Source organism: Paenibacillus sp. UNC499MF, from assembly GCF_900107975.1.
Taxonomy (GTDB): Bacteria; Bacillota; Bacilli; order Paenibacillales; family NBRC-103111; genus Paenibacillus_F.
On record NZ_FNVF01000001.1, the window covers coordinates 697,611 to 747,894 of the forward strand.

The 50,284-nt window shown below is 55.5% G+C and carries 48 protein-coding genes (1 of these 48 running past the window's edge); 39 read left to right on the forward strand and 9 right to left on the reverse strand.

All coding sequences use genetic code 11. The features are described 5' to 3' along the window. The 4 genes from C4S74_RS03190 to C4S74_RS03205 all read left to right on the forward strand — a co-directional run. A protein-coding gene (locus tag C4S74_RS03190) for a MurR/RpiR family transcriptional regulator (protein WP_103993896.1) crosses the window boundary here: on the forward strand, nt 1–255 show its 3' end. 606 nt of this gene lie to the left of the window's left edge; the window shows 255 of its 861 coding nt (coding positions 607–861); its start codon lies off the left edge, out of view; it ends in the stop codon at nt 253–255. Nucleotides 256–652: 397 nt separating this feature from the next. After that, entirely contained in the window at nt 653–1,156 is a 504-nt protein-coding gene (locus C4S74_RS03195; RefSeq protein WP_103993897.1) for a hypothetical protein, read from the forward strand. Nucleotides 1,157–1,426: 270 nt separating this feature from the next. Further along, the gene (locus tag C4S74_RS03200; RefSeq protein WP_103993898.1) at nt 1,427–2,005 is read left to right on the forward strand and encodes an RNA polymerase sigma factor; all 579 of its coding nucleotides are present in this window, start codon (nt 1,427–1,429) and stop codon (nt 2,003–2,005) included. Next, entirely contained in the window at nt 2,002–2,937 is a 936-nt protein-coding gene (locus C4S74_RS03205; protein WP_103993899.1) for an anti-sigma factor, read from the forward strand. The genes C4S74_RS03200 and C4S74_RS03205 overlap by 4 nt, the downstream gene beginning before the upstream one ends. A gap of 328 nt (nt 2,938–3,265) precedes the next feature. Here C4S74_RS03205 and C4S74_RS03210 read toward each other — a convergent pair whose 3' ends face one another. The 3 genes from C4S74_RS03210 to C4S74_RS03220 form a co-directional block, all read right to left on the reverse strand. Next, on the reverse strand, nt 3,266–4,237 hold the full coding sequence (locus C4S74_RS03210) for an electron transfer flavoprotein subunit alpha/FixB family protein (protein ID WP_103993900.1): 972 nt from the start codon (nt 4,235–4,237) through the stop codon (nt 3,266–3,268). Between the two features lie 75 nt (nt 4,238–4,312). Further along, nucleotides 4,313–5,074, reverse strand: coding sequence for an electron transfer flavoprotein subunit beta/FixA family protein (locus tag C4S74_RS03215; RefSeq protein ID WP_103993901.1), 762 nt, complete (start codon nt 5,072–5,074; stop codon nt 4,313–4,315). 55 nt (nt 5,075–5,129) lie between these two features. Beyond that, a complete protein-coding gene (locus C4S74_RS03220; RefSeq protein WP_103993902.1) occupies nt 5,130–5,714 on the reverse strand; it encodes a TetR/AcrR family transcriptional regulator in 585 nt (194 codons plus the stop codon). Nucleotides 5,715–5,983: 269 nt separating this feature from the next. On the opposite strand from C4S74_RS03220, the gene C4S74_RS03225 reads away from it, so the two are divergent. The 12 genes from C4S74_RS03225 to C4S74_RS03280 all read left to right on the forward strand — a co-directional run bounded on the left by C4S74_RS03225 (nt 5,984) and on the right by C4S74_RS03280 (nt 21,352). After that, nucleotides 5,984–8,152, forward strand: a complete 2,169-nt coding sequence (locus tag C4S74_RS03225) for a heterodisulfide reductase-related iron-sulfur binding cluster (protein ID WP_181024311.1) — start codon at nt 5,984–5,986, stop codon at nt 8,150–8,152. A 46-nt stretch (nt 8,153–8,198) separates the two neighbouring features. Next, on the forward strand, nt 8,199–10,598 hold the full coding sequence (locus tag C4S74_RS03230; protein WP_103993903.1) for a 3-hydroxyacyl-CoA dehydrogenase/enoyl-CoA hydratase family protein: 2,400 nt from the start codon (nt 8,199–8,201) through the stop codon (nt 10,596–10,598). A 27-nt stretch (nt 10,599–10,625) separates the two neighbouring features. Continuing rightward, on the forward strand, nt 10,626–11,810 hold the full coding sequence (locus C4S74_RS03235) for an acetyl-CoA C-acyltransferase (RefSeq protein ID WP_103993904.1): 1,185 nt from the start codon (nt 10,626–10,628) through the stop codon (nt 11,808–11,810). 357 nt (nt 11,811–12,167) lie between these two features. Continuing rightward, the gene (locus C4S74_RS03240; RefSeq protein ID WP_103993905.1) at nt 12,168–13,949 is read left to right on the forward strand and encodes an acyl-CoA dehydrogenase family protein; all 1,782 of its coding nucleotides are present in this window, start codon (nt 12,168–12,170) and stop codon (nt 13,947–13,949) included. Between the two features lie 30 nt (nt 13,950–13,979). Further along, entirely contained in the window at nt 13,980–15,668 is a 1,689-nt protein-coding gene (locus C4S74_RS03245; protein WP_103993906.1) for a long-chain fatty acid--CoA ligase, read from the forward strand. Nucleotides 15,669–15,775: 107 nt separating this feature from the next. Next, nucleotides 15,776–16,189: a PaaI family thioesterase gene (locus tag C4S74_RS03250; protein WP_103993907.1), complete on the forward strand. Its 414-nt coding sequence runs from the start codon at nt 15,776–15,778 to the stop codon at nt 16,187–16,189. A gap of 172 nt (nt 16,190–16,361) precedes the next feature. Further along, nucleotides 16,362–16,703 (forward strand): bacillithiol system redox-active protein YtxJ, encoded by a 342-nt coding sequence (gene ytxJ / locus C4S74_RS03255; protein WP_103994258.1) that lies wholly within the window; start codon nt 16,362–16,364, stop codon nt 16,701–16,703. A gap of 263 nt (nt 16,704–16,966) precedes the next feature. Then, nucleotides 16,967–17,953, forward strand: a complete 987-nt coding sequence (locus C4S74_RS03260) for a DMT family transporter (RefSeq protein WP_103993908.1) — start codon at nt 16,967–16,969, stop codon at nt 17,951–17,953. 303 nt (nt 17,954–18,256) lie between these two features. After that, nucleotides 18,257–18,985 (forward strand): amino acid ABC transporter ATP-binding protein, encoded by a 729-nt coding sequence (locus C4S74_RS03265; protein ID WP_103993909.1) that lies wholly within the window; start codon nt 18,257–18,259, stop codon nt 18,983–18,985. 59 nt (nt 18,986–19,044) lie between these two features. Beyond that, complete coding sequence (locus C4S74_RS03270) at nt 19,045–19,908, forward strand: transporter substrate-binding domain-containing protein (RefSeq protein ID WP_103993910.1); 864 nt, start codon at nt 19,045–19,047, stop codon at nt 19,906–19,908. A gap of 78 nt (nt 19,909–19,986) precedes the next feature. After that, a complete protein-coding gene (locus tag C4S74_RS03275) occupies nt 19,987–20,643 on the forward strand; it encodes an amino acid ABC transporter permease (RefSeq protein WP_103993911.1) in 657 nt (218 codons plus the stop codon). Between the two features lie 55 nt (nt 20,644–20,698). Continuing rightward, complete coding sequence (locus C4S74_RS03280; protein ID WP_103993912.1) at nt 20,699–21,352, forward strand: amino acid ABC transporter permease; 654 nt, start codon at nt 20,699–20,701, stop codon at nt 21,350–21,352. 126 nt (nt 21,353–21,478) lie between these two features. Here C4S74_RS03280 and C4S74_RS03285 read toward each other — a convergent pair whose 3' ends face one another. Then, on the reverse strand, nt 21,479–22,651 hold the full coding sequence (locus tag C4S74_RS03285) for a M20 family metallopeptidase (protein WP_103993913.1): 1,173 nt from the start codon (nt 22,649–22,651) through the stop codon (nt 21,479–21,481). Between the two features lie 208 nt (nt 22,652–22,859). On the opposite strand from C4S74_RS03285, the gene C4S74_RS03290 reads away from it, so the two are divergent. Then, nucleotides 22,860–23,171, forward strand: coding sequence for a hypothetical protein (locus C4S74_RS03290; RefSeq protein WP_103993914.1), 312 nt, complete (start codon nt 22,860–22,862; stop codon nt 23,169–23,171). Nucleotides 23,172–23,241: 70 nt separating this feature from the next. Then, nucleotides 23,242–23,892 carry a GDSL-type esterase/lipase family protein gene (locus C4S74_RS03295; RefSeq protein WP_103993915.1) on the forward strand — a complete coding sequence of 217 codons (651 nt, stop codon included), beginning with the start codon at nt 23,242–23,244 and terminating at the stop codon, nt 23,890–23,892. Between the two features lie 79 nt (nt 23,893–23,971). Here the strand turns inward: C4S74_RS03295 and C4S74_RS03300 are convergent, their stop codons facing one another. Further along, complete coding sequence (locus C4S74_RS03300; RefSeq protein WP_103993916.1) at nt 23,972–24,607, reverse strand: hemolysin III family protein; 636 nt, start codon at nt 24,605–24,607, stop codon at nt 23,972–23,974. A 326-nt stretch (nt 24,608–24,933) separates the two neighbouring features. Between C4S74_RS03300 and C4S74_RS03305 the strand changes: the two genes are divergently transcribed. The 5 genes from C4S74_RS03305 to C4S74_RS03325 all read left to right on the forward strand — a co-directional run bounded on the left by C4S74_RS03305 (nt 24,934) and on the right by C4S74_RS03325 (nt 29,058). Beyond that, complete coding sequence (locus tag C4S74_RS03305) at nt 24,934–25,749, forward strand: transporter substrate-binding domain-containing protein (RefSeq protein ID WP_103993917.1); 816 nt, start codon at nt 24,934–24,936, stop codon at nt 25,747–25,749. Nucleotides 25,750–25,896: 147 nt separating this feature from the next. Continuing rightward, the gene (locus tag C4S74_RS03310; protein WP_103993918.1) at nt 25,897–26,586 is read left to right on the forward strand and encodes an amino acid ABC transporter permease; all 690 of its coding nucleotides are present in this window, start codon (nt 25,897–25,899) and stop codon (nt 26,584–26,586) included. Beyond that, the gene (locus C4S74_RS03315; RefSeq protein WP_103993919.1) at nt 26,579–27,301 is read left to right on the forward strand and encodes an amino acid ABC transporter ATP-binding protein; all 723 of its coding nucleotides are present in this window, start codon (nt 26,579–26,581) and stop codon (nt 27,299–27,301) included. The genes C4S74_RS03310 and C4S74_RS03315 overlap by 8 nt, the downstream gene beginning before the upstream one ends. A gap of 44 nt (nt 27,302–27,345) precedes the next feature. Then, the gene (locus C4S74_RS03320; RefSeq protein WP_103994259.1) at nt 27,346–28,194 is read left to right on the forward strand and encodes a DegV family protein; all 849 of its coding nucleotides are present in this window, start codon (nt 27,346–27,348) and stop codon (nt 28,192–28,194) included. A 15-nt stretch (nt 28,195–28,209) separates the two neighbouring features. Then, complete coding sequence (locus C4S74_RS03325; protein WP_103993920.1) at nt 28,210–29,058, forward strand: DegV family protein; 849 nt, start codon at nt 28,210–28,212, stop codon at nt 29,056–29,058. Between the two features lie 143 nt (nt 29,059–29,201). Here C4S74_RS03325 and C4S74_RS03330 read toward each other — a convergent pair whose 3' ends face one another. Further along, complete coding sequence (locus C4S74_RS03330; protein ID WP_103993921.1) at nt 29,202–31,385, reverse strand: UvrD-helicase domain-containing protein; 2,184 nt, start codon at nt 31,383–31,385, stop codon at nt 29,202–29,204. A gap of 266 nt (nt 31,386–31,651) precedes the next feature. On the opposite strand from C4S74_RS03330, the gene C4S74_RS03335 reads away from it, so the two are divergent. Both C4S74_RS03335 and C4S74_RS03340 read left to right on the forward strand, forming a co-directional pair. Then, nucleotides 31,652–32,212, forward strand: a complete 561-nt coding sequence (locus tag C4S74_RS03335) for an MOSC domain-containing protein (protein WP_103993922.1) — start codon at nt 31,652–31,654, stop codon at nt 32,210–32,212. 34 nt (nt 32,213–32,246) lie between these two features. Beyond that, nucleotides 32,247–32,750 carry a metallophosphoesterase family protein gene (locus C4S74_RS03340; RefSeq protein ID WP_103993923.1) on the forward strand — a complete coding sequence of 168 codons (504 nt, stop codon included), beginning with the start codon at nt 32,247–32,249 and terminating at the stop codon, nt 32,748–32,750. Nucleotides 32,751–32,903: 153 nt separating this feature from the next. Here the strand turns inward: C4S74_RS03340 and C4S74_RS03345 are convergent, their stop codons facing one another. Beyond that, a complete protein-coding gene (locus tag C4S74_RS03345; RefSeq protein WP_181024283.1) occupies nt 32,904–33,368 on the reverse strand; it encodes a DUF5946 family protein in 465 nt (154 codons plus the stop codon). Nucleotides 33,369–33,684: 316 nt separating this feature from the next. On the opposite strand from C4S74_RS03345, the gene C4S74_RS03350 reads away from it, so the two are divergent. Both C4S74_RS03350 and C4S74_RS03355 read left to right on the forward strand, forming a co-directional pair. Continuing rightward, the gene (locus C4S74_RS03350; RefSeq protein WP_103993925.1) at nt 33,685–34,728 is read left to right on the forward strand and encodes a LacI family DNA-binding transcriptional regulator; all 1,044 of its coding nucleotides are present in this window, start codon (nt 33,685–33,687) and stop codon (nt 34,726–34,728) included. Nucleotides 34,729–34,731: 3 nt separating this feature from the next. Further along, on the forward strand, nt 34,732–37,167 hold the full coding sequence (locus tag C4S74_RS03355) for a TIM-barrel domain-containing protein (RefSeq protein ID WP_103993926.1): 2,436 nt from the start codon (nt 34,732–34,734) through the stop codon (nt 37,165–37,167). Nucleotides 37,168–37,399: 232 nt separating this feature from the next. On the opposite strand, the gene C4S74_RS03360 is transcribed toward C4S74_RS03355, so the two are convergent. Then, nucleotides 37,400–37,747 (reverse strand): hypothetical protein, encoded by a 348-nt coding sequence (locus tag C4S74_RS03360; protein ID WP_103993927.1) that lies wholly within the window; start codon nt 37,745–37,747, stop codon nt 37,400–37,402. A gap of 198 nt (nt 37,748–37,945) precedes the next feature. Between C4S74_RS03360 and C4S74_RS03365 the strand changes: the two genes are divergently transcribed. The 6 genes from C4S74_RS03365 to C4S74_RS03390 are packed head-to-tail and all read left to right on the forward strand — an operon-like array spanning nt 37,946 to nt 42,350. Continuing rightward, entirely contained in the window at nt 37,946–38,329 is a 384-nt protein-coding gene (locus C4S74_RS03365; RefSeq protein ID WP_103993928.1) for a FixH family protein, read from the forward strand. Beyond that, a complete protein-coding gene (locus tag C4S74_RS03370; protein ID WP_103993929.1) occupies nt 38,326–39,693 on the forward strand; it encodes a nitrous oxide reductase family maturation protein NosD in 1,368 nt (455 codons plus the stop codon). The genes C4S74_RS03365 and C4S74_RS03370 overlap by 4 nt, the downstream gene beginning before the upstream one ends. Next, nucleotides 39,690–40,259: a nitrous oxide reductase accessory protein NosL gene (locus C4S74_RS03375; RefSeq protein WP_103993930.1), complete on the forward strand. Its 570-nt coding sequence runs from the start codon at nt 39,690–39,692 to the stop codon at nt 40,257–40,259. Before C4S74_RS03370 ends, C4S74_RS03375 begins: the two co-directional genes overlap by 4 nt. Next, nucleotides 40,256–41,074 carry an ABC transporter permease gene (locus C4S74_RS03380; protein WP_103993931.1) on the forward strand — a complete coding sequence of 273 codons (819 nt, stop codon included), beginning with the start codon at nt 40,256–40,258 and terminating at the stop codon, nt 41,072–41,074. The genes C4S74_RS03375 and C4S74_RS03380 overlap by 4 nt, the downstream gene beginning before the upstream one ends. Further along, entirely contained in the window at nt 41,067–41,807 is a 741-nt protein-coding gene (locus tag C4S74_RS03385; protein WP_103993932.1) for an ABC transporter ATP-binding protein, read from the forward strand. Before C4S74_RS03380 ends, C4S74_RS03385 begins: the two co-directional genes overlap by 8 nt. A gap of 6 nt (nt 41,808–41,813) precedes the next feature. After that, nucleotides 41,814–42,350: a peroxiredoxin gene (locus C4S74_RS03390; RefSeq protein ID WP_258042355.1), complete on the forward strand. Its 537-nt coding sequence runs from the start codon at nt 41,814–41,816 to the stop codon at nt 42,348–42,350. 144 nt (nt 42,351–42,494) lie between these two features. Here the strand turns inward: C4S74_RS03390 and C4S74_RS03395 are convergent, their stop codons facing one another. Beyond that, the gene (locus tag C4S74_RS03395) at nt 42,495–43,484 is read right to left on the reverse strand and encodes a BadF/BadG/BcrA/BcrD ATPase family protein (RefSeq protein WP_103994260.1); all 990 of its coding nucleotides are present in this window, start codon (nt 43,482–43,484) and stop codon (nt 42,495–42,497) included. Between the two features lie 295 nt (nt 43,485–43,779). Here C4S74_RS03395 and C4S74_RS03400 point away from each other — a divergent pair, with 295 nt between their 5' ends. From C4S74_RS03400 to C4S74_RS03425, 6 genes are all read left to right on the forward strand, one after another. Next, the gene (locus tag C4S74_RS03400; RefSeq protein WP_103993934.1) at nt 43,780–46,233 is read left to right on the forward strand and encodes a type IA DNA topoisomerase; all 2,454 of its coding nucleotides are present in this window, start codon (nt 43,780–43,782) and stop codon (nt 46,231–46,233) included. A 15-nt stretch (nt 46,234–46,248) separates the two neighbouring features. Beyond that, on the forward strand, nt 46,249–46,920 hold the full coding sequence (locus tag C4S74_RS03405; protein WP_103993935.1) for a uracil-DNA glycosylase: 672 nt from the start codon (nt 46,249–46,251) through the stop codon (nt 46,918–46,920). 174 nt (nt 46,921–47,094) lie between these two features. Further along, nucleotides 47,095–48,257, forward strand: a protein-coding gene (locus C4S74_RS03410) for an IS3 family transposase (protein ID WP_374755384.1) whose coding sequence is annotated in 2 segments (ribosomal slippage) — nt 47,095–47,359 and nt 47,359–48,257 — 1,164 coding nt in all. Because the reading frame shifts where the segments join, the coding sequence is not laid out codon by codon here. Nucleotides 48,258–48,432: 175 nt separating this feature from the next. Next, entirely contained in the window at nt 48,433–48,912 is a 480-nt protein-coding gene (locus tag C4S74_RS03415; RefSeq protein ID WP_103993936.1) for a hypothetical protein, read from the forward strand. Between the two features lie 161 nt (nt 48,913–49,073). Then, entirely contained in the window at nt 49,074–49,670 is a 597-nt protein-coding gene (locus C4S74_RS03420) for an NAD(P)H-dependent oxidoreductase (protein ID WP_103993937.1), read from the forward strand. A 51-nt stretch (nt 49,671–49,721) separates the two neighbouring features. Next, nucleotides 49,722–50,102 (forward strand): helix-turn-helix transcriptional regulator, encoded by a 381-nt coding sequence (locus C4S74_RS03425; protein ID WP_103993938.1) that lies wholly within the window; start codon nt 49,722–49,724, stop codon nt 50,100–50,102. Nucleotides 50,103–50,284 lie beyond the last annotated feature (182 nt).

Consider the following 50,284-nt stretch of genomic DNA (forward strand, 5'->3'; position numbering starts at 1 on the left):
CGCCTGGCGAAGCAGAAAGGCGCTTACATCATCTGCCTGACCAATCACGCCCGTTCCCCGATTGCGAACCAGAGCGATGTGGTTCTCCTCGCTACGGCGAAGGAAACCCCTCTGCAGGGCGGAGCCTTCTCTTCCAAGCTGGCGCAGATTCATCTGCTGGATATTTTGTCGACCGCCGTTGCCATGCAAATGAAAGATAAGACGTACCGGGCTTTGGAGCACACGGCGAAATCTGTTCTGGATAAACTGTACTAATCGCTACTCCTGCGCGCAGCCGGGGCCTACGGGTCCCGGCTTTTTGCTGCCCCGTGACGGCAGCGATTGTTGGCGGGCCAACCGATCTCTGCAAAGCCTCCTGAAAGGAGAAGCCGCTCGGATGTGAGCCTAGGGCACGATCACGGAGGGAGACAGGTATGCCATCGCCGGTTAAGCCGTGCGGGTAGACGGGAAATTTTCACTCAGACCTGGTCAGGCGTTAAATAAACACAGGGCACCTTTCTCCTTCTATACAGTCTATAGCAGGATGGAAGGGGTGGCAAATGCTGTAAAATAAAGATGTGGTAAAGCGGCTCTGTTCATTATGAGACATGTTTCCCTGAAGAAACCCGTATAGTGTTAGCGAAGCGATAAATCTTGAGCGGGGGGAACTGTCTTGGCGGCGGAAAAACGGAAAACGGCAGAGAAGAAGCGGCCCCGCCTGTTTGCTGCGCTCTGGCTGGAGCGGATTCTGGAAAGCGGGGCATACCGGAGAGCGGTCCCCGTCATTCTGCTGACCGGGATGGCCGAACATGCGTATTGGCTCTATCATTTAGGCAAAAGCGTGCCGGCGGGCTATGTTTCCAGGCAGGAATGGGCTTCGTTTCTTCTTTTGACGGTGATCCTTTTTAGCGGCTGGCTGCGTTACATGGGCTATAGGCAAGCGGAGGGATTCGCGGAAAGTCTGAAAGCGCTCCTGTGTATGCTTCTGCTCGTGCTCTATGCATATTACTGCGGAGCGGGCTGGATATCGGCAGCGGAAGCGGGGGGAGGACACGGTGCCGGCCGCTCCTATTTAACGGAAGCCCGGATTGCCGCATTTGCCGCAGCTGCGGGTACGGCGCTTTATGCGATACTGAAATGGTTAGGGGCGAAACTTCCCCTTAAGCCGCGTAAATAAAGCAAGCCCGGTGCGGCCGACCGGATGAATTTAAGTGACGGCGACCCCGGTCGTGAAGAACGGATCCGGACGGTCCGTTTTTATTTGTAGCAGCCGGGTAGGAAAATGCGTTTAATGCCCCTCGGATTTTGGTTAATTTTGCTGGTGATGCATTCAGAAGGGGGTCAACGGCATTTTTACAAAAAATTTTATAGATAAAAAAGGAATCCAACCCGCCGCTTTTTGCGAAAGGAAAGATAAGGGCGATTTTCGGTGGAAAGGAGCTCCAACATGAATGAGTGGCCGGAAGATTCGCAGCTAATGCGCCTCATCGCTCAAAAGCAGCCCCAGGCGCTGGAGCAGTTGTACGATCGCTATGAACGTCCGATGTATTCGTTTGCCTATCGGATCGTCAAAGATTCCATGATGGCCGAAGAGGTGGTTCAGGAGCTGTTCCTGCGCATTTGGAATCATGCCGAGCGGTATGAGGACTCCCAGGGCAAACTGTCGACGTGGATGTTCGCAATAGCCCGCAACATCGCCATAGACACGCTTCGCCGGAAACAGACGCGCACGGCCGGACAGCTTGCCGAGCCGGACAAGCTGCTTCAGGTGGCGGACCGGGGCAGGGGAACCGAGGAGGAAGTGGAGCTTCGTTTTATGGGGGAAGAGCTTGCTTTGGCAATGGAAGATTTGAACGAGGATCAGAAGAAAGTGATCGATCTTATTTATTTTAAAGGATATACTCATCAAGAAGTATCCCGCAAACAGGAGATTCCGCTCGGTACGGTAAAAAGCCGGGTAAGGCTGGCCATGAAGCAGCTTAAGGAGAAGCTGGCAGGCCGCGGAAAGGAGGGTGCGCCCATATGAACAGACAAGAATCTCCCAATCTGTGCGAATGGCTGGAGCTGTACATGCTCGGGGGACTATCACAGTCCGAGAGAGAGCAGATGGAAGAGCATCTGAGTCATTGCGGAGCATGCAAGAAAGAACGAGAAGATCTGCAGGCTGTAATGGACCTGCTTCCTTATACCGTGGAGCCTGCCCCGATTCCGGACGGAATGAAAAAGCGCGTTCTCGGCGGTATTCTGAACAATGAAGCGGATCATTCCGCAGCGGCACCGTTCACCGGCGCAAACGGCCCGAACGAACAGGCGCGGGACGGTTATCGCGCAGCGCATGACTCCGGCGAAGCCGAATTACAAAAACAGGCCGGCGGAACGGTACCCGAACCCGTTCAGGCCGGGGAGCATGAGCCGGTGTCCGCCAGAAGACCCGCGGGCAGAAGAAGCCGGACCTTTGTCCGGTGGGCAGCCGGCACGGGAATTACCGCCGCAGCGCTGATTCTCGGATGGATCAACGTGCAGCTGAGGGAAGATGTCCGCTCGCTGAAGGGCCTTAATGCTTCTCTTCAGCAAAGCGTATCTTCGCTCCAGGGACAGCTTACGCTGGCCGGACAGCCTTCGCAGGCTTCGAAGGCGAATAAAGTGGTAAAGCTGAACCCTGCCGTGGAAGGCATCGTGGCGGAAGGCCTCGCTACGGTCGTGATCGACGCCAAGGGCACCCATCTGGTGGTCCAGGCCGAGAAGCTGCCTGAGCTGCGGGATTCCCAGGCTTTTCAGGTATGGCTCATAAAAGGCGAACAGAAGGTAAACGCGGGAACTTTCCTTCCGCAGGGCGGCACGGGCGCTCTGTACTACACCTTCGAGCCGAGGGATTACGATACGGTCGCTATCACGCTCGAGCCGGATGCGGGGGGGACACAGCCCCGGGGAACGCTTGTGCTGGCGGCAAAAATCTGAGGGCAGGTGTAGGGTTTAGCAGTCAGCGAGACTGGATGCTCAGGACCCGCAAGAAAGCCCGGAAGCGCGAAAAGCTTAAAGCATACGCCGGTATGCCTGTCATCCTGTGAAGCTTAGGCGCGGCACGCACCCGAGCAGCGAGGCTGTGAACCCGGCAGCACGTACTAGCGCAGTGAGAGCGGAACCCTGCGGCACGCACCCGCTCAGCAAGACCGGACTCCCGCGGCAAAGCACCCGTCCGTCCAGCGAAAAGCACCGAGCACAGCCGGTTTACCGGCGTGTTCGGTGCTTTTTTGGCGCTTGTAAGGACGGCTTCCGTGCAGCCAAGCTACAGCGCTTTGCGGAATTCTTCCGTCAGCAGCGGCACGACATCGAACAAGTCCCCGACGATCCCGTAGTCGGCGACTTTAAAGATCGGCGCCTCCGGGTCCTTGTTGATCGCGATGATGACCCGCGATCCGCTCATCCCGGCCAGATGCTGGATGGCGCCGCTGATGCCGCATGCGATGTAAATCTCAGGCGTGACCACCTTACCGGTCTGCCCGATCTGCATCGCATAGTCGCAGTACCCGGCGTCGCAGGCTCCGCGCGACGCCCCGACCGCACCCCCGAGCACGTCGGCAAGCTCTTCGAGCGGTTTGAAGCCGTCGGCGCTCTTGACGCCGCGCCCGCCGGAGATAACGACCTTGGCTTCGGCAAGGTCGATTTTGCCCGAGGTCTTCTGAACGACCTCGCGGATGACCGTACGAAGGGAAGGAGCTTCGTACGCCACGTTTTCGACCACTGCCGGCGAACCTTCCGCGGAAGCGGGAGCGGCAATGTTGTTGGGCCGGACGGTGACGACCCACGGAAAGGAGGTAAACGTTCTCTTCTCGAGCGCTTTACCCGCATAGATCGGACGCGTAAACACGGCTCTGCCGCCGTCCGATTCAACGGCCGTCACATCGGAGATCTGTCCGGCGCCGAGCAGGGACGCGATCTGCGGGGCAAGATCTTTACCGATGGCGGTGTGACCGAAAAGGACCGCGTCGGGCCCCGCCTGGCGGATGATGGCGTGAAGCGCTTTGCCGTAAGCTTCCGGGTTGTAATTCTTGAGGTCGGCATGTTCGGTCACATAAACTTTCTCGACGCCGTAAGCGGCCAGTTCATCCGCAAGGCCCGCCACGCCGGAGCCGATCAACGCGGCGAGAACGGAATCCCCTTCGGCGGCAGCCGCCTTCGCCGCGCCGATCGTTTCGAAAGAAACCTGACGCAGAGCGCCGCCTTTAGCTTCAGCTACAACCAGATATGTGTTGGACATGATTCAGTCGCCTCCTATAGACTCATAAAGGGAATAAGTGCGCAAAAAGTGACCGCGGAAAAATCATAGGACCGATCAGATAACTTTGGCCTCCGTACGCAAAAGCTGCACAAGCTCCGCAGCCGTCTGAGCGGGCTCGCCTTTAAGCGTTCTTCCGGCTTTGCGCAGCGGCGGCAGGAACAGATCCACGCGTTCGGTGCGGGATTCCACAGAGCTAAGACCGATATCGTCCAGCGTGATTTCCCGGAACGGCTTCTTTTTGGCCTTCATAATTCCCTGGAGGGAAGGATAGCGCGGCTCGTTTAACCCCTGCTGGGCCGTGAAAAGTGCCGGAAGTGTCACTTCCGCCACTTCCAGGTCTCCTTCGGCGTCGCGGTGAACAACCGCTTTACCGCCGTCCAGCTCAAGCTTGGTGATCGAGCTGACGTGGGGGATACCCAGCAGGGTGGCCAGACGGACGGCCACCTGGCCGGCGCCGTTGTCGACGGAGAAGTTTCCGCCGAGAAGGAGGTCGTACGTTTCCTGCGAGAGAAAGGCGTGGAGCGCCTGAGCCACGGCATGCTCGTCACCGCCGATGCGCTCGTCGTTAATAAGGACGGCTTCGTCGGCTCCCATCGCCAGCGCGCTCCGCAGAGCTTCGGCGGCGCGTTCCGGTCCGGCGGAAACGACGACGACTTTGCCCCCCTGCTCGTCGCGGAGCTGAATTGCCTGCTCGACCGCGTATTCATCATAGGGGTTGATGACAAATTTGACGCCATCCTCCGAAATTTGTCCGTTTTCAAGCACGATTTTTTCCTCGGTATCAAACGTTTGCTTCAGCAGCACGATAATGTCCATCGCTGTTGTCCCCTTCCTCTATTGAAAATGAATATCCTCTATGGATAACCGGCTCTTAAGCCTGAATTCCCTGAAGAAAGAACTGCACGGTGCCGTCCACTTGGGCGGACAACGAATATTTGCGTCCCGAAATAAGCCAGGAGGTAACAACTTCATCCATCGCCCCGAACAACAGCAGACGGGTAAGTTTGACATCAAGATCGGCCCGGAACAACTTTTCTTCCACGCCCCGCACAAGAAGCTTCTCGATTAATTCAATATACGGTTTAACGGCTTTTCCTATTTCTTTGCGAAGCTCAAGTGAACTTTGCCGCAGCTCGATTTGAGTGACGAAGGCGAGATCGACGTTATTTTCCAGCTCCGTGTAATGAATTTCGCAAACTTTGCGGAGCGCTTCCTTGACGCCGGTGGTCTGCTCGATGTGCATATGAAACTTGTCTACAAGCTCTCCGAGCTTCTCGCGGAACAAGGAGATAAGAATATCCTCCTTTCTTTTGAAGTACAAATAAATCGTACCGTCCGCGACGCCGGCGGCTTTGGCAATCTTGGAAACCTGAGAGCGGTGAAACCCGTGTTCGGCGAATACTTTCAGCGCTGCTTCGAGAATTAAATCATATTTTTCTTTTTTTTTGCTTGTCATGGAATCACCCCGGTGCTAAAATACGAATTAAATAGTGAATGAATACTCATTCATTTTCTACAGCCATCATAAAATAGATCCAGGGCAATGTCAATGACCGAATGGCCCGCCGTTAAGGCGAAGCTCCGAGGTTAGGGCACCACGAGTAAAGCATGATAGATCCGAACGTTAGTCAGGAGAACATGCTTTTATTTGCCTGGATGATGTAAACGCTTTATATGGTGGAAGTGATAAAAGATGTTAAGCATCCGAGAAAGGGGTTGTTTCCGGTGCTGGGAGCGATCGTGCAGTTGATTCTGTTTCTGGGCGTGACGGGACTCGGCGTTTACCTGTTCGCTAAGGCGGTATACCACCGTTATTCCTATGTAATGCTCGGACAGCCGGTGAACTGGGGAGAACAGATCGGGGAGAGGCTGAAAGATTTCGCCGTTCAAGTGTTCGGCCAGACGAAACTGCTCAAGGACAAGAAAAGCGGCATTATGCACATCGTCATTTTTTACGGATTCATTATTCTTCAGTTCGGCGCGCTGGACATTATCGTCAAAGGGCTTTCCGGCCACGGGCTGCCGCTTCCCGGTTACGAAGCTTTCGGTCTGATCCAGGAAATCACGGTAGCGGCCATTCTGATCTCGATGGGTTACGCAGCGTACCGCCGGTACGGAGAGAAGCTGAAACGGCTGAAGAGAGGATGGAAGCCGAGCCTGGTCGTCTACTTTATTTTCAGCCTGATGTTTTCGGTTCTGCTCACGCTTGCTTTCGACCGGATCCGGGAAGGATTGGAGCCTTCCGCTATGGCGCCCCTCTCATCCGTGCTGGCCTCCGCGTTCGGATGGATGCCTCTCGGGGCGGCCGCCGCTTTGTATCACGTGTTCTGGTGGGCGCATCTGCTTATTCTGCTGGCTTTTCTGGTTTACGTGCCGCAGTCCAAGCATTTTCATCTCCTTACGGCACCCCTTAACATTTTGCTGAAAAGACGGGAACCTGCCGGACGGCTGCGGAAGCTGGACCTGGAAGATGAGGAGGCGGAATCGTTCGGGCTGGGTAAGATCGAAGACCTGACCCGGAAGCAGATGCTCGATCTGTATGCCTGCGTGGAATGCGGGCGCTGCACCAACGTCTGTCCGGCCTCCGGCACCGGTAAAATGCTTTCGCCGATGCACATGATCGTGAAGCTGCGCGATCACCTGACGGAGAAGGGGGCTGCGGTTACAAGCAAATCCCCTTGGGTGCCCGCTTTTGCTTTTGGGGAAAGTACGGTTCACGAAATGAATGCGGAAGGCCGCGAGCCGGGCGCCTGGAACGGTTCGGGCATTACCGATATCGCTCCGACGATGGATGCGCAGAAGCATTCCTGGGTAACGACGGACAAAAAGCCGGAGGAAATGGAGCTGGTCGGCGACGTGATGACCGAAGAGGAAATCTGGTCCTGCACGACGTGCCGCAACTGCGAAGACCAGTGTCCGGTAGCAAACGAGCATGTCGACAAAATCGTCGATTTGCGCAGGCATCTCGTTCTCATGCAGGGCTCCATGCCGCATGACGGGCAGCGGGCCATGCAGAACATCGAGCGCCAGGGCAACCCGTGGGGGATTTCTCGAAACGACCGGGCCAAGTGGGTGCAGGAAATCGATCCGGAAGGCGAACTCCACGTTCCGACGGTCAAAGAAAACGCGGAATTCGACCTCTTGTTCTTCGTCGGTTCGATGGGCTCCTACGATAACCGGAGCCGCAAAATCACGCGTTCCCTCGTCCGCCTGATGAATGAAGCGAACGTTAATTTCGCCATTCTCGGCAATGAAGAGAAAAATTCTGGGGATACTCCGAGGCGCCTGGGGAACGAATTTTTATTCCAGCAGCTCTGCGAGGAAAATATTAAAACGTTCCGGAAATACGGAGTGCGCAAAATCGTGACTGCCTGCCCCCATACGTACAACACGTTGAAGAACGAATATCCCGAATTCGGGCTGGAAGCCGAGGTTCTTCACCATACGGAACTTCTGGATGAACTGGTCCGCACCGGAAAGCTGACTCCGAGCCATGAGGTGAACGAACGGATCACGTATCACGATTCGTGTTACCTCGGCCGTTACAATAACGTCTACGATCAGCCCCGCAATGTGCTCAAAGCGATTCCCGGCGTGGAACTGGTCGAAATGACCCGCTCCCGTGAGAACGGAATGTGCTGCGGCGCGGGCGGAGGCATGATGTGGATGGAGGAAACGGCCGGCAAGAGAGTCAACCTGGCCCGGACCGAGCAGGCGCTGGAGGTTAACCCGACGGTGATTTCATCGGCTTGTCCGTACTGCCTGACCATGATGGAAGACGGCACGAAAATGAAAGAAGCCGAAGAAACGGTCAAAGCCCGGGATATCGCAGAACTACTCGAAGAATCCGTATTTGGTGCCAAGGCACCGGCGCCGTTCCAAACCGTTTCGTAAGCAAAAAGCGGCCGGACGGCAGATGAAGATCAGGAGGGAATGCGACATGGCGAATCAGATTCAAAAAGCGGCCGTTATCGGCTCCGGCGTGATGGGGGCGGCCATTGCGGCACATCTGGCGGGTGCGGGTATTTCGTGCCTGCTGCTGGATATTGTTCCGACGGCTTTGACGGACGACGAAGCGAAAAAGGGCCTGACCCTGGAGCAGCCGCAGGTGAGAAACCGTCTGGCGGCGGGAGCGGTCGAGAGGCTGAAGAAAACGAACCCGGCTCCGCTGTACAGCGAAGCGTTTGCGTCACGCATCACACCCGGAAACCTGGAAGACGATCTGGCCAAATTGGCGGACGCCGACTGGATTATCGAGGTAGTCGTGGAACGCCTGGACGTGAAGAAGCAGCTCTTAGCCCGGATCGAGAAGGTATGGAAACCCGGAACGATCGTTTCGTCCAACACGTCCGGAATTTCTATTGAAGCGATGGCGGAAGACTGCGGTCCGGAATTCAAGCGGCACTTTTTAGGCACTCATTTCTTTAATCCGCCGAGATACATGAAGCTGCTTGAAATCATTCCGGGAGAATCTACCGATCCCGAAATCCTCCGTTTTATGGCTGATTTCTGCGAGAAGAGGCTCGGAAAAGGCGTCGTAACCGCCAAGGATACGCCGAATTTTATCGCCAACCGGATCGGCACGTACGGGCTGCTCGTCACCCTCCGGGAAATGCTGGAGAAAGGCTATACCGTAGAAGAGGTCGATGCCGTCACGGGGCCTGCGCTCGGCCGTCCGAAAAGCGCCACGTTCCGCACGCTGGATCTCGTCGGACTGGATACTTTCGTTCACGTAGCAAGGAATGTTTACGACCTGGTCGATAACGAAGCGGAGAAAACGGTTTTTGACGTTCCTGCTGCGCTGAAGAGCATGGTGGAGCGGGGATGGATCGGCGAGAAGAAGGGCCAAGGTTTTTACAAGAAAATAAAAAATGAAAAAGGGAAAGAAATCCAGGCCCTGAATCTCGGGACCATGGAATACGCACCGTCGCGGAAAGTTACCTCTGCGTCTCTGGAAGCGGCCAAGAATGCGAAAGGTACCGCGGGCAAAGTCAAAGCGCTGCTCTCGGTCCCGGACAAATATTCCGAGCTGGCCTGGAGTGTAGTCAAACCCGTCCTGCTTTATTCGGCCGATAGACTGGGAGAAATCGCCGATTCCATCGTGGAAATCGACAACGCGATGAAGTGGGGCTTCAACTGGGAGCTGGGGCCGTTCGAGCTGTGGGACGTCATCGGACTGGAGCGCTCCGTCAAAAGAATGGAAGGGGAAGGAGACACCGTTCCCGCCTGGGTGAAGGAATGGCTCGCGGCCGGACATACCGGTTTCTACGAAAAACGAGAAGGCGCGACGTTCTATTACAACCGGGGCGCGTATAAGGAAGTCGACACGCGTCCGGAGCATATCTCGCTAAAAACGCTTAAGCAGCAAAATAAAGTGATTTTAAGCAACAGCGGCGCGAGTCTGATCGACATCGGAGACGGCGTGGCCTGTCTGGAGTTTCATTCGCCGAACAATGCGATCGGCGCCGATATTTTGACGATGGTGCAGAAAAGCACGGAAGAAGTGAGGCGCAATTACCGGGGGCTGGTCCTCGCCAACGAAGGGCGCCACTTCTGTGTGGGCGCGAATGTGATGATCCTGCTTATGGAAGCGCAGGACGGGGAGTGGGATGAGGTAGACAGCATCATCCGCCTGTTCCAGAACTCCATGATGACGCTGAAAAAACTGGAGAAGCCGGTCGTCGCCGCTCCTCACAGCATGACGCTCGGCGGCGGTGTCGAAGCGTGCCTGCCGGCCGATCGGATTATTTTCTCGCCGGAAACGTATTTCGGCCTGGTTGAGGTCGGCGTCGGCGTTATTCCGGCCGGGGGCGGCTGCAAGGAAATGGCGCTGCGGAGCAGCCAGCTTGCTGCGGGCAATCCCGATGTGGACCTTCAGCCGTATATTAACCATTACTTTGAAACGATCGGAATGGCGAAGGTGTCCGGCAGCGGCTACGATACGAAGCGGCTCGGCTATATGGGCCCGAAAGATTCCGTCGTTCTGAACGGCGATCACCGGATTTATACCGCCAAGCAGGCGGTGCTGGCCATGGAACGCGAAGGGTATGTGCTTCCGCAGGAGGAGAAGATCCGGGTCGTCGGCGACAGCGGCAAAGCGGTGCTGCAAATCGCCTCGTATACGATGAAGCTCGGCGGCTATATCAGCGATCACGATCAGCTTATCGCGAATAAACTGGCGCACGTGCTGGCGGGCGGAGATGTTCCGGCGGGGAGAATGGTGACGGAGCAGTATATGCTGGATCTGGAGCGCGAGGCGTTCCTGAGCCTGTGCGGCGAACCGAAAACCCAGCAGCGGATGCAGCACATGCTGTCCAAAGGCAAGCCGCTGCGCAACTAATTCAGGACGAAGCGAGGGGAGAACACAATGAAAGAAGCGGTCATTGTATCGATAGTACGCACTCCGGCAGGCAAAGCGAAGAAAGGCAGCCTTGCCCAGACGAGGGCCGAAGATCTCGGACGGATCGTCCTGGAGGAGGCGGTAAGACGGGCGCCGGGACTGCGCAAGGAAGACGTGGAGGACATCATCATCGGCTGTGCGATGCCGGAAGGCGAGCAGGGGCTGAACTTCGCCAGGACGATGGCCCTGTACGCGGGCTTCCCGGCAGCGGTTCCGGCCGTCACGATCAACCGGTTCTGCTCGTCCGGCCTTCAGTCCATCGCCTACGCGGCGGAGAGGATCATGCTCGGGCATGCGGACGTGATTATTGCCGGAGGCGTGGAAAGCATGAGCCATGTGCCCATGACGGGATTCAAGCTGTCGCCGCATCCGAAGCTGGCCGTGGAGATGCCGGAGGTCTACATGGGCATGGGGCACACGGCGGAGAACGTTGCGCAGCGGTTCGGCATCTCCCGCGAGGATCAGGACGCCTTTGCGGCGGAGAGCCACCGCAAGGCGGCGGCCGCGATTGCCGCAGGCCGGCTCAAGGCGGAGATCGTTCCCGTCGAGACGAGCGTGAAAGGGGTGGATGCCGGCGGCAAGCGCTGGGAGAAGCCGGTCGTGCTCGATACGGACGAAGGCGTCCGTGCCGATACGACAACGGAAGTGCTCGCGAAGCTGCGTCCCGCCTTTGCGCTGAGAGGCAGCGTAACGGCCGGCAATGCCTCGCAGACGAGCGACGGGGCGGCGGCGGCCGTGCTCATGAGCCGCGAGCGCGCGGAGGAGCTGGGGCTGACGCCGCTTGCGGCATTCCGCTCCTTCGCACTGGCGGGCGTAGCGCCCGAGATCATGGGCGTAGGGCCGGTCGAAGCGATTCCGAAGGCGCTGAAGCAGGCCGGGATCACGCAGGATCAGGTGGACTTGTACGAGATCAACGAAGCGTTCGCTTCCCAGTGCGTGCACATTATCCGCGAGCTGAAGCTGGACGAAGCGAAGGTGAACGTGAACGGGGGCGCCATCGCGCTCGGTCATCCACTGGGATGTACGGGCACGAAGCTGACGGCCAGTCTCGTTCACGAACTGAGACGCAGAGGCGGCGGTTACGGAGTCGTGTCGATGTGCATCGGCGGCGGCATGGGAGCGGCAGGCGTGTTTGAAGTGTACGGCGGGTAAGTTCCGCACCGCGCGAAGCTCCCAGCGCTCGGTGCTCGGCGTTACATGACGGTGGTCAACCAGAGCCGGCGTTCTCGGGGCGCCTCGGCGTCTAGCTCGTTATGCCGGTCGCTGGCAGCAGCCGGGGCGCTCGGCGTCATACGCCCATCCCGGGGACGGCCGCGCTCCGAGAACCGGACGCGGCGGGAAATATGAAGATGAGGGGCCGTGGTGCACTCCTTACAAGGCTATAAATGAACATACCTCCATGCGCGCATGCAGGCTACCGGTCCGTAAAACGGACGGCCGTAAGCGGCGGAAACCGGATATGAAGCAAGCTTATCTTCGCATATGAATCCATTAAAGGAGAGATTGCACATGATTGAAACGAGAAAATGGACCCAGGGCGGAAGTTTCGTGATCGAAGATTTGGATGTCAACACTCTCGTTACACCGGAGGATTTCACCGAAGAACAGCGAATGATGATGGAGACGACCCGCGACTTCGTAGAAGGAGAAGTGCTGCCGAAGGACGAAGAAATTGAGAAGCTCGATTACGAGCTGACCGTCAAGCTGATGCGCAAAGCGGGAGAAATCGGCCTGCTGGGAGCGGATGTGCCGGAGGAATACGGCGGGCTCGGTCTAGATAAAATCAGTTCGACCGTCATTAACGAGAACTTGTCCAAAGCGTCCGCCTTTGCCCTGTCCATCGGCGCGCACGTCGGGATCGGCACCCTGCCGATTGTCTTCTTCGGTACGCCGGAGCAGAAGCGGAAATATTTGCCCGACCTCGCCACGGGCGAAAAAATCGCGGCCTACTGCCTGACGGAGCCTACTTCCGGCTCGGATGCGCTGGGCGCGAAAACGACTGCAAAACTGTCGGAAGACGGGCGGCACTATATTTTGAACGGGTCGAAGCTGTATATCACCAACGCGGGATTCGCGGATATTTTCATCGTGTACGCCAAGGTGGACGGCAAAGATTTTACCGCCTTTATCGTGGAACGCGAGCTGCCGGGCTTCTCCGTCGGACCGGAAGAGAAGAAAATGGGCATCAAAGGCTCGTCCACCTGCCCTCTTTATTTTGAGGATGTGCATGTGCCGGTCGAGAACCTGCTCGGGGAAGTGGGGCGCGGGCATATTATCGCATTTAATATTTTGAACATTGGTCGATTCAAGCTGGGAGCGGGCTGTCTCGGCGCCAGCAAGGAAGCCATCGAGCTCAGCGCGAAATACGCCAACACCCGTACGCAGTTCGGTCAGCCGATCTCTTCCTTCCCCCTTATCGGGAAGAAGCTTGCGGAAATGAATATCCGCACGTATGTGACGGAAAGCATCGTGTACCGGACATCCGGCATGATCGACACGGCTCTCCAGAACCTCGACCACAACAGCGCGGAAGCGGGGCAGCAGTCCGCCAAAGCGATCGCGGAGTACGCGCTGGAATGTTCCATTAATAAGGTCTTCGCTTCGGAGGCCCTCGATTTCGTGGCCGATGAAGGTGTGCAGATTCACGGCGGTTACGGCTTTATTCAGGAGTATAAAATCGAACGGATTTACCGGGATTCCCGGATCAACCGGATTTTTGAAGGGACGAATGAAATTAACCGCCTTCTCATTCCGGGAACGCTGCTTAAGAAAGCGATGAAGGGCGAGCTGGATCTCATGGGCAAAGCGCAGGCTCTGCAAGCCGAGCTCATGCAGCTCATTCCGGGTCAGACGTTCGACGAACCGCTGGAGCAGGCAGCCCATCTGACCGCTATGGCGAAAAAAGTGTTCCTGATGGCAGGCGGCTCCGCCGTACAGAAATACGGCATGAACCTGGAGAAGCAGCAGGAAGTGCTCAGCAATCTGGCGGATATGATGATCGGGATTTATGCCATGGAAACGACGCTGGTGCGGACGCGCAAGCTTATCGCGAAATCCGGCGAAGAGAAAGCGAAGAACGCGATCCAAATGACGGACGTCTTCGTTCAGGAAGCGTTAGGGGAGATCGAGCGTCTCGCCAAGGATACGCTGGCCGCGATGGAAACCGGCGACATGCTGCGCACCCAGCTGTCCGTTCTCAAGAAGCTCACGCGCAGCACACCGGTTGATGCGGTCGGACTGAAGCGCGAAATTGCGGCTCGTGTCATAGCTGCTGAGAAATACGTCATCTGACGATATGGCCCGCGAAAGGGATGATCTTGTATGGATTCGGCTAAGCCATGGCTGCATCACTACGAAAGTGAAGTCGCCTCGACTTACGAGTATCCCAGGCACAATTTAGCGTACTTTCTGGTGCAGGCGGCGGGAAAAAACCCGCAGCTGCCCGCCCTTTATTTTATGGGCAAAAAAATCAAATACGGGCAGCTGATGGAGGCGTGCTACCGGTTCGCCAATGGACTGAGGCAGCTCGGCGTCAAGAAAGGGGAGCGGGTGGCGATTATGCTGCCCAACTGCCCCCAGAGCGTGATCGCTTACTACGGGGCGCTGCTTGCCGGCGCGGTGGTAGTCCAGACGAACCCGCTTTATATGGAGCGGGAGCTGGAGCATCAGCTTGTCGATTCCGGGGCCGTCGCGATTGTTACTCTGGATCTGCTGCACCGGAGAGTCGGCGCGGTTATGCCGAGAACACACCTGCGGCACATGCTCGTTTCTTCTTTGAAAGAATACCTGCCTTTTCCGAAGAACATGCTGTACCCGATCAAAGCGAAGCGGGACGGGGCGGACCTGAACGTTCCCTGGAGCGATTCCGTGAAGTCCTTCCAAACGCTGCTGGCGGCATCATCGGCGATACCGGTCATGGAAGAAGTGAATGCGGCCGAGGATGTGGCGCTGCTTCAGTATACCGGAGGAACGACGGGGCTCTCGAAAGGAGTCATGCTGACGCACCTGAACCTGATCGCGAACACGCTGCAGACGGCCCATTGGTTCTACCGTGCGGCAGACGGACAAGAAATTTACTTGGCAGCGCTTCCATTTTTTCATGTGTTCGGCATGACGGTACTTATGAACCAGGCGGTTGTCCGCAGCGGTCTGATGGTACTTGTGCCGAAGTTTGAAGCGGGCGAAATACTGGGCCTCATCTCGAAGCTGAAGCCGACGGTGTTCCCCGGCGCGCCGACGATGTATATCGCCTTGATCAATCACCCCGACATCCGGGAACACGATTTGTCTTCGATTAATGTGTGTATCAGCGGGTCCGCTCCGCTTCCTCTTGAGGTGCAGGAAAGATTCGAGGAGCTGACGGGCGGCCGTCTGATCGAAGGCTACGGCCTAACGGAAGCGTCTCCGGTGACACATGCGAATCCGATCTGGGGAAGAAGGAAGATCGGTTCGATCGGCGTGCCTTTCCCGGATACGGAAGCTAAGGTCATAAACCCCGGAACCGGAGAGCAGGCGGACATCGGCGAAATCGGCGAACTTATCGTGAAGGGGCCGCAGGTCATGAAAGGGTATTGGAACCGTCCGCATGAGTCGGAGGCGGTGCTCAAGGACGGCTGGCTCTATACCGGAGACATGGCCCGTATGGACGAGGAAGGCTATTTTTCAATCGTGGACCGGAAAAAAGATATCATCATTGCAGGCGGCTTTAATATTTATCCGCGGGAAATCGAGGAAGTGCTTTACGAGCATCCGTCCGTCAAGGAAGCGGTCGTGATCGGAATACCGGACCCGTACCGGGGAGAGACTGTGAAAGCCTTCGTTATCGTACGGGAAGGAGAAATTCTCACGGAAGAAGAACTCAACACGTGGTGCCGCGACCGGCTGGCGGCTTTCAAGGTGCCGCGGCGGTATGAATTCCGGACGCAGCTTCCGAAAACGATGGTCGGTAAAGTCCTGCGCCGCAAACTGCTTGAGGAAGAACTTCAGCAAATGTCCGATGCGAAAGAGTAAGGGGGCCGTTTTTCCGGCCCGCTCCATCGCTTAAGCCCCGCAGTGGGGCTTTTTCTTTCCGGAACAACCCGGTATAATGCAGCTAATTAGAGAAGGGAGGGAACCCGATGGAACCCAAAAATGCAGTCAGCCCGCAGTTTCAGCATCTGATGGAACGTGCGAGAAATACGTTCTGGGAGTATCTCGGCTGTGAGATTGTGGAGGCAACCGCCGACAAAGTCGTGGTCCGGCTTGTCGCCCAGCAGCATCATCTCAATCTGATCGGAATCGTTCACGGGGGAGTGACCTCTTCCATGCTGGATAACGCCATGGGCGTCGTGCTCATGCTTGCAAGACCCGACGACAAGATTGTGACGACGAATTTGAACGTGCAGTTCGTGGCGCCCATGCAGCCCGGAGAATTGTTCGTGACGGCGGAAATTGTCCACCAGTCCCGGAAAATGCTGACGGCCGTCGGCCGGGTCACGGATGCGGAAGGACGCCTGGGCACCTTCGGAACCGGAACCTTCCGGGTAATCTGAGAAACGGATTCCTTTGTAAAAGAACCTGAAGAGGCGATCTCTTCGGGTTTTTTGCTTAAACGGGGGTCCCCGGCTTTTTGCGCGAGTTTGATCCGGTTGTGTACAATTGAATAATTCATTATACTATTTATAATCCTTATAAACAGGAAGTATGGAAGGGAGCGAAATCTATATGGCAAATTGGACTGAAGTCACCACATTGGAACAATGGAACGAGATTTTCGACGGATCCGCGGAGAAGCCTTTCGTCATGCTGAAGCACAGCACAACCTGCCCGGTCAGCGCCAGCGCACTGGAGGAATACGACGAATATTTGGGCAAAAACCCGAACGAGAAGGTAAACTATTATCTCGTCAAGGTAATCGAATCCCGTCCGGTCTCCAATAAAATTGCCGAGGATGTCGGCGTGAAGCACGCTTCCCCGCAAATTATTTACGTGAAGGACAAGTTCGCGGAATGGAATACTTCCCATTGGTCGGTAACGTCCAAGCACATTTCCGCCGTGCTGGACTAAAAGAAAGAGCCGGGCTCACGGATGGATATACCTGTTCGAGCATATTGGCAATATATACACCTGTATATACGAAATGATGTACGATATACTGGTCTTACGGACGGGTATCGTGGAAAGTAGCCGTCCGTCGGATCTTTTTTTCATAACCTTTGCCCTGACGGGCTCAGGTTATTTTTTTTGCTCCGGAGGATGGTCCTCCGTATCCAAATCAGGTATACTGATCCGAGTACATAAATTGACCCTTGGTAAAGGAACACGGAAAAATGACTACACAATCGCACGACAAACCTCTGTTTCCGGTGCCTCTCGCATTTATCGTGGGCATTATCGGAATCTCTTTCTCTGCCATTTTTGTCCGCTGGAGCGAGGCCCCCGTGGCCGTAACGGCCATGTACCGGCTGCTGCTGACCAACCTGATCATGCTGCCGTTCTTGTTCAAATACACCGCCGAGATCAGAGCGATCCGCTGGAAGTCGGTGTTCGGTCTGATCGGCTCGGGCTTGTTCCTGGCGCTGCATTTTCTGCTCTGGATGGCATCTCTAAGCTATACGACGGTCGCCTCCTCGACGGCGCTGCTAACGCTTGAACCGATCTTCGTGATGATCGGGGCATACTGGCTGTTCCGCCAGAAGAACAGCTGGGGCACGGTGACCGGCATGCTGATCGCGATGATCGGAGCCGCCATGATCGGCTGGGGGGACTTCCGGTTCTCCGGCGAAGCTCTCAAAGGCGATCTGCTGTCCATCGTCAGCGCGGCGGCCGTAGCCGTTCATATGCTGCTCGGCAAAACGATGCGGCAGTCCATGTCCGCTTTCGTGTACAGCTTTTTCGTTTTCCTGGCGGCCGCCGCCGCTCTCGGTGTCTACAATCTTGCGGAGGGAACGCCGCTGACAGGTTATTCCCAGAGGGACTGGCTCATGTTCCTGCTGCTTGCGATCGTGCCGACGATGTTCGGCCACTATCTCTTCAACTGGCTGTTGAAATACGTGAAGGCCGCGACCGTGTCCATGAGTGTACTCGGTGAGCCGCTGGGTTCGACGGTACTCGCCTTCTTCCTGCTCGGCGAGGCGATAACCGGCATCCAGATCGGCGCAGGCTGCCTTCTGCTGTTCGGCATCTGGCTGTTTATCCGCAGTCAGGGCAGGAAAGGAAAGGACGAAATGGTGGCGACCCCCGCCGTGCCCGCCCCCCTGCCTGAAGTCCCGGAGGAGCGCACGGAGGCTTCCCGGCCTCCTTTAGCCGGCAGTTGAACGATTAGTATTCCTTCTTAACAAGAAACAAATATAACGCCGCAGCATACACAACCGCGTAAAAAAAGCCCCTTTAAGGGGCTTTTTTTCATAGATTAAGTGAATTTAGGTCATTTTGGTGCGGCTTGAGTCATAAAGATTTCTTATAAGTTTCTTCCTTAGAAAACCCCGCCTGTTTCAAAACCGAAAAATTTGGATAATGAATAGCAAATTACCCATATACATATAGCGGGTATTGTTAGGCGTTCCTGCAGGCTGCTGCATGATTAAGAGGGACGCCATGCTGACAAAGAGGGGGATGCCATGATTAATTTTACGAATGTCGACAAGTATTACGGATCATTTCACGTGCTGCAGGACATCAACCTCGAAGTGAAGAAAGGCGAAGTCGTCGTCGTAATCGGTCCTTCGGGATCTGGAAAAAGCACGATGCTGCGCTGCATTAACCGGCTGGAAACGATCCAGCAGGGGGAGCTGACGGTAGAAGGCGTCCGGGTGAACGACAAGAAAACCGACATCAACAAGCTCCGGCGGGAAATCGGCATGGTTTTCCAGCATTTTAATTTGTATCCTCACAAAAAAGTCCTCGATAACATCACGCTGGCTCCCATCAAGGTTCTCGGACTCTCGAAAGCGGACGCGGAGAAGCGCGCGATGCTTTATTTGGAAAAGGTAGGAATTCCTGATAAAGCGCAATCTTTTCCATCTCAGCTTTCAGGGGGACAGCAGCAGCGTGTCGCGATAGCACGCGGGCTTGCCATGGAGCCGAACATCATGCTGTTCGATGAGCCGACCTCCGCGCTCGATCCCGAGATGATCGGAGAAGTTCTCGACGTGATGAAGACTCTGGCGAAGGAAGGAATGACGATGGTCGTCGTGACCCACGAAATGGGGTTTGCCCGTGAAGTGGCGGACCGGGTCGTATTTATGGACCAGGGTCAGATCGTCGAGGAAGCGCTTCCGAAACAATTTTTCGAGAATCCGCGGGAAGAACGGGCCAAGCTGTTCTTGAGCCGCCTGCTTGCGCATTAGCGGATGAAGGTGATTAGGTTTAACCCAATACAGAAGTGAAAAAAGAAAGGGGTCTGTTTATGAAAGTTTGGAAGCCTTTTAAAATCGGCATGATTCTACTTACCTTTATTCTGGTGCTCGGCGCCTGCGGCAAAGCCAAAGATTCGGGAGGATCGACAGGCGGATCGACTCCGGGCGGATCAACCGCGCCGGCAGCCGAGACGAAAACGCTCGATGCGATCAAGCAGCGCGGCAAATTCGTGGTTGGCGTCAAATTCGATACGAACCTGTTCGGGTTGAAGGACCCGGGAACGGGTCAAGTCAACGGCTTCGATATCGACATCGCCAAAGCCATCGCGAAGAAGGTGCTCGGTGACGAGACGAAAGTCGAGCTGAAAGAAGTGACGTCCAAAACGCGGATTCCGATGCTCCAAAAAGGAGATATCGACGCCATTATCGCCACGATGACCATTTCCGAAGAGCGCAAGAAGGAAGTGGATTTCACGGACGTTTATTTCAAAGCGGGCCAGTCCCTGCTCGTCAAAAAAGGCAGCGACATCAAGTCGATCGACGACGTGGTGAAGAAGAAAGGCGTTAAAGTCCTGGCCGTAAAAGGCTCCACTTCCGCGAAAAACATCCGTGCCAAGGCGCCGGACGCGCAGGTGCTGGAGTTCGAGAACTACCAGGAGGCGTTCACGGCGCTGAAATCGGGCAAAGGGGAAGCTTTGACGACGGATAACGCCATTCTTTACGGCATGACGAAACAGGATCCGGGCTATGAAGTCGTAGGCGGCACTTTCACGGATGAGCCGTACGGCATAGCGGTCCGCAAAGGCGACGCCGAGTTTACGAAAGCGGTCAACGACGTCCTGAAAGAACTGAAGGACAGCGGCGAATACGCGAAAATTTACGAGAAGTGGATCGGCGAGAAACCGGCCGAGTAAAACGGAGCGGGATAGGCGGCTAGCCGGCCGCTTGTCCCGTTTTCTTCCGGGATAAGTTATCAGAAGGAACAGATCGGGGTGCTGCCGGTGGATTTAAGCGTAATTACAGAGAATTGGGACAGATATATCGAAGGATTCGGCAATACCGTGATGGTCAGTCTTCTGTCGCTCGTGCTCAGCTTTCTGCTGGGGACGCTGGTGGCCGTCTTCCGGATTTCGCCCTTTAAGGCGCTGCGGGCGATCAGTGCGGTCTATGTGGAATTCGTTCGGAACATTCCCCTGCTGCTTATTATTTTCTTCTTTTATTACGGATCGTCCGAATTCGGCCTGTCTCTGGACGGGTTTACCGCCGGAACGATCGGCCTGACGATTTACACGTCCGCTTTTATTGCGGAGGCGATCCGGGCCGGAATTCTGGCCGTACCCGCGGGCCAGTCGGAGGCTGCGCGTTCCTCGGGTCTTTCTTACGGGCAGACGATGATTCACGTCGTTCTTCCCCAGGCGATCAAAATCGTGATCCCGCCTCTGGGCAACCAGTTTCTGAATTTAATCAAAAACTCTTCCATTCTCGGGGTTATCGCCGGTATGGATCTGATGTATTTCGGGGATCTGATCAATTCCGATACGCTCGATACATTTAATGTGTATATCGGGGTCGCGCTGTTCTATCTGGTGCTGACGATACCGCTCAGTTTGCTGGTGCAGTATCTCGAAAGAAGAATGGCGCGCGCCTAATCGTATCCGGACGGGACAAGACCAGATCCGGTGAATGTCAAAGTGGGGTGTCGGAATGGATTTCTCAGGTGCTTACAGCGCGGATAATCTGATGTTTTTGCTTAAAGGTTTTCTCGTTACGCTGGAAATGGCCGTGATCGCCATTATTTTAAGTTTTGTCATCGGCAGTCTGATCGGGGTCATCCGTTATGCGAAGATCCCCGTGCTCAGCCAGCTTATGGTGGTTCTGGTGGAGATGATCCGGAACCTGCCGCTGCTGCTCATTATTTTCTTCGTTTATTTCGCCGTGCCGGAAGTGACGGGGATCGAAATGAGCATTCTGACGTCGGCGATCATTTCCTTGACGATTTTCGAATCGGCCATGATCGCGGAAATCATCCGCGGCGGGCTCAACTCCATCGACAAGGGACAGATTGAGGCGGCGCGTTCCTCGGGATTAACCTACGTGCAGACGCTGTGGCACATTGTGTTTCCTCAGGCGGTGCGCCGCATGGTTCCGCCGATCGTCAGCCAGTTTATTTCGCTGCTGAAAGATACGTCGCTTACCGTTATTATCGCGGCGCCGGAACTGATGCACAACGCGCAGATCATCAACGGGTCGTCTCAGAAGTTCATCGTTCCGATCTTCCTGCTCGCCGCGTTGATGTACTTCGTCGTCAACTACTGCATCTCGCTGTTCGCTCAGCGCTTCGAGCTGAAAAGAACGTAACGCCGCGGAAGCCCTACGCGGCTCCGTAATTCCCGGCCACGGCCGGACAAACAAAGAACCCGCCGTACCGGTCCCGGACCGGTTTACAGCGGGTTCTTTGTGCACGGCGGCTGCGTGCGGCGGAACTTAACGCGCCGAGCGGCCGCGTTCGAATTCGGCTTTGATCTCGGCGAGCAGCGCCGGGTCCGTGATGACGTCATAGGCGGTGGCCGCCAGCATCTTGGCGGCCAGAATCATGCCGTCCAGCGCGCGCTGCCGCATCGCCAGATCGTGGAATTCCGGCGTGTGGAGCAGATGCTTCTCTTCAATGACCTTCATGTACGGATGAATCGTCGGGCAGTGAAGAGAAACGTTCCCCAGATCAAGGGAGCCGTGATCCTTGCCGGTCTGGATCATGTCCTCGGTAATGCCTGCCGAAGCCAAGTTGCGATTAAACACAGCCGAGAGCGTCTCATTCGTGTTCAGCTCGTCATACGAGTACTCGTAATTGGAGGTGGTCAGGGTGCAGCCCGTCTGGAGTGCGGCGCCTTCCGCGCATTTCAGCACCTTCGTCACGACTTCGTTCGTATACGCGCGCGAAGAAGAGCGGACATAGAACTGGGCGACGGCATAGTCGGGAATAATATTCGCGGCCTGGCCGCCTTCCGTGATAATCCCGTGTATGCGCACATCGCTGCGGAGCTGCTGGCGCAGCGCATTGATGGAATTGAACAGCATCAGCACGGCGTCAAGAGCATTCACGCCCTCGTAAGGGGAAGCGGCGGCATGGGCCGCCTTGCCGAAGTACTCGAACTGGATGGCATCCAGAGCCAGCGATTCGCCGGAGCGCTCATACGTGTAATAAGGATGCGCCATCAGAGCGAAGTCGACGTCATCGAACAGCCCCGCGGCCGCCATGGGAACTTTCGCCCCTTTGGTTTCCTCGGCAGGCGTGCCGTAAACGCGGATCACGCCGCCGATCTCGTCGATGACGGATTTAAGCCCGACGGCCGCGCCGATGCTCATCATACAGATGAGATGGTGTCCGCAGGCATGGCCCAGCTCGGGAAGCGCGTCGTATTCCGCCAGAAAGGCGACGGTCGGTCCCGGCTTGCCCGAGTCGTATACGCCCAGGAATGCGGTCGGAATGTCGAGCACGGCCCGCTCAACCGTGAAATCGTGCCGCTCCAGTTCTTCGATCAGCTTGGCGCAGGCGAGAAATTCTTCATGGCCGAGCTCGGGATTTTGCCCGATATAAGTTGAAATGGCTTGAAATTCCGGCGTGTGGAAATCGATAGTGTTAAAGATACGTTCCTTCATGGGCGTTCTCCTTATGTAAAGTGATAGGGGCCGGCGCCCCGTCGTTATCTTCCGGATGTAAGTCCATTGTAATACAAACTCGGACCCGCTACCACTTCCGGCCTCTTTGCGTTACAATAAAGCACGGAAAGCGCAAAGCCGCACTTTACGCGCATACGGAAAATATTCCATCGAGCGAATGTCTACATAGTCCAGAAGGAGGATATTTATGAATAAATACGGATCGGATGACTGGCGGGATCACCGCTTTACATTGGCCTGCAAAGAAGCCGAGCGCAGAGGGCAGTGGCTGGACATTCATTTGTCCCTTAGCCCGGAAGAAGGAGAAGCCCTGCCGGCTGAGCTTCACGAGCCCAGCGTGTACGTCATCTGCAATCTTAGAGGGGCGGTCGTTCAGATCATCCTGCTGGATGAAGGCTGCGACTGCGAATACCAGTTTACCCCGGGCGAGAAAGAGAAGATTGCCCGTTTTCTCGCAGAGCACTGCACCGCGGAAATGGATTCTCTGCTTTTAAGCTAGAAAAGATGAGACCGGGAGGCCGGCTCCGGAATATACTGTCTTACAGATGCATGCGACAGGAGGGGCCGCCATGGGAAGAGCATTACGCTACATCGCGTTCGGAGATTCGCTGACCGTCGGTACGGGCGATCCGACGCGGGAAGGTTTCACCGCAAGATACCGGGGCATGGCAGAAGCTGCGCTGGGACGCAGCGTAAGCCTGCGCAATGCCGGTACGAACGGCGCCACATCGGGCGAACTGATGCAATACTTGCGCAACGAAGGCGATTTGCGGCGGGGGCTGGCGACCGCCGATATCATCACGATTACGGCCGGAGGGAACGATCTCATCCGCTCGGCCATGCCTTATCTGAACAGCCGCGACACAGGCGTTCTGAAGCGCAGCCTGCGTACGTTCGGAGGCAACCTGCGTCAGATCGTGCGCTGTGCCCAGCATCCGGGTCCGGACGGCAAGCTGCCGCTTGTCATTCTTGTCGGATTGTACAATCCGATTTCCATGCTGCCGGAGGCGGAATTCTGGATCAAGCGCTTCAACCAGCAGATGGTCCGGCTCGGGTCGCGAACGGTGCGCTACGTGGATGTGTATCCGGCTTTCAAGGGAGCGGAGAGCCGCCTCCTATCCGACGATCTTTTTCATCCGAATGCGGAAGGCTATAAGCGGATCGCGGAATGCATCGCGCAGAGCGTCCCGCTCGCTGCCCTGACCGGAGGCGGACATTAAAAAACAGTGAAGCGGCTGCCTCACTGTTTTTTTTCGCCCGGCCGGTTACGGCGCGGCACCCACCCGGGATTCGCGCGGTTTACGCGGGGACGGGCAGGACCTGCATCACGGCGAAGAAGTGGCAGACGCTGCCTCCGAGGACGAACGCATGCCAGATCGCATGGTGGTAGGGAATGCGCCGCCACAGGTAGAACACCGTTCCGACCGTGTAAAGCAGTCCGCCCGCCACAAGCCAGATGAGGCCGTTTGCCGACAAATGCTCGGCCAGCGGCTTGATGGCCAGTACGATGAGCCAGCCCATGCCGATGTAGCAAACCGTCGAGAGGACGATAAACCTTTTGACGAAGAAAACCTTCAGCACAATGCCGAGAAGGGCGAGTCCCCAGACGATGCCGAGCAGGGTCCATCCCAGCACGCCCCGCAGCGTAACGAGCATAAAGGGGGTATAGGAGCCGGCAATCAGTACATAGATAGCGGAATGGTCCATGATCTCGAAAATGTCTTTGAGCTTCCCTCCGGGAGCGCTGTGAACGAGTGTGGAGCATAAATAAAGCAGAATCAGGGAAATGCCGAAAATGCTGAAGCTGACGATATGCCAGGTGTTTCCGTAGGTGATGGCCTGCATGACGAGCAGAACGAGAGCGGCTATGCTCAGCAGGGTGCCGATTCCATGCGAAACGGCGTTCGCAACTTCTTCGCGCGGTGAATATTCCATAAGTGTTTCCTCCAAGCTATCCGGGACTGTGTGCCCAATTTACTGGCTAATGTTTACTTAGACGCCTTTCCTCGACAAAGCCCTTCAATGTTATTTACCCGAGTTTGTTCCTATTTATATGGAACTTTTAACCAATGGGCCCTTCCGGGTAAATCCGAAGGCTCAGAACCTGCATAAATATACAGGTTTAATGCCCTATATACGGCAGATGGAGCATTTTCATAAAGCATCTTGCATAAAAGAGGCGATTTCGGTATACTAAGTCATGTTCTTTTTCGAATTGACCTTGCGTTAATAAACCACTTTGCATAAAAGGAGCACATGACATGAAAAAATGGGGACTGACACTTATCGCCCTTGTACTGACTATGACCCTCATAGCTGCATGCGGCAAAAAAACCGAAGCACCGAAAGACGCGTCCGGCGGCGCCCAAACGACGGCACCGGCCAAGAAGCTTATCCTGGGTACGAGCGCGGATTACCCGCCGTATGAATTCCACAAATCGACGAACGGCAAAGACGAAATCATCGGCTTCGACATCATGATCGCGAAAGAAATCGCGAAAGACATGGGTGCCGAGCTGGAAATCAAGGACATGAAGTTCGACGGTCTGCTTCCGGCGCTTCAATCCGGCAACGTGGATATGATCCTTTCCGGAATGACGCCTACCGAAGAGCGCAAAAAGAACGTTGATTTCTCCAAAACGTACTACACCGCCAAGCAGATGATCGTGGTCCGTGCGGAAGACAAAGACAAGTACAAGACGATGGAAAGCCTGACAGGCAAGCGGATCGTCGTTCAGAAAGCTTCCATTCAAGAAACGGTTGCCAAAGAACAAATCAAGGATGCCAAAATCAAAACACTAAGCAAAATTACCGACATCGTGCTTGAGCTGAAAAACAAAAATGCGGATGCCGCGATTATCGAACTTCCGGTTGCGACTTCCCATGTAAGCCGCGACAAGAGCATCGTGATTGCCGAAGCGACACCGACGGTTGAAGAAGCCGGTTCCGCGGTTGCTTTCAAGAAAGGCAGCCAGGACAAGATCGATCTGGTGAACAAGACGATCGACCGTCTGATCGCGGAGAAGAAGATCGAGCAGTTCGTAACCGAAGCCTCCAGCCAGGTGGAAGCCGAGTAAGCACAGAGTTATCGGACCGGTAACTGCAATAAATGTGAGATAGCGGAGAACCCTCCGCTATTTTCTTTTTTCAGGGATGGTCACATGGTGTATAGAAATTGTATAATTAGCGGTGTCCATCCGCACTTAAGGAGGAGTTAACAGCCCATGAATTTTTCATTTTTAAACGAATACGGGCATTATTTTGTGGACGGAACGAAGGTCACGCTTCTTCTGTCCGTGATTACCGTCATTTTGGGCGCTATTTTCGGAACAGGGATGAGCCTGCTCCGTTTGTCGGGTATTTGGCCGCTCCGGTGGCTGGCTACCGCGTATATCGAGTTTTTCCGGGGAACGCCGATCATTATTCAAATTTTCCTCGTCTATTATGCGCTGCCGCAGTTTATCCCGGACTTTCATTTCCCTCCGTTCCCGTTTCTGGAGGAGTACGGCGGGGAATTTACCGCAGCCGTCATTACGCTCGGACTCAACAGCACGGCCTATGTGGCTGAAATTATGCGCGCGGGCATCCAGTCCGTGGACAAAGGGCAGATGGAAGCGGCACGTTCCCTCGGGATGAAGCCTTGGATGGCGATGCGTCTCGTCGTGATTCCGCAGGCGTTTCGCACCGTGCTTCCGGCGCTCGGCAACGAGCTGGTCGTCGTCATCAAAGAAACCTCGATCGTATCGGTTATCGGCCTCAACGAACTGATGTTCAACGCGGACACGGTCAAAGGAAGCCTGTCGCTTCCGTTCGAGCCGCTGATTATCGCCGCTTTTATTTATCTGGCTATCACCCTGACGCTGTCCAAGCTCGTCGGAATGCTCGAAAGGAGGCTGACGAAATCGAATGCTTAAAATCACGAATCTTCATAAACATTTCGGTAAGTTAAACGTGCTGAACGGAATCGACATCGAGATCGAAAAAGGCGAGGTCGTCGTTGTCATCGGACCTTCCGGCTCGGGCAAAAGCACATTCCTGCGCTGCCTCAACCTGCTGGAGGTGCCGACCGACGGCGAAATTCTCTTCGAGGGCATTTCCATCACGAACAAGAAAACGGATATTAATTCGGTCCGCCAGAAGATGGGCATGGTGTTCCAGCAGTTCAACCTGTTCCCGCATCTGTCGGTCAAAGACAATATTACGCTTGCTCCGCGCAAGCTGAAAAAAATGCCGGTGAGCGCGGCGAATGAAACCGCGGCCGATCTGCTCCGTAAAGTAGGATTGGCGGAAAAAGCCGATGCGTACCCGGCCCAGTTGTCCGGAGGACAGAAGCAGCGGATCGCGATCGCGCGCGCGCTTGCGATGTCCCCCGACGTCATGCTGTTCGACGAGCCCACCTCCGCGCTTGATCCCGAGATGGTCGGCGAGGTGCTCGACGTCATGAAAAAGCTGGCCAAAGACGGCATGACCATGGTCGTCGTTACGCATGAAATGGGATTTGCCCGGGAAGTGGGCGACCGCGTCGTCTTTATGGACGGAGGCGTAATCGTCGAGCAGGGCCGCCCGGAAGAAGTATTCTCGAATCCGCAGCATGCCCGGACGAAGGAGTTCCTGGGCAAGGTGCTTTAAGAGAAAACTTGATGATCGTTACTGGAGAGCAGGGAGGAAGTCTCGTGGCGCCGATTAAAATTTTTACGGACAGCACGAATGATTTAAATCCGCAATATTTGAAGGAAAATCAAATTGGCGTAGTTCCCCTTTATGTCGTCTTCGGAGACGACTCGTACCGAGACGGGGTGGACATCACACCGGAGGTTTTGTACCGGAAAGTCGAACAGTCAGGCAAGCTGCCCAAGACAGCGGCTCCGTCGCCGGCCGACTTCGAGAAAGCGTTCCGGCCTCATATCGAGCAGGGTTCCGATATCGTCTATATCGGGCTTTCCTCGGAAGTTTCTTCGACTTATCAGAATGCCGTATTAACGTCCGATCTCTTTCCGGAAGGCCGGGTAACCGTCATCGATTCCCGCAACCTGGCTACCGGCATCGGCATTCTGATCTGCAAAGCCGTGGAAGCGGCAAAGCAGGGACGCAGTGCGGCGGAGATCGAAGCCATGGTAAGATCGTTTATTCCGAAAGTGAGTACGGAATTCATTATCGATACGCTGGATTATTTGCATAAAGGCGGCCGCTGTACGAGTGTACAGGCTTTTTTCGGGAGTCTGCTGAAAATCCGCCCGGTCGTGCAGGTCAAGGACGGTTCCATGATTCTAACTTCCAAAGTGCGTGGTAAGAGGGAGAAAGCGCTTGAACAGCTGGTGGACAACGCGCTGGCCTTCAAGCACGGGATGGATCCGGATGTCCTGTTCGTGACGCATTCCATGGCGCAGGAGGAAGCGGAGCTTGTACGGGACCGCCTGCTGCAGGAAACGGATGTCAAACGGATTGAGATTACGGAGACCGGATGTGTGGTTTCAAGCCATTGCGGTCCTCAGACAGTGGGCATCGTATTTATTAAATCTTAGAAATGAGGGTACTTCTTGACGATCAAGATTATTACGGATGGAACTTCCGATTTGCCTCAGGAGCTGGCCCGTGAATTAGACATCACAGTCGTTCCCCTGATCGTCCGTTTCGGCGACAAGGAAATGACTTCAGACATGAGCAGAACATTATTCTATGAGCTGATGAGGCAGGAGCCCAAGCTTCCTCAGACGGCCAGTCCCGCCCCGCATACTTTTATGGAAGAGTACCGCAAGGCTTCACAAAGTGACATTCTGGTAGTCTCTGTTTCGTCTAATCTGAGCAGTACTTATCATCATGCCCTCATGGCAAGAGAGCAACTAATGGAAGAAGGCTATGCCGGCCGGATTGAAGTGCTGGATTCCCGCACGGCTTCTCTGGGCCAAGGTCTTCTTGCCGTAAAAGCGGCTAAACTCGCCAAAGAAGGCATGCCGTTCGAAGAGCTGACAGCCCGGATGAAGGACGAAGTCAAAAGTCATCATACGTATTTTTTCCTGGACACGCTTGAAAATGTCATAAAAGGAGGCCGCCTCGACCGCGTCCGCGGTGCGGTGGCTTCCGTGCTGAACATTAAGCAGATCATGAAAGCGAGCGAAGAAGGCACCCTGGAGCCTTTCGAGAAAGTGCGCGGGACCCAGAATGCGATCAAGCGTCTGATCGAACGGGTGAGCGAGAAAGTGAGCGAAACCCGGCACGATCTGGAGCGATGCATCCTCGGCATTGCGCACAGCAACTGCGAGGACCGCGCCAGGGACGTGAGAGATCAGCTGCTCCGGCTGTTCCCGTTCGGGCAGGTCGTCATCACCGAGATGGGGCCGGTTATCGGCACCTACGCGGGAGAGGGCGGCATCCTGATCAGCTGCTGACAGGCAGGCGGAGCTTTCGGACTCGGAATGAGTCCGCCGCTTCACATAGGCACGGAAAGAAAAACAGGCTGTTTACCGGTCCGGGGGACGGGTAAACAGCCTGTTTTTTTGTGCGCATTTCGGTGCCTGCCGGACTTACCTGCTTAAGATCCCGCGCCTTCTTCCCGGGGAAGCTCCCGGGTTACAATCTCGGGATCGTCGACGCTTACGAGCGGGGAAGGCTCGCCGTCATAGAGCACCCACAAATCGTGCAGGGCGCGGGTACAGCCCACGTAGAGCAGCTTGGCGTCCTGAGCGTCGGCACCGTAGCGGAGCGGATCAGCATCCGTCAGGATGGCGGCGTCGAACTCGAGCCCTTTCGTCAGATAGACGGGCACGACCGACACACCGCCGGCATACTGCTTCTGATCAGCCGTGATTCTGCTCGCCGCAAGTCCCAGCTCTCCAAGCTGCGCGTGAAGCCGCACGGCGTCTTCCTCGGTGCGCGTAATGACCGCCACCGTATCGTAGTTCCGGCGGAGCAGCCGCTCAACCGCTTCGCGGAGGAAAACGCTCTCCCGCTCCTTCTCTACCCGGAGCACCTTGACCCGTTCGCCGGACCGGAATACGGGAACGGCCAGAAGACCGGCTCCGACTCCGGTGGAGAGCACGTGGTTCGCGAAGCGGATAATTTCCATCGTGGAGCGGTAGCTCCGCTCCAGTTCGAAATAAGCGGTTTCGCCTTCTCCGAAGAGCGACGTGAGCTCGGCCCAGTCCTGCGTGCCCCGGTAGGCATGAATCCCCTGGGACAGGTCGCCCAGAATGGTGAAGGAATGCTGCCGGGTATACTGGTCGAGCACGGCGATCTGGAACGGCGAAGCGTCCTGCGCTTCGTCGATGACCACGTGGTCGAACCGCTCCGAGCCTTCGATGCCGTGCAGGGACGCGTGGATAAAGACGAGCGCCGGGAGATCTTCGTGGCGCACTTTCTTGCGCCGGAAGGAAGCCAGCGTATCCTTCGCGACGGCTTCGGGAATCCGGCCGCGCAGTTCTTCCGTCATCCAGGCGGCTCCGGCTTTGGGATCGAATACAGCTTTATAGAACGACAGCGCATCGAATTCCGGCCAGCCTTTCAGGTAGGCTTTCAGCCGCTGGGTCGACTTGGTTTTCCGCTCCTTTTTCTGCTTGGAGTCCCAGACTTTGTCCAGTTCCATCGTGATCCAGCGTTTGATCCGGGCGACGACCCGCTCTCTGCGCTTGGCGGGAGGGAGATGTTTGTATTCTTCGTTATACCAGACGCCGACGGTAGCGGCGGGGAGCGTTTTTCCGTCCCACGGGTGAAAAGGCTCCTGCGGAAGACAGGTCCGCGCATAGCTGTCAAAACAGCTTTCCAGGAAGTCCCGAAAGGCGACGGACCCTTTCCAGCGGCCGGAAACTTCGTCGTTTAACGGCGGGCGCTTGGAGCCGAGCGCAAACCAGACGGCACTTTCGTCGGCCGGATTTTCCAGCGGGAAGGAAAGCCCAGTAAGCTCCAAGGCCCAATCCGCAAACGTGCTCTGCCGGATGTGACCGACGCCAAGCTCGGGGAGAACCCCGGATATGTAATCGAGAAACATGGAGTTCGGAGCGAAAATCATCATATTTTCCGCTTTAACCTGGTCGCGGTATTGATAGAGCAGAAAAGCGAGACGGTGGAGAGCGACGGTCGTTTTGCCGCTTCCGGCGACGCCTTGAATGATAAGAGCCGCGTTTTTGGCCGAACGGATAATTTTGTCCTGTTCCGCCTGGATTGTGGATACGATATCGCGGAGCTTGTTGTCTTTGTTCTCGCCGAGACGGTACAGCAAAAACTCGTCTCCGCCCGCTCCGGACAGAAGGTCGCTGTCCCGGTCGTAGGTGTCTACGACCCGCTGAAGAATCTGCTTGCGGATGACCAGGTTTCTTTTCAAATACACGAGACCTTCGACAAGACCGTCGGGAGATTCGTACGCCGCTTTCTCGTCCCCGCCGGTGTAGGAATAGAACATGCTGGCTATCGGCGCCCGCCAGTCGATGACAGAAGGCTCTACGCCGTTCTCGTCGTCGACGCCGAACTTGCCGATGTATAAAGCGGACTTCCCGGCAGCGTTTTCAGGCTGAAAGTCGAGCCGTCCGAAATAAGGTTCGTCCGATGCCAAAGCAAGAGACTGGCGGCTGCTTTCGCGAACGGCTTCCAGTGCCTGCTCCGTGAAATCGGGCCCCCGGTAAACGGGAACGGCCTGCAGCTCCGCCAGTCTCCGGTTGACGTCCGACAGGATGGCGTCCAGCCGGTTTTGTTCTTCTTGATAGGCACTTTGATTCTTATCCAAGATCAGTTACCCCCTAAGATCAGATTTTGAGCATGAAGAAATAATATATCATATCCGGCAAACAATGGCAACAATATCCGGTATGGCGGAAGGGCCGGCGCAGGGCATAAGCTGAAAGGAAGACAGATAGGCAGGCGGAGGCGGTAAACCAGGGGGTTCTGGCAGGATCATCCTTCCGATTTGTGATATAATGACTGCATATTTTCAGGAACCCTTCATCTAAGATGACATGTAAGTTCCCATAACCGAATGTGGAGTGAGTTGCCATGAAAAAAGGAAAAGAATTACAAGCCGTTATGACCGGTCTGCTTATTGCGGACAAGCCCAAAACGTTTATTACGCGCCATCTCGATTGGGCGGAGATGCAGTTCGGGGGATTGGTCGGAGACCGGCATTTCGGAGTGACAAGCAAGGCCGACGTCCGCCAGCCGATGTATCCGCGCGGAACCGAGATCATGAACCGGCGTCAGATCAGCATCGTATCCGAAGAGGAATGCGAAGAGATTGCGGCCGCCCTCGGCATCGAGCGGGTCGCCCCCGAATGGCTGGGAGCGAATATGGCGTTCAAAGGACTGGAACGTCTGACCGCACTGCCTCCGGGAACAAGAATTTTGTTTCCGAGCGGAGCGGGACTCGTGTGCGAAGGGGAAAACGAACCTTGCATCAATCCCGGTAAGGTGATTGCCGAGCAGGCCGGAAATCCCAAACTTGCGGGCAAGTTCGTGAAAGCCGCCTGGAACCGCCGGGGAATCGTGGCCTCGGTCGAGAGGCCCGGAATTGTCTCCGCGGGGGACGAGGTTAGGGTTCTTTTTCCGGACGAATTATAAGCCGATACTTGCCGTTTGAAAGGAGCGTTTGCGCATGAAAATAGGAGTGTTGTCCGATACGCATATGAGGCCGACGGCGGGTAAACTGCCGGACGCCGTTCTGGAGGGGCTGGCGGGGGTCGATCTCATTCTTCATGCCGGAGACTGGACCAGCCCGGAAATTATCGGGTGGGTGGAGAACATCGCGGCCGTCGAATCCGTTGCGGGGAACAATGACGGCCCGGATATTGTGCGCAGATTCGGATACAGCAAGCTGATCGAGGCCGGCGGGCTCAAAATCGGGCTCGTCCACGGGGATCGGGGCCGGGGAAGGACGACGGAGCAGCGCGCTCTTTTCACTTTTCAGGACGAGCACCCGGATGTGATCGTATTCGGTCATTCGCATATTCCTTATTCGGAGAGGGTCGACGGGCTTCTCTTGTTTAATCCGGGCTCCCCTTGGGACAAGCGCTGGCAGCCGCGGTTTTCGTTCGGGCTGATCGAGACGGATGGAGAGAAGATCGAGGCGAGACATATTTTTTTCGATTCCCGGGAATAGCTTCTCAAAGCGTCAAAGACAATAAGGGAACCGGGCAATCGTCAATTCGGACGGCCGCTGAAAAGGGCGGCTGTCTTTTTTTTGCGAAGATGGGGGGCATTTTAACACGGATTGCGGCGGGTACAAAACGGGCTGCCAGCGACTTTTAAAAACTCAGGATAGTTCATATCGTATTCGCTCTTTCCATCTCATGATGTTCGCGATTGCATGTTGTTCGCCGCCCAGATAAATATCTTCAATTGTCAGGGACCAGAATGCAGGCTTGCGTTTCCGGTCTTGATCCGGGAGAGGGGTAGTCAGTTTATCTATGTTCTTCATTAACTCCCGATTCCTTTTAAGAATATACGCCGTTTTCCAATCTTGATCGTAAGCGTCGATAAATAAACGGACCAGATGCCGGTAACCTTCTTCCGTAAAGCGGGAAGGATGCTGAATCATATAACATGAAACGAGCCAGAAATGAAAAGCATATAATTCCGGAGCATTATGTTCCCAAACAAGAGGGAAACCGAACAATTCCCAGCAGGAAAACCCGTCTAACCCCACAGCTCCGCATTCCATACATCTTCCGGAGTCCGTAACGACGCCATTCTCACCCACTAAGGCATAACCTCCCATCCAAACAGCTATGTTTATAAGTTAGCATAAAAAGATATCTTCTCATTGACTCCGAGCATCCTCAACCCTTTACTGCGGTACATACTACATACGCCCTCCTGCGGCAAATATCAAGTTTAAGTGGCAACGGGGCTTCACGAAAAAGGTAAATGGTTTAATATACACGGTTAAAAAATGATAAAACGTTTAATCATTGATCTATCAAAACGTTCCGCAGTACAATTAATTCGTAAGAAAAGCAAACAAACAGAAACAGACCTTTTAGTTATAAAACGATTAATCAATTTTCTGACAAATCGGCCGATTTGGGGGAACTATGAACAAAATAACGATCAAAGACATAGCCGCGGAGGCTGGCGTATCCATCGCGACCGTATCCAACGTCATGAACGGGACGGGAAGAGTCTCCGGCGAAACCGCCAAGAGAGTGCTCCAGGTTATCGACCGGCACGACTACGCGCCCAGCACGGCGGCCCGTTATTTGAAAGAAAGGCGCTCCCAGCTCATCGGAATTCTGGTTCCGACCGGGGAGAGGGGGCGGCTGGAAGACAACCCGTTCTACTGGCAGCTCGTGATGGCCGTCGAAGCGGAAGCGAGGGAAGAACGTCTGCACGTTATCGTTTCGGGCGTTACCGAAGAAGATCCGCTTACGTTTGTCCAGGAGCGGCAGCTCGACGGTATTATCGCTGTCGGAATAACCGGCGATTCGCCGCTGCTGGGGCGTATCGCTCAGCTTGATGTTCCGTGCGTGTATCTGGACTGCTACCTGGCCGATGGGGAAAACCTTCAGGTCGTCAATATGAACGACCGGATGGGCGGCTACCTCGGGACGAAGCATCTGCTGTCACTCGGGCATGAGCGGATTGCCGTCATCGCGGGCGACATCGTCACTTCGGGCGTCTATGAAGAGCGGTGGCTCGGCTATGCCCGGGCGCTGGAGGAGAGCGGCCTCGAAGCGGACCGCGCTTTGCTCGTGGAGTCGCCGGTCTCTCTGCTCGGCGGCTATCACAGCGCGCAGCAGGTGTATATGCTCAGCCCGAAGGTCAGCGCCGTATTCGCTTTTTCGGACGTGGCTGCGATCGGTCTGATGAAAGGGCTGCAGGAGCTCGGCTTGCGCATTCCCGACGATATATCCGTCATGGGATATGACGATATCGACTACGCCGGCTTTCTGACACCTTCTCTGACCACGATCCGGCAGGATATCGGCACCAAGGGGAAGACGGCGATACGCCGCATTCTCAGTATGATCCGCGGAAGCATTCCGGCCGAGCATTCGGTTGCGCTGCCCGTCGAATTGAAACGCCGCCAAAGCACTGCCCGGCGGTCCCAACCCAACTCCATTCAGAAAGAGGAATAGGCCATGCAAACGAGCGAAACCATTCATCCCGACAAATCCATCGACACGGTGCTGGAAGTGGCCCCTAAAGCACCGGGGAGCGCCATCCGCGTAACCGAGCACGACGATTCTTATATCATTCACGGCCAGCATGCCAATCTGCTGCTGACATTTTTGGAAAGCGGGCTGTTCCGGATCAAGCTGTTCCACGGCAGCAAGCCGCAGTTCAAGGCTGCGACCCCCGCTGTACTGGCTGATTCGTTCCAGCCGGTTAAAGCCGACTGTTCGGAAAGCCCGGAAGCGTTCGAATTCCGCACGTCCGTACTTCGCCTTATCATCGAGAAGGAAACCTTCGCTTTGACGGTAGAGACACCGGAAGGGGAGCTGATGATGAAGCAGCCCACGCTTTCGTGGACGACCCGCGGTTCGCTGAGCGGCTCCTATGTGATGGGGACAGACTCCCATTTTTACGGGCTCGGGGAGAAAACGAGTTTCCTGGACAAACGGGGAGAGCGCTACGCGATGTGGAACTCGGACGTGTTCGCTCCGCATGTGCCGGAAATCGAGGCGCTGTACGAGTCGATTCCGATGCTGATCCACATGCATCAGACCGGTTCTTACGGATTGTTTCTGGATAATCCGGGCCGTACCGATTTTGATATGCGCACTCATCCCGATCTTTTCACGATCCAGTGTACGACCGGGGAGTACGATCTGTACTTTATTTTCGGACCGCAGCCCAAAGACGTCGTCGGCCGCTACACGAAGCTGACGGGCCGCATTTCGATGCCGCCGAAATGGTCGCTCGGCTATCACCAGTCCCGCTACAGCTACATGAACCAGCAGGAAGTGCTGGAGCTGGCACGCACGTTCCGCGAGAGAAATATCCCGTGCGACGTCATACATCTGGATATCCACTATATGGATCAGTACCGCGTCTTTACGTTCGACAAGGACCGTTTTCCGGACCCGGAAGGCATGATGGCGGAGCTGAAAAAACTCGGCATGCGCATTGTCCCGATCGTAGATCCCGGCGTCAAAAAAGATCCCAAATACACAATCTACCGGGAAGGAATCGAACATGGCTATTTCTGCAAAAAACTGGAAGGCGAGCTTTTTATCGGAGACGTATGGCCCGGTAAAAGCGCGTTCCCCGATTTCACGGAAGATGCCGTAGGCAAATGGTGGGGAGAGAAGCACAAGTTCTATGTGGATCTCGGCATCACGGGAATCTGGAACGATATGAACGAGCCGGCCGTATTCAACGAGTCCAAGACGATGGATCTCGACGTCATCCACGGCAATAACGGCGACAGCAAGACGCACGAAGAGCTGCACAACCTGTACGGCATGATGATGTCCAAAGCGACTTACGAAAGCCTCCGGGAGCAGCTCGACGGAGAGCGGCCGTTCGTTCTCACACGAGCGGGATACAGCGGCGTTCAGCGCTATGCCGCCGTATGGACCGGCGACAACCGCAGCTTCTGGGAGCATATGGCGATGGCGATTCCGATGGTGCTGAACCTGGGCCTGTCCGGAATTCCGTTCACGGGCCCCGATATCGGCGGCTTTGCGCACCATTCCACGGGGCAGCTGCTTGCCCGCTGGACGCAGATGGGCGCGCTGTTCCCATTCTGCCGCAACCACAGCGTGATCGACTCCGTGCGCCAGGAACCGTGGTCGTTCGGCGAAGAGACCGAAGCGATCTGCCGCAGCTATATCGAGCTGCGCTACCGCTGGATGCCGGTGCTGTATACGCTGTTCCATGAGGCTTCCCGCACCGGAATGCCGATTCTGCGGCCGCTTGTGCTGGAATATCCGCACGATCCGCAGGTGACGAACCTCAGCGACCAGTTCCTGCTCGGCAGCAGCGTCCTCGCCGCTCCGGTTTACCGTCCCGATACGGAGCATCGGGCCGTGTATATCCCGGAAGGCGAGTGGATCGACTACTGGACCGGAGAGAAGCATACGGGGCCGAAGCATATCCTTGCCCACGCGCCGCTCCACATTATGCCGATGTATATCAAAGCGGGGGCCGTTCTTGCGGAAGAGCCGCTTAAGCAGCATGCGGACGAGGAAACGGCAGCGGCTCTGACGTGGAACGTTTATGCTTCCGCAGGGAGAGCCGAAGGAACCGTCTATGAAGATGACGGAATCACCTACGGCTACGAGCAGGGAACGTACAACGTGATCCGCATGTCTGCGGAAGCGGCCGACGGCGGCATGAAGCTGGCCTGGACTTACGAGCACAAGGGACTGCCGGAAGGAGACCGCAGCTTCCTGATCCGCATCAAACATGCGGAATTCGTTCCAGCGGCGGTCGAGGGACTCCGGCGGCATGAAGCCGGGCTGATCGCCGGAGACTCATCCGCAGCGGGCTGGGCGTACGACGAAGCGGCCGGAGAGATCCTGATTCGGATGCCGGACGCTCCGCAGCAGGTTTTACACATAAGGGCCTGACCGCTTATCGGCGGGCCGTTTTATAGCCAAAGCTCCGGACTCTTCGCGGGTCCGGAGTTTTTTTTGGCGTGTCGGGGCGTGTGCCAGCTGTACAGTGTAAGGAGCGGGCGGATGAAAGCCGCCTGGCAGTACATTCCGAAAATGGGTTCGAAACAAATGAACACTGGCTCATAGCCTGCCCTTCCCGGCCGGATCCGCGCGGCCGTCTCCTTGTCCGCAAGCTCCTCTGCCGCTATTTCAGCTTGGTAACGACAAAGCCGCCGACGACGATGCCGAGTCCGACCCATGTTTTCCAGTTCGGAATTTCCTTCATGAAGATGTAGCCCATGAGTACGCATATAAAAATTTCGATGCTTTTGGATATGCCGAGCGACAAGGTAAGATTGCCCGTCGTCTTGTAGCAGAACTTCACGCCGTAGCCGATCATGACGTTGGCGGCAAACACCAGCGGAATCATTTTGCACTGAAACCATAAGGTCGGCCAGAGCGAAGGATCAATATGTTTGCTCTGATACGAGAAGATGCTGTTGATCGTAAGAAGTCCCGCCAGAAGCAGGACGATACCGTATAATATGAACATGAACAGGCCTCCTTTGGCTGTTTGTTTTCTTCCCGATTAATGTTTCCGGCGCGCAACAAATTAACCGCAGTAAAACTTATTTGTTCCGGACGAATTAAACTATTCACACAATGTTAACGGGAATAGCCCTGTTGAGTCATATTAAAAAGGGCATTCGCGTGTAAGAATAATGGAAGCGAAAGGAAAGGAGGCATTGCCTTGCTAAAACCGATCAGCCGAACTCTGTTGGCCGTTCTTCTGGTACTTGCCGTCACGGCTTGTTCGTCCGCTCCGCAGGGACAAGACCCGGCCAAAGTCAAAATCGACCTCGTCACCCAGCCAGCGCCGGTCACAAAAGGCGTGAAAGCGGTAGTTACGGCAAAGATTGCCGGATTAACCACCCAGGAAGGGGCGAGGGTTCAGCTCGATGTCCGTCTGGCGGACAACAGCGGGCTGCCGGAACTGCTCGATGCCAAGTCAAGCGGGGACGGAAACTACTCGATAGAGAAAACATTCGATCAGCCCGGCAAATACGCCATTTACGTGCATCTGTACCAGGGTGAGCTTCACATCACCAAGAAAAAGGAGCTTGAAGTATCATGAAGCTCCGCCTGATTCCCCTGTGGCTGTGCGTCTGCGCCGCGGCAGCCGCCGGTCTCTGGCTGCCCGGCCACCGGGCGGGCGCGGCTCCGGCGGACGATACTGCCGCCCGGACCGCCGTGCTGCAGCTGCTCATCGACCGTACGCCGGCCGGCGGCCTGCTCAGGCTCCCGCCAGGCTCCTACGAAGGTCCCGCCGTTATTACCCGTCCCATCGTGATCGAGGGACAGAACGGCGCCGTCGTCGGGAACAAGGAGGGGAGCGGGAAACCCGCCATCACGGTCGGGGCGGACGATGTTACCCTGAGCGGCCTGCAGATCGTACAGGACGGGAAAGGGGCGTCCTCCGACACGCCGGCGGTGCTTGTCCAGGGAAGCCGGACATGGCTTCATTCGCTGGATATCCGCACCGGAGCTTTCGGCATCCTGCTGCGGGATACCGGCAATAACCGGATCGAGAACAATTCCGTCGTCCGAGTCGGAAGCGAAGCGGCCAAGCTGTCCGAAAGACGCAACGGCATTGATCTTTTCAACGCGCACGATAATATCGTCTCGGGCAACAAAGTAAGCTCCATGAACGACGGCATTTATCTGGAAAGCAGCCACAGGAACAAGGTGGAGGCCAATTCCGTCGAGCATTCCCGGTACGGGATTCACTGCATGTACACGAAGGGGACCGTCGTCCGCGGCAACACCGGCATATACAACGTCACCGGCGCCATGATCATGGGCGTCAAGGAAGCCGAGGTATCCGGCAATTCCTTTACGAAACAAAGCGAGAGCGTGAACTCGCAGGGCCTCTTGTTTTTCGATGTACATAACTCGAAGGTAACCGGCAATAAAGTGGAGGGAAACCGGGTCGGCCTTTATGTCGAGCAGTCGGGCTCCAACGATTTCACGGACAACGACGTGCTGCAAAATTTCGTCGGCGTCCAGTTTCTGGAATCGGAAAATAACCGCTTCACCGGCAACCGGTTTATCGGCAATGTGATCGAAGCCGAAGCGGATGCGGGCGAGAGCAACGCGTTCAGCGGAAACTTCTGGGAAGCGATCCGCGGTCTGGACAGCGACGGGGACGGCCGGAGCGAGCTGTCGTATGCGCTGAATCCTTTTTTTCAAAGACTGACGGGGGATGTTCCCGCTTACCAGCTTTTTTTCCAATCGCCGGGGATGCAGTTTCTCGAAGGCATGTACACATCCGGACGTGAAGGCTGGACCAAGGATGAAGCGCCGCTGATGAAGCCCGGAACGGGAGCGGAGCAAAAGCCGGAAAGCGGAGTGACAGGGAATACGACTCTGTTATTCGGACTTCTTCTGCTGCTGGCATCCGTCAGTACAATTTATTATGTGGGGGTAAAAAGAGTATGAAAAAAACAGGATTGTTTTTGCTGAGTGTACTGCTGATTATGACGATGTTGTCCGCATGCGGGAAAGCAAAGGATCAGGCGGAGCCCATCAACGAGGAGACGGATAAATGCGCAATCTGCAACATGCAGATTAAAGACGACGCGTTCGCCGTCCAGCTCAAAACGAAAGACGGAAAAACCTACAAATTCGACGATCTCGGCTGCATGAACGAATGGAAAGGGAAAAATGCGGCGGATTCCATCCAAGTCCAGTTTGTCCGGGATTACAACAACAAGGAATGGATCAAGTATGAGGATGCTGCTTACGTATACGATCCTTCTTTCAAATCCCCGATGGCCTACGGCGTCTATTCGTTCAAGGACAAGGCGGAAGCCCAGAAATTCGCGGACAGCCAGAAAAAAGGCAAAGTGATGACGGCGGCCGATCTCGGCAAGCACACGTGGGAACAGAACAAAAGCATGATGAACATGGGCGGAAGCCATGACCACAGCATGACGCCGGAGGCGGGCGGCGAGAAAGACGCTCACGGCGGCAAAGCCGGCGACCAGGGAACGCACGGCAAATGAACGTGCTGACGATCGCGTTGCGCGAAGTGAAAGTCGGGTTTAGAAACCCGTGGGCCTATTCGTTTATGGCCCTCTTTTCTTTATTCAGCCTGTCCTTGCTCCTTATTAACGCCCAAAGCTTCGTACAGGGCTATTCAAGCTCCACTTCATCCATGCTGAATCTGATCTTATATTTACTGCCGCTTATGGCGCTTCTGCTGGGCTCGTTTTCGTTAACGGCGGAGAAGGAGGAGGGGAGCTGGCAGCTTCTTTCCACCTATCCGCTTGCTACCTTTGCGTTTATTGCCGGAAAATACACGGGGTTAACCGTTGTTATGCTGACTATCGTCGCGTTCGGGTACGGGCTGACGGGCGTGGTCGGAGCGTTGACCGGCAAAGGGCTGCAGCTTGACACGCTCGGTTTGTTTTTCGCCTTCTCCACGGGGCTCGTCCTGCTGTTTCTCGCCCTCGCGCTCGTGCTGGGCACGTTAGCGAAAAACCGCTGGCAGGCACTGACCGCAGGCGTGGCGGTGTGGTTTTTCGCGGTGATCGGCTGGCCGACGCTGCTGATTGCCGTTCTCGGTCTGCTTCCTTTCGTCTGGATCAAAAGCGCGCTGACGGTGCTCACGTTCCTGAACCCGGCGGAGCTGGTGCGGCTGTTCGTTGTCGTGAAGCTCGGCGGCGGGTCGGCACTGGGCCCCGAATATTACGAGTGGGTCCGCTGGATCGCCCGCCCGGAAGGAACCTTGATATTCCTCGGCTTATGCCTCGTCTGGATTGCCGTATGCGCAGGCCTGGCCAACCTGATCTGGGAAAGGGGGCGTTTTCGTGGCTGAGAACGTAGTAACCGTATCGGATCTGCACAAAAAAATCGGCAGGCAGCACATTATCCATTCGGTCAATCTCCGGATAAACAAGGGACAGGTGCTGGCCCTCTGCGGCGGGAACGGAGCCGGGAAGAGCACCATTCTGCGCATGATCGCCGGAATTTCGCAGCCTACCGCGGGGAGTATCGAGGTGAACGGGCGCAAATGGAAAGAAAACCGGATGGCCTACGCGGAGCAGATCGGATATATGCCCGACGACTATTCTTTCGGACAGGGATTATCTGCGGAAGAAACGCTATCGTTCTGGGCTTCGCTGCGAAAGGTTTCCAGAGCGAGGGTACTGGAAACGCTGGAGCTGGTCGGATTGGCCGATGTGAGGCGCAAGCCGGTCGGCTCTTTCTCCAAAGGCATGCGGCAGCGGCTGCTGTTCGCCCAGGCGCTGCTGGCCAAGCCGGCGCTGCTCATCATGGACGAGCCGACGAACGGACTCGATCCGTACTGGATGGATTCCTTTGTCGAGCTAGTCCGCTACGCGCGGGCGGAAGGCCATGCGGTGCTGTTCTCCACGCACCAGCTTGGCGTGGCGGAGTCGGCGGCCGACCATGTCGTCTTCCTGAAAGAAGGGCGCATAGCCGAAGAGGGGACGTCCGGGTCTTTCAGGGAAGCATACGGTCCCCAAGGGCTGCAGGCGGCCTTCTCCAAGCTGTTCGGTTATCGTACCGGCGGGGACGGCGGGATATAGCGGGAGGTGGGAAGTTTGACACATAAGCTGCGGCGGGGAGCCGTCCTGCTTATCGCAGGGCTTATAGCGGCCGCTTTGGCATACACTTTGTACCGTGCGGATTCACGGGACACGGCGGGTGCCGTCCGGACCGGCGAGGCGGCCCCTGATTTTACCGTTACGGGACTGGACGGCCGTTCCGTCTCGCTTTCCGACTACCGGGGCAAAGGTGTCCTGCTTAATTTCTGGGCCTCCTGGTGCGGTCCTTGTACCCATGAGATGCCCCGCATGAATGAAGCTTACCTCGAAGGAATTGCGGACGTGGAAATTATCGCCGTCAACGTAGGCGAATCGAGAGGAACGGCGAATGAATTCGCCTCGCAGAGAAACCTTGCTTTTCCCGTCCTGCTCGATCCGAGCGGCGAAGCCGCCCAAAAATACCGGGTTGTCGGACTTCCGGCCACCTTCCTTATCGATGCGGACGGCAAAATTGCGGGAGTCCGTCCGGGTGAGCTGACCAGTTCTTCGGAAGTGAAGAAGCTTCTGGAAAGCTTGGGCAGATAAGAAAAGCCGGGCTTCGGGTTTAACCGGCCGTCTTCCGGTTGTTTGCAGCCGCATTTAAAACTCCGGACCGCGGAAGGTCCGGAGTTTTCGTCTGTTCGCCGCAAAGCTTCCGGCGTGGTCGTGACGGTGGCGGGCTGCAGAGGATCAGCACCGGCAGGCGGGATGCCGCCGCAGATTATCGAGCAGCTCCTCCGTGAGAGGAATGCCGAGGCTGCGATACCCCATCAGCAGAGCTCCGGCTGCGGGGGAGAAGGCGGGCGGCTGCCAGCGGTAGGTCTTGTGGTTGCCCGCGCTTAATTTTTCCGGCAGCTTTTGCCTGAAATAAGGGCTGTTCACAACGCTTCCGGCGGCCGCTACGTAAACCGTCTCTCTCTTAAAATAGGAGCCGAGCAGCCGGGTGCCGACCGAAATCTGGTGGACGGCCCGATCGCAGACCGTGCGGGCCAGCCGGCTGCCCCGTGAAGCCTCGCTCGTGATCAGCGGGGCCAGTTCTCCGAACTTTTTATTGCGCGCCTTGGTATCGGGAAGGAATCCGGCGCATGCGAGCTCGGAATAGCTTTCCAGCGTTTCCAGGCCCCAGTGCTCCAGCATGCCCCGGACCAAGTCCGCATCCGACTCGTCCGTATTGCCCGCGAGTGCTTCGTACGTGGCGTCATAGGCGAGAAACCGGGCCGCGCTGGAAGCGTAATGATGCAGATCGTAATTGCGGATGTGCCGGTTATCGTCCGTAACGGCCAGAATGATCGAACCTGTCCCCGAAATGACCATGATCCCCGGCTCCGACAATAAAGCGCCGCTGTGGGCGACAACGGCGTCGTTCACCAGCTGACGGGGACAGCTTAAACCTTCCACATCGGTAAGCTCTCGAACCCAGGGCAGATCGGATTCGGAATCGTATCCCGCCATCCCGGCGGTCAGAGAGGCCGCTTGTTCCAATGATCTGCCGGCCTGCTCCACGGCTTCCCGTATAGCCGCATGAACGTTTTCCTTTGCTTCGTCGTCCTTATGGATGGACGAGGCGCCTTTTTCCGTATAAGCAAGCACATTTCCCGCCAAATCCGCCGCAAGAACACGGGTATGCGTGCCGCCGCCGTCCATTCCGAGAAGAAATCTTTCCGTCGTCAACGCTGTCATGGTAACCCCCTGCCGATAATAATCTTTCAGAGCGATCATAACCCAAATTCCAGGCTCTGGAAATGTGCGGGCGCAAAAATTTTTACAGGACGGACAGGACCTGACGCATACAGGGATTTCGGAGGATTTTTCCGGGATGAAGCTCTTCCTCCCCGTGCTCCGTCCCTTGCAGGGTTTCTTCCGGGCCGATATACTGAAGTGTACGAGAAACACGGACTGGTGCCGGAACGATACTAAAGAGGATGTCTTGCCCGCGCGGAAAAGGCGGCGAGATACATAGATAGGAAGATAGCCTTTGAAAACACTCGTGATTGCCGAAAAACCGGATATGGGGCGGACGATTGCCGCTGTCATCGAGCCGAAGGCGGCGAACAAGCGTACGTATATCGAGGGATCGGATTATATCATTACCTGGGCCATAGGACACCTTATAGAACTTGCGGAACCCGATAAATATGATGAAAAATACAAGAAATGGCGCTTTGAGCATCTGCCGATTATTCCCGACGAATTCAAGCTGCTCCCGAACCCCCGGACGAAGGATCAGCTCAAAGTGATCAAGGAACTGGCCAAACAATGCGATAAAATCGTCAACGCCTGTGACGCGGGGCGCGAAGGGCAGCATATTTTCTCGCTCATTCAGCGTCATCTGAAATTGAAGCAGCCGGTGAAGCGCTTGTGGATTTCCGATTTGACTGCGGAAACGATCCGGAGCGGCTTTCAGCAGCTCAAGGACGGCTCCGATTTTGAAAATCTGACCAGAGCGGCAAGAGCCCGGAGCGAAGCGGACTGGATCATCGGGATGAACGGGTCCCGGGCGTTTACGACCAAGCACAACGTGCTTTTGTCCGTCGGGCGGGTTCAGACTCCCGTGCTGGCGCTCATTTACGACCGTCAGAAGCTTATCGAAGATTTTTCCTCCTTGAAATTTTACGAGGTGGAAGCGTTTTTCGCCCAGGAGCAGACCGAATACCGCGGATTGTGGCAGGGAGAACGCATTACCGACCCGGCCAAGGCCGAGGGCATTGCAGCCAAAGTCAAAGGAAAACCCGCACGCGTCGCGTCTTACGAAGTCAAAGATACGAAGGAATATCCGTTCAAATTGTACGATTTGACGCTCCTTCAGCGGGAGTCCAATGCGAAGCTCGGTTTTTCGGCTAAAAAAACGCTGGACGTGGCTCAGGCGCTCTACGAGAAGCATAAAGTCATTTCGTACCCGAGAACGAACTCGAACTACGTGACGGAGCAGAACATCCCCGAGATGCACAAAACGCTGTCGGCTCTCCAGGGAACGTCCTACGACGAGCAGGTCCGCCAGGCAAACCGGAATCTGGTTCACAAAAACAATAAAGCGATTTGCAACCCGTCCAAGGTAGAGGACCACCACGCGATTTTGCCCACCGGCAAACGGGCGAACGGGCTCTCGGCGGACGAGCAGAAGGTGTACGATCTGATCGTGCGCCGGTTTTTGTCGCAGTTTTATCCGGCGGCCGAATATAAGGTGCATACCGTTCTGACGGAAGTGGAGAAAGAAACGTTCAAGACGACCGTCAAGGAGCTGCTGCAGCTTGGCTGGAAAGTGCTGTACCCGGAGTCCAAGAAAGACGGCAAACGCGCTAAAACGAAGGATGAGAAGGGTAAAGAAGAGGAAGAGGCCGAAGAAGAAGAAACGTCCGAGCCATTTTCTCTTAACGCTTCTCTCGGCGCTCACTGCAGGGATGCGGCCGCCAAGGAGAAAGAGACCCAGCCGCCTAAAGCTTTTACGGAAGGCACGCTGCTGAAGGCGATGGAAAGCGCCGGCAAGCAGATCGAGGATGAAGAGCTGCGCGACGCGATGAAAGATTCCGGTCTCGGGACACCGGCTACCCGCGCGGCGACGATCGAGCGCCTGAAGCATGTCGGCTACGTCACGATGCAGGGCAAGCGCATCACGCTTACGCCCAAAGGGCGGACGGCCGTGGAGCTCATCCGAGCGGCGGGTGTGGAGCTGCTCACTTCGCCGGAGATGACGGGCCAGTGGGAACGCCGGCTCAACGAAATCTCACGCGGACAAGCGTCCGATGAGACGTTTATGCGAAATGTCAAAAAGTTCGCCACGCTCATCGTCGATAAGGTCCGCGTCCAGAACCGCGCGGCGAGAACCGCCTTCGAGGGCGACGAGCCCGCCGCAAAAGCGGGCGGACGGGCCGCGTCCGCCAAGACCCGCCGGAGCGCCAAAGCCGGCGGCACGGACGGCGCCGCCGCGGCAGCCGCGCCTAAGGCGCGCGCGGCGGCAGGCACCGCGGCCCGCGGAAGCGGCGCTCCGGCAGCACGGGCGGCTTCGGCCCGAGGAGGGGCGGCCGCCGGCAGCGCGGGACAGGCGCGCGTGCGGGAGACGGCGGGAGGCGCGGCTGACATGCCCGCGCAGCCCTCCCGGACCGCAGCGGGACAGGCGGCGGGCCGGGGAGCTCCGGCTGCCGCTAAACCGGCGGACGGGCCGCGCGTGGTGGGAACATGTCCGCGGCCTGGCTGCGGCGGAACTATTTTTATGGGTAAGAAAGGATATGGCTGTTCGCATTACAAGACCGGCTGTACCTTCGTGATCTGGAAGGAAAGCTTCGGAAGGAGCCTGACGGATGCCCAGGTAAAGGCGCTTCTGGAAAAAGGCAAAACCGCCAAGCTCAAGCTGGAACGGCAGGGCGGAGAGGAAGTTTCCGCCAGACTTGTGCTTGCCGATCCGTCGACCGGAAGACTGGAAACGGAGGAATAGGAAGGAGACGAGGCTATGACGATCTTGAAGAATGACTGGGCGGAATTGCTGGCGGAGGAATTCGAAAAACCGTATTATCTGAAACTCAGGGAGTTTTTAAAAGGGGAATACGCGGAACGGACGATCTATCCGGAGATGCACGATATCTTTAACGCGCTTCACTATACGGCGTTCAAGGACGTGAAGGCGGTTATTTTGGGACAGGACCCTTATCACGGCCCCGGTCAGGCGCACGGCCTGAGCTTTTCCGTCAAACCGGGCGTACCCACCCCGCCTTCCCTTAAAAACATGTTCAAGGAAATGAAAGAAGATATCGGCTGTCCTCTCCCGGGAACGGGGTATTTGAAGCATTGGGCCGACCAGGGCGTGCTCCTTCTGAACACGGTGCTGACGGTGAGGGCCGGCGAAGCGAATTCCCACAAGGGCAAAGGGTGGGAGCTTTTTACGGATAAAGTCATCGAGACACTGAACCGCAAAGAGACACCCGTTCTTTTTATTTTGTGGGGAAGCCACGCGCAGTCCAAAACGCAGCTCATCGACTTGAACCGGCACGGCGTCATTAAAGCTCCTCATCCGAGCCCGCTTTCCGCACACCGGGGATTTTTCGGCAGCAAGCCTTATTCCAAAGCCAACGCATGGCTTGCGGAGCAGGGAATCGAGCCGATTGACTGGTGTCTGCCGGAATAAACGGGAGGGCATGTAAAGCGCACTTTTAGATTTATTTTATATACAAGGCAAGTTTATTCGGCGAATCCGTCATTCGAAAGCCGCGCGCATTGGTATTATCCCCTTTTAGTAGACATGAGAAAAAAGACATCTGGTAAGATGAACTTAATCATGTCAAAAGAAGGGGATTTTTTCATGGCTAAAAAAGGACAAACTTTCCGGCGGTACTCCTTGGAATTGAAATTGGAGGTGGCCCGGCTGGTCAACGAGGAACATATGAGTATACGCGAAGTAGCGACACGTTTAAATATTCAAAATAAATCTCAGGTACAAGTATGGGCAGCAAGAGCGAAACAGGGAATGAGTCTAGAACCTGCTACATCCAAACAGGGACGCCTTAGAACAAAGTTTTCCAGTATGGAAGAAGAGATAGCATATTTGCGGGCGGAGATTGAATACTTAAAAAAGCAGTATCCAAATCTACACAAGGAGTGACGAGTAAAGCTGCCAGATTTCAAATCATAGAGGACCTGCGAGCACGCCATGGTCTGGTTTGGCTCTTGAAGCTAGCTGCGGTTTCCCGCTCAGGTTATTACAAGTGGAGAAAAAGCAGATCCGCGGCAAAAGAACGTCGATACAAGGAACATGAATTAGAATCGCATTTGCTTGCCATCCATCGCGTACATCCCTATTTTGGTTATCTTCGAATGACGGTAGCTTTACGGAGGGAAGGTCTTAGGGTCAACCACAAAAAGGTGTACCGATTAATGAAACAATTAGGCATCTGTTCTGTCATTCGAAAGAAACGTCGATTCTTTGGAAAACAAGCTTCTGTGGTGAATCCAAATCGGCTTGAGCGCCAGTTCCGGGCAGATACGCCTCGAACTAAGCTAGTTACGGACATTACCTATATCCGTGCTGGAGAACATTTTGTGTATCTCTCTGTCATTCAGGATTTATACAATAACGAAATTGTAGCGTGGCATCTTTCTGAACGAAATGATCTCGCTTTGGTTCATGAAACGCTGGATAGACTCCGTCAGCACGTGGACTTGAGTGGCGCAATCCTGCACTCGGATCAAGGATTTCAATATACCTCGAAACCCTTTAACCGTAAACTGAAACAGCTCGGCATGCTAGGCAGCCACTCCAGGCGTGGAAATTGTCTAGACAATGCCTGTATCGAGTCCTTCTTCTCTCATTTGAAGACCGAGAAAATATACTTGAATAAGGCGGCCGACAAAGCAGAGGTTGAACAGCAAGTAAGCGAATACGTATTGTTTTACAACCAAAACCGATTCCAGAAAAAACTAAACGACCGTTCCCCGGTAGAATACCGGGAAACGGCCGCAGCTTAAATCTTGTCTTTTTTGTACTGTCTACTTGACAGGGTTATGACCACATGCGCGGTTTTTTTGTTGATTCCGCAGGGCTGTATTTTTCGTGCGACTAAACCTTCAAACTCACGTATATGTAAATATATGGTTGAGAATGGTGTGGGAATAACCGTCACCGGACATAAAGGAGTAGAGCATGATTAAAAAAATCGGGCTTGTGCTGCTGCTTACGATTGCCGCAGGTATCATTCTTTACAACTGGAACGAGTACAGAGAAAAAAGTTTGGCGGATGTAATACCGCTTCAAGCCGGTGAATTTACTTGGATGGGCTTTAGCGAAAATAGGCCCATGCAGGATGATAAACCGTTTGAATGGGGAACGAAAGACAAGGAGCCGATGGAGGAGCTTCTCGCGTTTTTAAACCAGTATAGAGTGAAAAAAAAGCATGTCGGCTACGAAGCATTGAGTCAAGAGGTTACGGCCTTGATGAACTCCGGGTCCGCTTTCCATTTTGAACTTGTGCGTGATAAAGCCGAAACAGTTTTAATTTACGCAAATCACAATACCGTTTATGTTTTGACGGACCGCTTGTACGAAATTAAAAACGGGCCGATTAAAAGGGAATGGATCGGCGCCTTCAATGAAAAATACCGGAAGATTTACAGGGATTCTTAAGCCTTCGCATGAAGGCTTTTTTTGTTACGGATTGATCAGCAGAAATTTTCGGTTGACAAAAAGAAGAAGGAGGGGTATCTTTGGTTTAAAGGTTTAAAGGTTTAAATGTTTAAACATATAGACATATAAATGTTAGTAATGATCTTACGGAGGTTTTTCTTATGACAACACAGGCACCGTCACGCGTCTTAATTATTCAAGGGCATCCCGACCGGGAGAGCTACTGCACCGCTTTGGCGGAATCGTATCGCAAGGGGGCAATCGCAGCCGGAGCGGAGGTCCGTTTCGTCCAGATCGGCGATCTCGATTTCAATCCGAATCTGGCTTACGGCTACAGAAAGCGGACGGAGCTGGAGCCCGACCTGCTTGAAATTCAGGAGTCGATCCGGTGGGCGAATCATGTCGTGTTCGTGTATCCGACCTGGTGGTGGACCATGCCCGCGCTTCTCAAAGGGATGATCGACCGGGTATTTCTTCCGGGCTTCGCTTTTAAGTACAAGAGCAAGGACTCCCTCATCTGGGAAAAACTGCTTAAAGGGAAGAGCGCACGCCTCATTGTGACGATGGACACTCCCGTATGGTATTATCAGACTATAAGCGGAAGTCCCGGCCACAAGGCGATGAAGAAGGGGACCCTCGAATTCAGCGGATTTAAGCCGGTACGCGTCACAACGCTCGGACCGCTCAAATTATCCACGGCGGACAAGCGAAAGTCCTGGCTGGACAAAGCCGAGCATCTCGGTCGCAAGCTGATCTAGCGTCCTCACTCCACACCCTGCGGCCGCATCGATGAAGAAAGATGTGATCGTATGAGCGGAACAACTGAACAGACTACTATGGAATACTTCGAGCAGTGCACGAATCTGTTCCGGACATTGGGAGATCCGGCCAGACAGCAGATTATTTTGCTGCTCGGCAAGCACGGGCCCATGAACGTCAAAAGCATCACGGAGCATTCGCACCTGTCGAGGCCGGCCATTTCCCATCATCTCAAACTGCTCAAGCAGGCGGAGATCGTAACGATCCGTCAGCAGGGCACGGAAAAATACTATGCGCTTGATGCCGGGTCGGCCATGAAGCTCATGAAAGATCTTATCGCGGCATTCGAAAAAGAATGCCCGCCGGAAGCGGCGGGCGGAGAAGAAGGCGCGGGGCAGCCTTGCGAAGGCGGCGCCGCTGCCGAACGTTAGATGCCGTTCATGCCGCCTGAGGAGCCAGACTATTCCGGCGGCATGAAAGCGGGAAAAGTGCGGCAGGGCGGCAGTGCTTCGGATGAGAAGTAAGGAAGCAGCATGTAAGCAAGAGCCAAGCAAGAACGAAGCAAGAACAAAGCAAGAACAAAGCAAGAACAAAGCAAGAACAAAGCAAGAAC

Excerpts from the sequence above, each read along its gene's own strand:
- C4S74_RS03200 (WP_103993898.1), top strand. The coding sequence starts at position 1,427 with ATGAATGAGTGGCCGGAAGATTCGCAGCTAATGCGCCTCATCGCTCAA.
- C4S74_RS03205 (WP_103993899.1), top strand. The coding sequence starts at position 2,002 with ATGAACAGACAAGAATCTCCCAATCTGTGCGAATGGCTGGAGCTGTAC.
- C4S74_RS03210 (WP_103993900.1), bottom strand. The coding sequence starts at position 4,237 with ATGTCCAACACATATCTGGTTGTAGCTGAAGCTAAAGGCGGCGCTCTG.
- C4S74_RS03215 (WP_103993901.1), bottom strand. The coding sequence starts at position 5,074 with ATGGACATTATCGTGCTGCTGAAGCAAACGTTTGATACCGAGGAAAAA.
- C4S74_RS03220 (WP_103993902.1), bottom strand. The coding sequence starts at position 5,714 with ATGACAAGCAAAAAAAAAGAAAAATATGATTTAATTCTCGAAGCAGCG.
- C4S74_RS03230 (WP_103993903.1), top strand. The coding sequence starts at position 8,199 with ATGGCGAATCAGATTCAAAAAGCGGCCGTTATCGGCTCCGGCGTGATG.
- C4S74_RS03235 (WP_103993904.1), top strand. The coding sequence starts at position 10,626 with ATGAAAGAAGCGGTCATTGTATCGATAGTACGCACTCCGGCAGGCAAA.
- C4S74_RS03240 (WP_103993905.1), top strand. The coding sequence starts at position 12,168 with ATGATTGAAACGAGAAAATGGACCCAGGGCGGAAGTTTCGTGATCGAA.
- C4S74_RS03245 (WP_103993906.1), top strand. The coding sequence starts at position 13,980 with ATGGATTCGGCTAAGCCATGGCTGCATCACTACGAAAGTGAAGTCGCC.
- C4S74_RS03250 (WP_103993907.1), top strand. The coding sequence starts at position 15,776 with ATGGAACCCAAAAATGCAGTCAGCCCGCAGTTTCAGCATCTGATGGAA.
- ytxJ (WP_103994258.1), top strand. The coding sequence starts at position 16,362 with ATGGCAAATTGGACTGAAGTCACCACATTGGAACAATGGAACGAGATT.
- C4S74_RS03260 (WP_103993908.1), top strand. The coding sequence starts at position 16,967 with ATGACTACACAATCGCACGACAAACCTCTGTTTCCGGTGCCTCTCGCA.
- C4S74_RS03265 (WP_103993909.1), top strand. The coding sequence starts at position 18,257 with ATGATTAATTTTACGAATGTCGACAAGTATTACGGATCATTTCACGTG.
- C4S74_RS03270 (WP_103993910.1), top strand. The coding sequence starts at position 19,045 with ATGAAAGTTTGGAAGCCTTTTAAAATCGGCATGATTCTACTTACCTTT.
- C4S74_RS03280 (WP_103993912.1), top strand. The coding sequence starts at position 20,699 with ATGGATTTCTCAGGTGCTTACAGCGCGGATAATCTGATGTTTTTGCTT.
- C4S74_RS03285 (WP_103993913.1), bottom strand. The coding sequence starts at position 22,651 with ATGAAGGAACGTATCTTTAACACTATCGATTTCCACACGCCGGAATTT.
- C4S74_RS03290 (WP_103993914.1), top strand. The coding sequence starts at position 22,860 with ATGAATAAATACGGATCGGATGACTGGCGGGATCACCGCTTTACATTG.
- C4S74_RS03295 (WP_103993915.1), top strand. The coding sequence starts at position 23,242 with ATGGGAAGAGCATTACGCTACATCGCGTTCGGAGATTCGCTGACCGTC.
- C4S74_RS03300 (WP_103993916.1), bottom strand. The coding sequence starts at position 24,607 with ATGGAATATTCACCGCGCGAAGAAGTTGCGAACGCCGTTTCGCATGGA.
- C4S74_RS03305 (WP_103993917.1), top strand. The coding sequence starts at position 24,934 with ATGAAAAAATGGGGACTGACACTTATCGCCCTTGTACTGACTATGACC.
- C4S74_RS03310 (WP_103993918.1), top strand. The coding sequence starts at position 25,897 with ATGAATTTTTCATTTTTAAACGAATACGGGCATTATTTTGTGGACGGA.
- C4S74_RS03315 (WP_103993919.1), top strand. The coding sequence starts at position 26,579 with ATGCTTAAAATCACGAATCTTCATAAACATTTCGGTAAGTTAAACGTG.
- C4S74_RS03335 (WP_103993922.1), top strand. The coding sequence starts at position 31,652 with ATGAAAAAAGGAAAAGAATTACAAGCCGTTATGACCGGTCTGCTTATT.
- C4S74_RS03340 (WP_103993923.1), top strand. The coding sequence starts at position 32,247 with ATGAAAATAGGAGTGTTGTCCGATACGCATATGAGGCCGACGGCGGGT.
- C4S74_RS03345 (WP_181024283.1), bottom strand. The coding sequence starts at position 33,368 with ATGGGAGGTTATGCCTTAGTGGGTGAGAATGGCGTCGTTACGGACTCC.
- C4S74_RS03350 (WP_103993925.1), top strand. The coding sequence starts at position 33,685 with ATGAACAAAATAACGATCAAAGACATAGCCGCGGAGGCTGGCGTATCC.
- C4S74_RS03355 (WP_103993926.1), top strand. The coding sequence starts at position 34,732 with ATGCAAACGAGCGAAACCATTCATCCCGACAAATCCATCGACACGGTG.
- C4S74_RS03360 (WP_103993927.1), bottom strand. The coding sequence starts at position 37,747 with ATGTTCATATTATACGGTATCGTCCTGCTTCTGGCGGGACTTCTTACG.
- C4S74_RS03370 (WP_103993929.1), top strand. The coding sequence starts at position 38,326 with ATGAAGCTCCGCCTGATTCCCCTGTGGCTGTGCGTCTGCGCCGCGGCA.
- C4S74_RS03375 (WP_103993930.1), top strand. The coding sequence starts at position 39,690 with ATGAAAAAAACAGGATTGTTTTTGCTGAGTGTACTGCTGATTATGACG.
- C4S74_RS03380 (WP_103993931.1), top strand. The coding sequence starts at position 40,256 with ATGAACGTGCTGACGATCGCGTTGCGCGAAGTGAAAGTCGGGTTTAGA.
- C4S74_RS03395 (WP_103994260.1), bottom strand. The coding sequence starts at position 43,484 with ATGACAGCGTTGACGACGGAAAGATTTCTTCTCGGAATGGACGGCGGC.
- C4S74_RS03405 (WP_103993935.1), top strand. The coding sequence starts at position 46,249 with ATGACGATCTTGAAGAATGACTGGGCGGAATTGCTGGCGGAGGAATTC.
- C4S74_RS03415 (WP_103993936.1), top strand. The coding sequence starts at position 48,433 with ATGATTAAAAAAATCGGGCTTGTGCTGCTGCTTACGATTGCCGCAGGT.
- C4S74_RS03420 (WP_103993937.1), top strand. The coding sequence starts at position 49,074 with ATGACAACACAGGCACCGTCACGCGTCTTAATTATTCAAGGGCATCCC.
- C4S74_RS03425 (WP_103993938.1), top strand. The coding sequence starts at position 49,722 with ATGAGCGGAACAACTGAACAGACTACTATGGAATACTTCGAGCAGTGC.